The 55,446-nt window shown below is 66.7% G+C and carries 60 protein-coding genes and 1 tRNA gene (1 of these 61 only partly in view); 28 read left to right on the forward strand and 33 right to left on the reverse strand.

Features of this window, described 5'->3' with window-relative positions:
• Positions 1-81: 81 nt before the first annotated feature.
• From AB0M15_RS37765 to AB0M15_RS37795, 7 genes are read right to left on the reverse strand one after another with little or no spacing between them, the layout of a single operon-like run.
• Complete coding sequence (locus AB0M15_RS37765; protein ID WP_363830467.1) at positions 82-720, reverse strand: choice-of-anchor M domain-containing protein; 639 nt, start codon at positions 718-720, stop codon at positions 82-84.
• The gene (locus AB0M15_RS37770; protein ID WP_363830470.1) at positions 717-1,358 is read right to left on the reverse strand and encodes a choice-of-anchor M domain-containing protein; all 642 of its coding nucleotides are present in this window, start codon (positions 1,356-1,358) and stop codon (positions 717-719) included. Before AB0M15_RS37770 ends, AB0M15_RS37765 begins: the two co-directional genes overlap by 4 nt.
• Complete coding sequence (locus AB0M15_RS37775; RefSeq protein WP_363830472.1) at positions 1,345-2,205, reverse strand: anchored repeat-type ABC transporter permease subunit; 861 nt, start codon at positions 2,203-2,205, stop codon at positions 1,345-1,347. The genes AB0M15_RS37770 and AB0M15_RS37775 overlap by 14 nt, the downstream gene beginning before the upstream one ends.
• Positions 2,202-2,948, reverse strand: coding sequence for an anchored repeat-type ABC transporter ATP-binding subunit (locus AB0M15_RS37780; protein WP_363830475.1), 747 nt, complete (start codon positions 2,946-2,948; stop codon positions 2,202-2,204). Before AB0M15_RS37780 ends, AB0M15_RS37775 begins: the two co-directional genes overlap by 4 nt.
• On the reverse strand, positions 2,945-3,742 hold the full coding sequence (locus AB0M15_RS37785) for a choice-of-anchor M domain-containing protein (RefSeq protein WP_363830479.1): 798 nt from the start codon (positions 3,740-3,742) through the stop codon (positions 2,945-2,947). The genes AB0M15_RS37780 and AB0M15_RS37785 overlap by 4 nt, the downstream gene beginning before the upstream one ends.
• Entirely contained in the window at positions 3,739-5,277 is a 1,539-nt protein-coding gene (locus AB0M15_RS37790; protein ID WP_363830482.1) for an anchored repeat ABC transporter, substrate-binding protein, read from the reverse strand. The genes AB0M15_RS37785 and AB0M15_RS37790 overlap by 4 nt, the downstream gene beginning before the upstream one ends.
• Positions 5,274-7,319, reverse strand: coding sequence for a TIGR03773 family transporter-associated surface protein (locus tag AB0M15_RS37795; protein WP_363830485.1), 2,046 nt, complete (start codon positions 7,317-7,319; stop codon positions 5,274-5,276). Before AB0M15_RS37795 ends, AB0M15_RS37790 begins: the two co-directional genes overlap by 4 nt.
• A gap of 343 nt (positions 7,320-7,662) precedes the next feature.
• On the opposite strand from AB0M15_RS37795, the gene AB0M15_RS37800 reads away from it, so the two are divergent.
• Genes AB0M15_RS37800 through AB0M15_RS37825 form a run of 6 tightly spaced genes read left to right on the forward strand, consistent with a single transcriptional unit; the run spans position 7,663 to position 15,088 of the window.
• Complete coding sequence (locus AB0M15_RS37800; RefSeq protein WP_363830489.1) at positions 7,663-8,286, forward strand: 50S ribosomal protein L25/general stress protein Ctc; 624 nt, start codon at positions 7,663-7,665, stop codon at positions 8,284-8,286.
• A 42-nt stretch (positions 8,287-8,328) separates the two neighbouring features.
• Positions 8,329-8,904 carry an aminoacyl-tRNA hydrolase gene (pth, locus tag AB0M15_RS37805; protein WP_363830492.1) on the forward strand — a complete coding sequence of 192 codons (576 nt, stop codon included), beginning with the start codon at positions 8,329-8,331 and terminating at the stop codon, positions 8,902-8,904.
• A complete protein-coding gene (gene mfd, locus AB0M15_RS37810; protein WP_363830495.1) occupies positions 8,901-12,524 on the forward strand; it encodes a transcription-repair coupling factor in 3,624 nt (1,207 codons plus the stop codon). The genes pth and mfd overlap by 4 nt, the downstream gene beginning before the upstream one ends.
• 29 nt (positions 12,525-12,553) lie before the next feature.
• Positions 12,554-13,195, forward strand: a complete 642-nt coding sequence (locus tag AB0M15_RS37815; protein WP_363830498.1) for a hypothetical protein — start codon at positions 12,554-12,556, stop codon at positions 13,193-13,195.
• 6 nt (positions 13,196-13,201) lie between these two features.
• Complete coding sequence (locus AB0M15_RS37820) at positions 13,202-14,197, forward strand: MazG family protein (protein ID WP_363830502.1); 996 nt, start codon at positions 13,202-13,204, stop codon at positions 14,195-14,197.
• A 42-nt stretch (positions 14,198-14,239) separates the two neighbouring features.
• Positions 14,240-15,088, forward strand: a complete 849-nt coding sequence (locus tag AB0M15_RS37825; protein ID WP_363830505.1) for a phosphotransferase — start codon at positions 14,240-14,242, stop codon at positions 15,086-15,088.
• Between the two features lie 2 nt (positions 15,089-15,090).
• Here AB0M15_RS37825 and AB0M15_RS37830 read toward each other — a convergent pair whose 3' ends face one another.
• The 3 genes from AB0M15_RS37830 to AB0M15_RS37840 are packed head-to-tail and all read right to left on the reverse strand — an operon-like array spanning position 15,091 to position 16,275.
• The gene (locus AB0M15_RS37830) at positions 15,091-15,522 is read right to left on the reverse strand and encodes a hypothetical protein (protein WP_363830508.1); all 432 of its coding nucleotides are present in this window, start codon (positions 15,520-15,522) and stop codon (positions 15,091-15,093) included.
• A complete protein-coding gene (locus tag AB0M15_RS37835) occupies positions 15,519-15,752 on the reverse strand; it encodes a hypothetical protein (protein ID WP_363830511.1) in 234 nt (77 codons plus the stop codon). The genes AB0M15_RS37830 and AB0M15_RS37835 overlap by 4 nt, the downstream gene beginning before the upstream one ends.
• Positions 15,745-16,275: a hypothetical protein gene (locus AB0M15_RS37840; RefSeq protein WP_363830514.1), complete on the reverse strand. Its 531-nt coding sequence runs from the start codon at positions 16,273-16,275 to the stop codon at positions 15,745-15,747. Before AB0M15_RS37840 ends, AB0M15_RS37835 begins: the two co-directional genes overlap by 8 nt.
• A 70-nt stretch (positions 16,276-16,345) precedes the next feature.
• Here AB0M15_RS37840 and AB0M15_RS37845 point away from each other — a divergent pair, with 70 nt between their 5' ends.
• The 6 genes from AB0M15_RS37845 to AB0M15_RS37870 all read left to right on the forward strand — a co-directional run bounded on the left by AB0M15_RS37845 (position 16,346) and on the right by AB0M15_RS37870 (position 21,181).
• Positions 16,346-17,215 (forward strand): LysR family transcriptional regulator, encoded by an 870-nt coding sequence (locus AB0M15_RS37845; RefSeq protein ID WP_363830518.1) that lies wholly within the window; start codon positions 16,346-16,348, stop codon positions 17,213-17,215.
• Entirely contained in the window at positions 17,212-17,772 is a 561-nt protein-coding gene (locus AB0M15_RS37850) for an RNA 2'-phosphotransferase (RefSeq protein WP_363830521.1), read from the forward strand. Before AB0M15_RS37845 ends, AB0M15_RS37850 begins: the two co-directional genes overlap by 4 nt.
• A 37-nt stretch (positions 17,773-17,809) precedes the next feature.
• Positions 17,810-19,090: a phosphopyruvate hydratase gene (eno, locus tag AB0M15_RS37855; RefSeq protein ID WP_328328397.1), complete on the forward strand. Its 1,281-nt coding sequence runs from the start codon at positions 17,810-17,812 to the stop codon at positions 19,088-19,090.
• Between the two features lie 18 nt (positions 19,091-19,108).
• Entirely contained in the window at positions 19,109-19,723 is a 615-nt protein-coding gene (locus tag AB0M15_RS37860; RefSeq protein ID WP_363830525.1) for a septum formation initiator family protein, read from the forward strand.
• Entirely contained in the window at positions 19,720-20,202 is a 483-nt protein-coding gene (locus AB0M15_RS37865; RefSeq protein ID WP_363830527.1) for a DUF501 domain-containing protein, read from the forward strand. Before AB0M15_RS37860 ends, AB0M15_RS37865 begins: the two co-directional genes overlap by 4 nt.
• Before the next feature lie 61 nt (positions 20,203-20,263).
• Entirely contained in the window at positions 20,264-21,181 is a 918-nt protein-coding gene (locus AB0M15_RS37870; protein ID WP_363830531.1) for a Ppx/GppA phosphatase family protein, read from the forward strand.
• On the opposite strand, the gene AB0M15_RS37875 is transcribed toward AB0M15_RS37870, so the two are convergent.
• Together AB0M15_RS37875 and AB0M15_RS37880 are read right to left on the reverse strand one after the other, a co-directional pair.
• Positions 21,161-21,286, reverse strand: coding sequence for a hypothetical protein (locus AB0M15_RS37875; RefSeq protein ID WP_363830534.1), 126 nt, complete (start codon positions 21,284-21,286; stop codon positions 21,161-21,163). The genes AB0M15_RS37870 and AB0M15_RS37875 overlap by 21 nt on opposite strands.
• 33 nt (positions 21,287-21,319) lie before the next feature.
• A complete protein-coding gene (locus AB0M15_RS37880; protein WP_363830537.1) occupies positions 21,320-21,898 on the reverse strand; it encodes a helix-turn-helix domain-containing protein in 579 nt (192 codons plus the stop codon).
• Positions 21,899-22,064: 166 nt separating this feature from the next.
• Between AB0M15_RS37880 and AB0M15_RS37885 the strand changes: the two genes are divergently transcribed.
• The 3 genes from AB0M15_RS37885 to AB0M15_RS37895 all read left to right on the forward strand — a co-directional run bounded on the left by AB0M15_RS37885 (position 22,065) and on the right by AB0M15_RS37895 (position 25,786).
• A complete protein-coding gene (locus AB0M15_RS37885) occupies positions 22,065-23,432 on the forward strand; it encodes an MFS transporter (protein WP_363830540.1) in 1,368 nt (455 codons plus the stop codon).
• A gap of 19 nt (positions 23,433-23,451) precedes the next feature.
• Entirely contained in the window at positions 23,452-24,282 is an 831-nt protein-coding gene (locus AB0M15_RS37890; RefSeq protein ID WP_363830543.1) for a uracil-DNA glycosylase, read from the forward strand.
• 196 nt (positions 24,283-24,478) lie between these two features.
• Positions 24,479-25,786, forward strand: coding sequence for an NAD(P)/FAD-dependent oxidoreductase (locus AB0M15_RS37895; protein ID WP_363830546.1), 1,308 nt, complete (start codon positions 24,479-24,481; stop codon positions 25,784-25,786).
• Positions 25,787-25,792: 6 nt separating this feature from the next.
• Here the strand turns inward: AB0M15_RS37895 and AB0M15_RS37900 are convergent, their stop codons facing one another.
• The 3 genes from AB0M15_RS37900 to AB0M15_RS37910 form a co-directional block, all read right to left on the reverse strand.
• Positions 25,793-28,144 carry a GH92 family glycosyl hydrolase gene (locus AB0M15_RS37900; protein ID WP_363830548.1) on the reverse strand — a complete coding sequence of 784 codons (2,352 nt, stop codon included), beginning with the start codon at positions 28,142-28,144 and terminating at the stop codon, positions 25,793-25,795.
• An 87-nt stretch (positions 28,145-28,231) separates the two neighbouring features.
• Complete coding sequence (locus tag AB0M15_RS37905) at positions 28,232-28,897, reverse strand: response regulator transcription factor (protein ID WP_363830552.1); 666 nt, start codon at positions 28,895-28,897, stop codon at positions 28,232-28,234.
• Positions 28,894-30,018 carry a histidine kinase gene (locus tag AB0M15_RS37910; RefSeq protein ID WP_363830556.1) on the reverse strand — a complete coding sequence of 375 codons (1,125 nt, stop codon included), beginning with the start codon at positions 30,016-30,018 and terminating at the stop codon, positions 28,894-28,896. The genes AB0M15_RS37905 and AB0M15_RS37910 overlap by 4 nt, the downstream gene beginning before the upstream one ends.
• 103 nt (positions 30,019-30,121) lie before the next feature.
• On the opposite strand from AB0M15_RS37910, the gene AB0M15_RS37915 reads away from it, so the two are divergent.
• From AB0M15_RS37915 to AB0M15_RS37925, 3 genes are all read left to right on the forward strand, one after another.
• The gene (locus tag AB0M15_RS37915) at positions 30,122-30,628 is read left to right on the forward strand and encodes an ACT domain-containing protein (RefSeq protein ID WP_363830559.1); all 507 of its coding nucleotides are present in this window, start codon (positions 30,122-30,124) and stop codon (positions 30,626-30,628) included.
• 8 nt (positions 30,629-30,636) lie between these two features.
• Positions 30,637-31,200: a peptide deformylase gene (locus tag AB0M15_RS37920; RefSeq protein ID WP_363830562.1), complete on the forward strand. Its 564-nt coding sequence runs from the start codon at positions 30,637-30,639 to the stop codon at positions 31,198-31,200.
• 227 nt (positions 31,201-31,427) lie between these two features.
• Positions 31,428-31,508 (forward strand) — tRNA-Leu (locus AB0M15_RS37925).
• A gap of 57 nt (positions 31,509-31,565) precedes the next feature.
• On the opposite strand, the gene AB0M15_RS37930 is transcribed toward AB0M15_RS37925, so the two are convergent.
• From AB0M15_RS37930 to AB0M15_RS37970, 9 genes are all read right to left on the reverse strand, one after another.
• Positions 31,566-32,006: an Imm1 family immunity protein gene (locus AB0M15_RS37930; protein WP_363830567.1), complete on the reverse strand. Its 441-nt coding sequence runs from the start codon at positions 32,004-32,006 to the stop codon at positions 31,566-31,568.
• A complete protein-coding gene (locus AB0M15_RS37935; protein ID WP_363830570.1) occupies positions 32,003-32,653 on the reverse strand; it encodes a DddA-like double-stranded DNA deaminase toxin in 651 nt (216 codons plus the stop codon). Before AB0M15_RS37935 ends, AB0M15_RS37930 begins: the two co-directional genes overlap by 4 nt.
• A 143-nt stretch (positions 32,654-32,796) precedes the next feature.
• Positions 32,797-33,057: a hypothetical protein gene (locus tag AB0M15_RS37940; protein ID WP_164595701.1), complete on the reverse strand. Its 261-nt coding sequence runs from the start codon at positions 33,055-33,057 to the stop codon at positions 32,797-32,799.
• Between the two features lie 84 nt (positions 33,058-33,141).
• Entirely contained in the window at positions 33,142-33,423 is a 282-nt protein-coding gene (locus tag AB0M15_RS37945) for a hypothetical protein (protein ID WP_363830574.1), read from the reverse strand.
• A 162-nt stretch (positions 33,424-33,585) separates the two neighbouring features.
• The gene (locus AB0M15_RS37950; protein WP_363830577.1) at positions 33,586-34,329 is read right to left on the reverse strand and encodes a GntR family transcriptional regulator; all 744 of its coding nucleotides are present in this window, start codon (positions 34,327-34,329) and stop codon (positions 33,586-33,588) included.
• A gap of 70 nt (positions 34,330-34,399) precedes the next feature.
• The gene (locus AB0M15_RS37955) at positions 34,400-34,588 is read right to left on the reverse strand and encodes a hypothetical protein (protein WP_363830580.1); all 189 of its coding nucleotides are present in this window, start codon (positions 34,586-34,588) and stop codon (positions 34,400-34,402) included.
• 2 nt (positions 34,589-34,590) lie between these two features.
• On the reverse strand, positions 34,591-35,433 hold the full coding sequence (locus AB0M15_RS37960) for a phosphoribosylaminoimidazolesuccinocarboxamide synthase (protein WP_363830584.1): 843 nt from the start codon (positions 35,431-35,433) through the stop codon (positions 34,591-34,593).
• 100 nt (positions 35,434-35,533) lie between these two features.
• Positions 35,534-36,397 (reverse strand): hypothetical protein, encoded by an 864-nt coding sequence (locus AB0M15_RS37965; RefSeq protein WP_363830586.1) that lies wholly within the window; start codon positions 36,395-36,397, stop codon positions 35,534-35,536.
• A gap of 615 nt (positions 36,398-37,012) precedes the next feature.
• Complete coding sequence (locus AB0M15_RS37970) at positions 37,013-37,840, reverse strand: hypothetical protein (protein ID WP_363830588.1); 828 nt, start codon at positions 37,838-37,840, stop codon at positions 37,013-37,015.
• A gap of 418 nt (positions 37,841-38,258) precedes the next feature.
• Here AB0M15_RS37970 and AB0M15_RS37975 point away from each other — a divergent pair, with 418 nt between their 5' ends.
• A complete protein-coding gene (locus AB0M15_RS37975; RefSeq protein ID WP_363830591.1) occupies positions 38,259-38,996 on the forward strand; it encodes a VOC family protein in 738 nt (245 codons plus the stop codon).
• Between the two features lie 5 nt (positions 38,997-39,001).
• On the opposite strand, the gene AB0M15_RS37980 is transcribed toward AB0M15_RS37975, so the two are convergent.
• Positions 39,002-39,454 (reverse strand): GNAT family N-acetyltransferase, encoded by a 453-nt coding sequence (locus tag AB0M15_RS37980; protein ID WP_363830593.1) that lies wholly within the window; start codon positions 39,452-39,454, stop codon positions 39,002-39,004.
• Between the two features lie 233 nt (positions 39,455-39,687).
• Between AB0M15_RS37980 and AB0M15_RS37985 the strand changes: the two genes are divergently transcribed.
• A complete protein-coding gene (locus AB0M15_RS37985; protein ID WP_363830595.1) occupies positions 39,688-39,981 on the forward strand; it encodes an antibiotic biosynthesis monooxygenase in 294 nt (97 codons plus the stop codon).
• On the opposite strand, the gene AB0M15_RS37990 is transcribed toward AB0M15_RS37985, so the two are convergent.
• From AB0M15_RS37990 to AB0M15_RS38000, 3 genes are read right to left on the reverse strand one after another with little or no spacing between them, the layout of a single operon-like run.
• The gene (locus AB0M15_RS37990; RefSeq protein ID WP_363830597.1) at positions 39,978-40,400 is read right to left on the reverse strand and encodes a DUF4440 domain-containing protein; all 423 of its coding nucleotides are present in this window, start codon (positions 40,398-40,400) and stop codon (positions 39,978-39,980) included. The two genes, AB0M15_RS37985 and AB0M15_RS37990, sit on opposite strands and share 4 nt — an antisense overlap.
• A 10-nt stretch (positions 40,401-40,410) precedes the next feature.
• A complete protein-coding gene (locus AB0M15_RS37995) occupies positions 40,411-40,929 on the reverse strand; it encodes a DinB family protein (RefSeq protein WP_363830600.1) in 519 nt (172 codons plus the stop codon).
• Positions 40,930-40,938: 9 nt separating this feature from the next.
• A complete protein-coding gene (locus AB0M15_RS38000) occupies positions 40,939-41,343 on the reverse strand; it encodes a hypothetical protein (protein ID WP_363830603.1) in 405 nt (134 codons plus the stop codon).
• A gap of 443 nt (positions 41,344-41,786) precedes the next feature.
• Here AB0M15_RS38000 and AB0M15_RS38005 point away from each other — a divergent pair, with 443 nt between their 5' ends.
• The 3 genes from AB0M15_RS38005 (at position 41,787) to AB0M15_RS38015 (ending at position 44,273) form a co-directional block, all read left to right on the forward strand.
• Positions 41,787-42,536 carry a DUF4118 domain-containing protein gene (locus tag AB0M15_RS38005; protein ID WP_363830605.1) on the forward strand — a complete coding sequence of 250 codons (750 nt, stop codon included), beginning with the start codon at positions 41,787-41,789 and terminating at the stop codon, positions 42,534-42,536.
• Positions 42,537-42,700: 164 nt separating this feature from the next.
• Complete coding sequence (locus AB0M15_RS38010) at positions 42,701-43,312, forward strand: hypothetical protein (RefSeq protein ID WP_363830607.1); 612 nt, start codon at positions 42,701-42,703, stop codon at positions 43,310-43,312.
• Positions 43,313-43,442: 130 nt separating this feature from the next.
• Positions 43,443-44,273 (forward strand): Bax inhibitor-1/YccA family protein, encoded by an 831-nt coding sequence (locus tag AB0M15_RS38015; protein WP_363830610.1) that lies wholly within the window; start codon positions 43,443-43,445, stop codon positions 44,271-44,273.
• A 122-nt stretch (positions 44,274-44,395) separates the two neighbouring features.
• Here the strand turns inward: AB0M15_RS38015 and AB0M15_RS38020 are convergent, their stop codons facing one another.
• Together AB0M15_RS38020 and AB0M15_RS38025 are read right to left on the reverse strand one after the other, a co-directional pair.
• Positions 44,396-44,644 carry a DUF4287 domain-containing protein gene (locus tag AB0M15_RS38020; protein ID WP_328328336.1) on the reverse strand — a complete coding sequence of 83 codons (249 nt, stop codon included), beginning with the start codon at positions 44,642-44,644 and terminating at the stop codon, positions 44,396-44,398.
• 88 nt (positions 44,645-44,732) lie between these two features.
• Positions 44,733-45,761: an SGNH/GDSL hydrolase family protein gene (locus tag AB0M15_RS38025; protein ID WP_363830616.1), complete on the reverse strand. Its 1,029-nt coding sequence runs from the start codon at positions 45,759-45,761 to the stop codon at positions 44,733-44,735.
• A 77-nt stretch (positions 45,762-45,838) separates the two neighbouring features.
• Here AB0M15_RS38025 and AB0M15_RS38030 point away from each other — a divergent pair, with 77 nt between their 5' ends.
• Positions 45,839-47,212: a cystathionine beta-synthase gene (locus AB0M15_RS38030; RefSeq protein ID WP_363830620.1), complete on the forward strand. Its 1,374-nt coding sequence runs from the start codon at positions 45,839-45,841 to the stop codon at positions 47,210-47,212.
• A gap of 813 nt (positions 47,213-48,025) precedes the next feature.
• Here AB0M15_RS38030 and AB0M15_RS38035 read toward each other — a convergent pair.
• Both AB0M15_RS38035 and AB0M15_RS38040 read right to left on the reverse strand, forming a co-directional pair.
• Positions 48,026-49,483, reverse strand: a complete 1,458-nt coding sequence (locus AB0M15_RS38035; RefSeq protein ID WP_363830623.1) for an NAD(P)/FAD-dependent oxidoreductase — start codon at positions 49,481-49,483, stop codon at positions 48,026-48,028.
• Between the two features lie 33 nt (positions 49,484-49,516).
• Complete coding sequence (locus tag AB0M15_RS38040; RefSeq protein WP_363830626.1) at positions 49,517-50,758, reverse strand: lactate racemase domain-containing protein; 1,242 nt, start codon at positions 50,756-50,758, stop codon at positions 49,517-49,519.
• 182 nt (positions 50,759-50,940) lie between these two features.
• Between AB0M15_RS38040 and AB0M15_RS38045 the strand changes: the two genes are divergently transcribed.
• On the forward strand, positions 50,941-52,329 hold the full coding sequence (locus AB0M15_RS38045) for an FAD-binding oxidoreductase (RefSeq protein WP_363830629.1): 1,389 nt from the start codon (positions 50,941-50,943) through the stop codon (positions 52,327-52,329).
• A gap of 3 nt (positions 52,330-52,332) precedes the next feature.
• Here AB0M15_RS38045 and AB0M15_RS38050 read toward each other — a convergent pair whose 3' ends face one another.
• Positions 52,333-53,337 carry a hypothetical protein gene (locus AB0M15_RS38050; RefSeq protein WP_363830632.1) on the reverse strand — a complete coding sequence of 335 codons (1,005 nt, stop codon included), beginning with the start codon at positions 53,335-53,337 and terminating at the stop codon, positions 52,333-52,335.
• A gap of 101 nt (positions 53,338-53,438) precedes the next feature.
• Between AB0M15_RS38050 and AB0M15_RS38055 the strand changes: the two genes are divergently transcribed.
• The 3 genes in view from AB0M15_RS38055 to AB0M15_RS38065 are tightly spaced (each overlapping or abutting the next) and all read left to right on the forward strand, a layout consistent with a single transcriptional unit that may run on beyond the window.
• Positions 53,439-54,461, forward strand: a complete 1,023-nt coding sequence (locus AB0M15_RS38055) for a LacI family DNA-binding transcriptional regulator (protein ID WP_363830636.1) — start codon at positions 53,439-53,441, stop codon at positions 54,459-54,461.
• The gene (locus tag AB0M15_RS38060) at positions 54,455-55,225 is read left to right on the forward strand and encodes a hypothetical protein (RefSeq protein ID WP_363830639.1); all 771 of its coding nucleotides are present in this window, start codon (positions 54,455-54,457) and stop codon (positions 55,223-55,225) included. Before AB0M15_RS38055 ends, AB0M15_RS38060 begins: the two co-directional genes overlap by 7 nt.
• Positions 55,218-55,446, forward strand: partial view of a phospholipase D-like domain-containing protein gene (locus AB0M15_RS38065; RefSeq protein WP_363830642.1) — the start only. It continues 1,283 nt past the right edge of the window; only the first 229 of its 1,512 coding nucleotides appear in the window; its start codon is at positions 55,218-55,220; its stop codon lies beyond the right edge, outside the window. The genes AB0M15_RS38060 and AB0M15_RS38065 overlap by 8 nt, the downstream gene beginning before the upstream one ends.

Below are 55,446 nucleotides of genomic sequence, written 5' to 3' on the forward strand. Positions count from 1 at the left end.
CAAACAAAAACACAAAACCCACCCCCACCCCCCTAAGCCGGGGGCGGGGCCCCCCCCCCCCCCCCCCCACGACGGTTCGGGTTACGGCTGGACGGTGAAGGTGTAGGTCTTCTGGCCGGTGGTGACCGCGGCGCCGGCGGCGGTGGTACCGGTGGCTTCGAAGACGACGGTGTAGGTGCCGGCTGCCTCGAACGCCCAGTTGGCGTGGGCGTGCGTGTTGATGGCGATCGCCCGGGTGTCCGGGAGACCGTTGCCGCTGTCGAACCAGATGGTCGGGCTGCCGAGCGAGCTGGTGGTGTAGACGCTCACGTCGGCGGGTCCGCTGACCGAGATCAGCTTCACGTTGAGCGTGTTGCCCTGCAGCGCGCCACTGGGTACGCCCTCGGTGTTGAAGCCCGGCCAGACGATGTTGCTCACCTGGGTCTGCGGCAGGATCCAGACGGCGCTACCCGGCGTACCGAGGAAGCTGTACGCCGATCCGGACGGCACTGTCGTCTTACTGGCCGACACTGCGTTCAGTACTACGTCAGCCGGGTTGCGGTCGACGTTGGGGGTGACTGTGCCGTCGCGCAGGTCGAGCGTGAGGGCAGAGCCGGTCCAGTCGACATCTACTGCGTCCACGTGCCCGGCGGAGATGGTGGTGAGGGCATGTGCGGGCAGTACCTGGAGCATGGCGATCAGCGCGGCAGTACCGGCGCCTGCGAGCACCCGGGCCTTCACTGGTTCACCTTGAAGGTGTAGGTGGCGACAGCGGAGACGGTCTTGCCGGTGGCGGCGAGCGTGCCACAGACCTTGACCTTCACCTTGTACGTACCGGCCGCCTCGAACGCCCAGTTGGCGTGCAGGTGACCGCCGGCGCCGGTGTTGATCCGGTCCGGCAGGCCGTTGCCGCTGTCGACCAGGACGGTCGGCGAACCGAAGGCGTCGGTGGTGAAGACGCTCAGGTCGGCCGGGCCGGTGACGCCGATGACGTCGACCTTCAACGCGTCGTCCTTGAAGACACCGGGCTCGATCTCCTCGGCGCCGATACCCGGCCAGAGCAGGTCGGCGTCCTGTACTTGCGGCAGGACCCAGGCGCGGCTGCCCGGAGTACCGAGGAATCGGTACTGCGGGTTGTCGGGTACTGCGATCTCCGAGCCGGGCTTGGCGACCAGGTCGACCTCGGAGGGTGCGTACTCGACGCCATGCTCCTCGTCGTGGATGTGCAGGTTGAACGCGCCGTCCTCGAAGGCGATGCCGATTACGTCGACGTGACCCTGGTCGAGGGTCACCCTCGGGGTGGCATCGGCCGGCAGGGACAGGCCGGTCAGCGCGAGCACCGCCACAGCGGGCAGCGCGACGCGGTTAATTGTGCGCATGACTTTCCTTTCTTACTTGGGCAAATTTGAGTAGGCCGTGCCGGGGCGCGAACACCCAGCAGGCGATGAAGACGGCGGTCGCCGTCAGCACGATCAACCCGCCGGCGGCGAGGTTGAACGCGTAGGAGAGGTAGAGCCCGACCAGGCCGGAGAAGGCGCCGATCAGCGGCGCGATCAGCATCATCCGGCCGATCCGGTCGGTCAGCAGGCGGGCGCAGGCGGCGGGGGTGATCAGGAGCGCGAGGACCAGGATGTTGCCGACCGCCTGGATCGAGATGACGATCGCGATCGTCACCATCGCGTACAGCGCCATGTCGAGCCAGAAGATCGGCAGGCCGACCGAGCGGGCCGTCTCGCGATCGAGGCCGACGGTGACGAACTCCTTGTGCAGTGCGCCGCTGATCAGCAGCAGGACGGCGCCGGCGATCGCGACCGTGACGACGTCTTTGTTGCTGATGCCCAGTACTGATCCGAAGAGGAACGACTCCAGCGAACCGCCGTACCCGGGCGCGGTGCTCATCACCACGATGCCGAGCCCGAACGCGGCCGCGAAGAAGACGCCGATCACGGTGTCTTCCTTGAGCCTTCTGTTCTGCGAGAAGACGGCGACGGAGAGCGCGGTGATCAGGCCGGCGACGATGCCGCCGACGACCAGGCTGGTGTGCAGGACGAACGCGATCGCGATGCCGGGGAAGACCGCGTGCGCGACCGCGTCACCGATGAACGCCATCCCGCGGAGCGCGACGTGGCTGCCGATGACGCCGCAGACGACGCCTGACATCAGGACGACGAGGAAGGCGCGCTGCATGAACACGTGCTGCCACGGCTCGGTGAAGAACTCGATCATCGGGCCACCCCGAGCGTGTGCAGCAACTGCTCTGAGCGGGCGACTCCGAAGGCGCGCAGCCACACGGCTGGGTCTCTCAGGTCTTCAGGCGGGCCGTCGGCGATCACCGTCTCGTTGAGCAGGCAAAGTCTGCTGCAGGTGTCAGCTGCGGCCGGGAGGTCGTGCGTGGTCATCAGAATGGCGGTGCCTTCGCTGGTCAACGTACGGAACAGCCGGGTGAGAATCTCCTGCGTCGGCACGTCGAGCCCGGTGAACGGCTCATCCAGCAACAGCAGCTTCGGATTGAGGGCCAGCGCCCGGGCGACCAGCACGCGTTGCCGCTGCCCTCCGGACAACTCCCCGATCGGCCTCCGCTGCAGATCGACCAGGTCGACCCGCTCCAGCGCCTCGTCCACGGCTGCTTTGTCGGCTCGGCCTGGCCGTCGCAGCCAGCCGATGCGGTGGGTACGGCCGGTCATCGCGGCGGTACGGACATCTACCGGGTAGTCCCAGACGAACTCGTGCCGCTGTGGGACGTACCCGATGCTTCCGCGCGCTTCCCGGGGCGTCCTGCCGTCGATCAAGATGACCCCCTGGCTGATCGGCAGCAATCCGAGCAGCGAACGGAGCAGTGTGGTCTTGCCTGCGCCGTTGGGTCCGATCAGTCCGACCTGCTCCTTGGCGTCGACCTTCAGCTCCACGTCGTGCAGGACGAGCCGACCGCCGAGTTCGACTGCGACTCCTTCGATCTGGAGGACGTTCATGCGGCGGACCGCTTACGGCGTACGACGCGAAGTACTGCGAAGCCAAGACCAACCGCCACCAGAACGGCGGACCCAACCACAACAATGTCCAGCCCGCGTCCGCCGCCGTCTGAACCCGATGGGGCCGGATCGACAACTGGTTGCTGTGCTGTCGCCTTGAAGGCGTCGCGCGGGTTGCCAGAGCCCGCATGCAGGCGGAGCGGGCGGTGGTCGGTGACTGTCGTGCCGTCGGTGAGTTTGGCCGTCATGGTGATGTCCAGGAGGTAGGTGCCCGGGGCGGAGAAGGTCCAGTTGCCGTGGACGTGGGTGTTGACGTCGATGCCGGTCTCCTGCGGGAACGGCTTGCGGCTGTCGAAGACCGGGGCGGGCTTGCCGAAGTCCGAGTTGAGGAAGAGCGTGAACGTGCCCGGACCGTCGACACCGTCGAGCGACCAAGTGACCTCGCGGTCGACCCGCTGTGCGACCTCGGGGTCCTGCGTGTTCCAGCCGGGCCAGACGACGCCGGCCTTCTGCACCTGCGGAATCACCCAGACCTTCGCGCCGGCCTTGCCCAAGAACTCGTAGGCCGGATCGGCAGGCACTGAAAGTTCGGCCTGGTCCGTCGCCTGCACGACGACGTTCTCCAGCGGCCGCCAGACGACCGGATCGCCGGTGTCGTCACGTACCTGGATCGTCCACTTCCCGTCCACGAACCGCGGGCCGAGATCGACATGGCCGGCCGCGATCACCACCTGAGCGGTCGGCGGGGCGGGCACCGCAGTGATTGCTATTGGCAACAAAAACAGCGGTGTCATCGAGATTCCCCCAGGCAGAGCAGCAGCTCGTCGGCGTTGTGCCGCATCATCGCGACGTAGGACCGGGCGTGTTCGTCGAACGAATCCCCGTAGATCGAGCACACCCGGACGCCGTTGTCGCGGGCGACCTGCGTCAGCACGGACGCGCGCTGCGCCAGGTTCGGCTCGGTGAAGACGGCCGGCACCTTCAGGTTGCGGATCGTCTCGGACAGCTTGCGGACCTGATCGACGCTCGGTTCCTGCGCCGGATTCGGTACGACGAACCCGGCGACCTTCAGCTGGTACGCCGAAGCCAGGTATCCGAACGCGTCGTGCGTGGTGATCAACTGCCGTCGGTCGGCCGGGATCTTCGCCAGCTGCGACCGTACGTAGTCGTCGAGTTCGTCGAGCTCACGCAGATAGGTATCGGTGTTGGTTCGGTAGGTACTCGCCGACTGTGGGTCGACATTGATCAACGTGTCGCGAATCAACTGCACGTAGGCCTTGGCGTTGGCGACGTCCTCCCACAGATGCGGGTCGATCTCGCCGTGCACATGCTTGCCAAGCACCGCCTGCGGGAGCTGGTGGACCTGCGCCCCCGCCTTGCCGAGGAACGCGAACCGCGGATCATCCGGCACCGTCTCGAGCGCCTTCCCCGGTACGTCGATGACGACCCGCCCGGCCGGTACTACGGATTGCGCCGCGCCGACGCGCTGCGCATCGGAGTACGCGTAGACCTGGCCGCTGTCGAGGTCGACGGTGAGATCTGTGTGCCCGTCGTCGAGCACCGTCGCCTTGCCGCCGTCGGCCGGCTTGACCTGGTGCGGCTCGACTCCGACCGCGAAGGTGAAGGTGCCCTTGCCGAGTGGTATCGACGGTTGGCCGGTGCCGGTGTCGAGCCGGCCTTCGAGGGTGAGGCGGTAGACGCCGGGTTTCGTGAACGCCCAGTTGAGATGGGTATGGGCGGCGGGCGGGAGCGTCGTACTGTCGGTTGGGTTGGTCGAGTCGAAGTACAGGTCGGGTTGGCCGAGGGACTCGGTCAGGTACGCGACGAGCTTGCCCGGACCGTCGATCTTGGTGGCGGTGAGCTGGACCGCTGATGTTCGGGTGGCGCCGCGCGCTTTGCCGGACCCACGGACCCGCAGGCCGAGCCAGAGCACGTCGAGCCCGATGTCCTCGACGAGCGGGATCACGTGCGCGCCGTACGACTCGGCGGCCTCCGCGAGCGAGACGTTGGGTGCATCCTTCGGAGCATTCGCATCGATCGTCTTGATCAGCGACTGCGGCTCTAGAAGCAGATGATTGGTGAAGGTGGCGTCGGCCTTGGCGACCCGCTTGGCGTCCGCAGGCGTCGGCTCATACGAATGCGGATCCCCACCGGCCGGCACCAGCGAGCTGGCGGACACCCGATCCCCACCCACCCGCTGCACCAAATCAGCCAAAATCTCAGTCGTAGCAACTACGTTGACCTTGCCGCCGGCCTCAGCCGTACTCCCCGCGCACCCAGCAGCCGCCAGTACGACGAACGCCACCGCCGCCGCGCCAACCCGCCTCACGCGTCACCCCTACGACGCCGAGTAGCAACCACGGTCACGGCCCCGATCACCAGCAAGGTCGCCCCGGCACCGATCCACGCGGGGCCAATCTCCGCGCCAGTCGAAGCCAACTTGCAGTCCGCCAGACCTGCGCGCGGCACGGAGTCCGCAGCAACCGCCGCCTTCGCTCGCACTGGCGATACGGCCGCAAGCACCGCGTTCGCCGCCTGCACTGAAGTCCCGCTGCTCATCCCGGCCGTGCTCGGGTTGTGGGCGGCGGCTGGGTGGGCGCCGTTGGAGGCGTTGGACGAGGTGGGGGCTACTACTACGAAGGTGAGGGTGGAGGTGGTGGTGGAGCGGGGGCCGGTGGTGAGGGTGGCGGTGTGGGTGAAGGTGGCTTGGTAGCTGCCTGGTTTGGTGAAGGACCAGTTGCCGTGGGCGTGGGTGCCCAGGGGGATCTTGTAGGTGTCGGGGAGGCCGTCTCGGCTGTTGAAGATGATTTTGGGTTGGCCGAAGGAGTCGAACTCGAAGACGGCGAGGGTGCCGGGGCCGGTGACCTTGGTCAGGCGCCAGTCGATGGGGGTGGAGAGCTGGGAGCTGGTGAGTTCCTCGGTGTTCCAGCCGAGCCAGATGACGCCGTCCTTCTGGGTTTGCGGGATCTGCCAGAGGGGGGAGCCGGCTGGGCCGAGGAAGTTGAAGGAGCCGCCGGGGGCGTGGGTGGCGGAGGCTGGGGTGAGTTTGATGGTTACCGAGCTGGGGTCGCGCCAGATGGGGGTGCCGGGTTTGGTGCCGTCTTTCACGCGGGATTTCAGGGCGCCGTTTTCGAGGCGTACTGCGTAGTCGGCGTGGCCGTTGTCGAGGGTGGTTTTGGTGGGGTTGGCGGGGGTCGTCGGTGTGGTGGGTGACGTGGTTGAGGGGTTTGTGGGGTTGGTTGTGCCGGGTGGGTTTGTCTGGCCGGTCGTTGGGTTGCCGGAAGTTGTTGTCGGGTTGGTGGCGGTGGTGGGGCAGGGCGGGAGGGTGGCGGGTCGGGGGGAGTCGGTGGAGTTCGGCGGGGAATCGCTCGTCGAGTGCTCTTCTTGGCCGCCGAAAGAAGAAGTAGAGCGCGGGGGCGTGGAGGGCGCGGTGGGCGCGGTGGGCGCGGCGGTGGGGGTGGGGTTCGGGGGTGGGTTGGGTGGGGGTGTGGTGGTTCGGTTGGAGGTTGGCGCCGGAGTGGTTGGAGTGGTGGGCGTCGGGGTGGGGACGGTGGGGGTGGGGTGGCCTGGGCTGGTAGGGGTCGGGTGGCTTGGGTCGGTTGGTGAGTGGGTGGGGGTGTTGGACGGAGTTGGGTTGGTGGGCGGGGTGGCTGGTGGGGTGGTGGGCGTGCCAGGGGTGCCGGGTGGGGTGTAGGGGCCTACTACGAAGGTGTAGGTGGTGGGGGTGGAGGCCAGGGGACTGCCGGTTGTGGTGGTGGCGGTTGCTTGGAAGGTGAGGTGGTAGGTGCCTAGGGCGGTGAAGGACCAGTTGGCGTGGACGTGGCGGCCTACTGGTTGGTGGAGGGTTCGGAGGGTGGGGTCGGCGGCGGAGAAGAGGCGTTCGGCGGTACCGGTGAAGTCGTTGTAGTTGAAGAAGACTTCTACGTTTCCGGGGCCGGATGCCGAGAGAAGGGTGAGGTCGACCGCGTCGCCGGCTAGGGCGCCGGGTGGGATGGTTTCGGTGTCCCAGCCGGGCCAGATCAGGTCGGGGTCCTGGGATTCGGGGGCTATCCAGACCGGGTCGCCGGGTTTGCCGAGGAAGGCGAAGGCGGGGAGGTCGGGGAGTTCGACCCGGGCGGACGCCTTGTCCTCGAGGTTGAAGATCAGGTTCGCGGGGTCCGCCTCGCGGTACTCGCCCAGGCCGATCCGGGTGCTCAGCCGCAGTACCGATCCGTCGTACGTCGTGTGCAGAGCGTCCGTATGGACCGCCCGCAACACCTCCGGCGCGGCCCCGGCATACGAGCGCAGGGGCAGCAGCACGACGCAGAAAGCGACGACGGTGGTCAGCGAAGCGAGCAGGGCAGCACGGAAGCGTGGGTGAGTGGCGGTCACCCGAGGAACTTAACTGATCTGACAATCGTTTTCAGTAAGCCTGCTGGAAACTGCGCCGGACGACGCCCGAAAGTCGTCACGAGCGACGGGGAAGAAAGTCACCCCCAGAACGGATTTCCTGTCTGGGCTGAGTCGTGGGTAAACTGTTTTGGTTGCCTCGGCGAGGGACGCCCCCCGGACACAGTCGCGCTCACCCGCGAACTGTCGGGAGCGGCTCCGTGATCGACGCGGTGGTTCGTTGCCTGACGCCTGTACGGGAGTCAAGACGTGCCCGCTGAGGCTCTAGCAACTTTGTAACACCACCGACGATTAATCACCGCAACGCACTTGAGGAGTTCATCTCGTGGCCGAGGTCAAGATCCAAGCCGAGTCGCGCACGGAGTTCGGCAAGGGTGCTGCCCGCCGTATCCGCCGGGACCACAAGGTGCCCGCCGTTCTGTACGGCCACGGCACGGACCCGGTGCACATCACGCTGCCCGGTCACGACACCATGCTGGCGCTGAAGACCGCCAACGCCCTGCTGCTGATCGAGGTCGAGGGCTCGGAGAGCCTGCTCGCGCTGCCGAAGCAGGTCCAGCGCGACCCGATCAAGAACACCATCGAGCACGTCGACCTGGTCATCGTGAAGCGCGGTGAGAAGGTCCAGGTCGAGATCTCGGTGCACCTCGAGGGCGACGCGGTCAGCGAGACCCTGGTCGTGCTCGAGAACGCGACCATCCTGGTCGAGGCCGAGGCCACCCACATCCCCGACGGCGTCACCGTGTCGATCGAGGGCCTGGACGCCGGCGCCCAGATCCACGCCTCCGACCTGAAGCTCCCGGCCGGTACGACGCTGGCCGTCGAGCCGGAAACCCTGATCGTCAACATCACCGCGGCGCAGACCGCCGAGCAGGCCGACGCCGAGATGGCGACCGCCGAGGCCGAGGCCGGCATCGAGCGCGACGAGCCGGTCGCCGCCGAGGCGTAGCCCGCCGCAGTACAACAGCTTCAACAGGAAGGGCCGGGATTCGTGGCGGACGACGTGTGGTTGGTCGTCGGGCTGGGGAATCCCGGCCCTTCCTATGTCAAAACCAGGCACAACGTCGGCCAGATGGTCGCCGACGAGCTGGTCTCCCGGGTCGGCGGCAACTGGAAACAGCACAAGCAGGCCAAGGCCGAGGTGGTGGAGGCCCGGATCAGCGGCATCCGGACGATCCTGGCCAAGCCCCGGTCGTACATGAACGAGTCCGGCGGCCCGGTCTCCGGCCTGCTGAAGTTCTTCAAGGTCGAGCCGAAATCCATGATCGTGCTGCATGACGAGCTCGACATCGACTTCGGCGTGCTGAGGGCCAAGTTCGGTGGCGGCGACAACGGCCACAACGGCCTCAAGTCGATCCGCAAGTCGGTTGGCACGGGTGACTACTATCGAGTGCGGTTCGGCGTCGGGCGTCCGCCCGGCCGGCAGAGCCCAGCCGACTTCGTGCTCAACGAATTCTCCTCAACCGAACGCAAGGACCTCCCGTTCGCGGTCGACCGGACCGCTGACGCCGTCGAGTCTTTGATGACGGATGGCCTAGAAGTGACCCAAGGGAAGTACAACTCGTGAAACTGGCCGGCCTGGTCGACACCCTGATCACCGATCCGGTAGTAGCCGAGGCCGTTCGCGACGCCAAGAACGACGGCGTCACGACGCTCGACCTGAGCGCACCCGGACCGATCCGCCCGGTGCTGATGGCTGCCCTCGCGGCCGCCCAGGGAGCGGATCGTCCCGTTCTGGCAGTGACCGCCACCTTCCGCGAGGCCGAGGAGCTCACCGAGGCGCTGCAGTGCCTGGTCGAGCCCGGCACCGTCGCCTACTACCCGGCCTGGGAGACGCTCCCGCACGAGCGCCTGTCGCCGCGTTCCGACACGGTCGGCCGCCGCCTCGCGGTGCTCCGCAGGCTCGCCCACCCCGACCCGTCCGACGAGACCACCGGCCCGATCAAGATCCTCGTCGCGCCCGTACGGTCCGTCCTGCAGCCCCAGGTCGCCGGGCTGGCCGATCTCCGCCCGGTCCAGCTGCACGTCGGCGACTCGGTCGAGCTCGAGGACGTCACCGAGCGGCTGGCGGCAGCGGCGTACAACCGTGTGGACCTGGTCGAGCGCCGAGGCGAGTTCGCTGTCCGTGGCGGCATCATCGACGTCTTCCCGCCGACCGAGGAGCACCCGCTGCGGGTCGACTTCTTCGGCGACGACGTCGAAGAGATCCGGTACTTCGCAGTCGCCGACCAGCGGTCCCTGGAGATCGCCCAGCACGGCCTGTGGGCCCCGCCCTGCCGTGAGCTGCTGCTGACCGACGAGGTGCGCGCGCGGGCCGCAGTACTGGCCAAGGAGCACCCGGAGCTGTCCGAGCTGTTCGAGAAGCTCGCCGAAGGACATGCGGTCGAGGGGATGGAGTCGCTCGCGCCCGTCCTCGTCGACGACATGGAGCTGCTCGTCGACCTGATGCCGGCCGGCACGCATGTCGTCGTCAGCGATCCCGAGCGGGTCCGGGCGCGGGCGCACGACCTGGTCGCGACCAGCCAGGAGTTCCTCGACGCGTCCTGGGCTGCGGCCGCCGGTGGTGGCGACGCTCCGATCGACCTCGGCGCGGCGGCGTACATGTCGCTGGCCGATGTCCGGTCGCACGCGCTCGCCAAGGGCCTTGCCTGGTGGAGCATGTCGCCGTTCGCCATCGCGCCGACCGATGCACCGGAGTTGCGCGACTCGATGGGTGAGCGCGTCGCCTTCGACATCGACCCGGACGCCGGCGCGGTCCGCAGCCGGATCGTCGCGGCGCACGAGGTCACCCCGTATCGCGGTGAAACCGCTGCTGCCGTTGAGGATGTGCGCGGCTGGCTGCGGGACGGCTGGCGGGTCGTCTGCGTCACCGAAGGTCATGGTCCGGCCCAGCGGCTGGCCGAGGTGTTCTCCGAGGCCGAGCTGCCCGCGCGGACCGTCGACAGCATCGACGGCATCCCGCCGACTGGCGTCGTGCAGATCTCGCAAGGCGCCCTCGACCGCGGTTTCATTGCTGAGGGCATCAAGTTTGCGGTACTCACCGAGAACGACCTGGCCGGCCAGCGATCGGCGGCCGAACGGCGTTCCCAGCAACGGATGCCGAGCCGCCGCAAGAAGACGGTCGACCCGCTGGAGCTCGCGCCGGGCGACTACGTGGTGCACGAACAGCACGGCGTCGGCCGGTACGCCGAAATGCTCCAGCGCACCGTCGGTACCGGGGCCCAGAAGGCCACCCGCGAGTACATTGTCATCGAATTCGCGCCGAGCAAGCGCGGCCAACCCGGCGACCGGCTGTACGTGCCGACGGACCAGCTCGACCAGGTCACCCGGTACGTCGGCGGCGAGCAGCCCACGCTCGACAAGATGGGCGGCGGCGACTGGGCCAAGCGCAAGGGCCGCGCACGCAAGGCGGTCCGCCAGATCGCCGGCGAGCTGATCAAGCTGTACGCCGCGCGCCAGGCGACCAAGGGGCACGCGTTCGCCAAGGACACTCCGTGGCAGCGTGAGCTGGAGGACGCGTTCCCGTTCGTGGAGACGCCGGACCAGCTGGCCACCATCGACGACGTCAAGCACGACATGGAACGCGTCACTCCGATGGACCGGATCGTCTGTGGCGACGTCGGCTACGGCAAGACCGAGATCGCCGTACGGGCTGCCTTCAAGGCGGTGCAGGACGGCAAGCAGGTCGCCGTACTGGTGCCGACCACGCTGCTCGTCCAGCAGCACTACGCGACCTTCGCCGAGCGGTATGCGGCGTTCCCGGTCAATGTGGCGCCGCTGTCGCGGTTCCAGACCGACAAGGAGTCCAAGGCGACGCTTGACGGGCTTGCTGATGGATCGGTCGACGTGGTGATCGGTACGCACCGGCTGCTCGGCGGCGAGGTCGCGTTCAAGGATCTCGGGCTGGTCGTGGTCGACGAGGAGCAGCGCTTCGGGGTCGAGCACAAGGAGCAGCTCAAGCAGTTGCGGACGGCGGTCGACGTACTGACCATGTCGGCGACGCCGATCCCGCGGACGCTGGAGATGTCGATCACCGGCATCCGCGAGATGTCCACGATCGCCACCCCGCCGGAGGAACGGCACCCGGTCCTGACGTTCGTCGGCGCGTACGAAGAGGGCCAGGTGACCGCCGCGATCCGGCGCGAGCTGCTCCGCGAGGGCCAGGTCTTCTTCGTCCACAACCGGGTCAACACGATCGAGAAGGCGGCCGCCCGGATCCGTCAGCTGGTCCCCGAGGCGCGCGTCACCGTCGCGCACGGCCAGATGCCCGAGCACCAGCTCGAGCAGGTCATCCAGGGCTTCTGGGAGAAGGAGTCCGACGTCATCGTCTGTACGACGATCGTCGAGTCGGGTATCGACATCTCCAACGCGAACACCCTGATCGTCGAGCGCTCCGACCTGCTCGGGCTCTCGCAGCTGCACCAGCTGCGCGGCCGGGTCGGCCGTGGCCGCGAGCGGGCGTACGCGTACTTCTTCTTCCCGCCGGAGAAGCCGCTCACCGAGACGGCCCACGACCGGCTGGCCACGATCGCCCAGCACGCCGACCTCGGCGCCGGTATGCAGGTGGCGATGAAGGACCTCGAGATCCGCGGCGCCGGCAACCTGCTCGGTGGCGAACAGTCCGGGCACATCGCCGATGTCGGGTTCGACCTGTACGTCCGGCTGGTGGGCGAGGCGGTCGCGGAGTACCGGGGTGACACCCAGGCCGACGAGCCCGAGGTCAAGATCGAGCTGCCGATCGACGCGCACCTGCCGCACGACTACGTACCGTCGCAGCGGCTGCGGCTGGAGATGTACCAGCGGCTGGCCGCCGTCCGGGACGAGGACGGCATCGCGGAGCTGGTCGAGGAACTGCACGACCGGTACGGCGACATCCCGCAGCCGGTGCTGAACCTGATCGAGGTGGCGAAGTTCCGCAACCACGCCCGCCGGGCGGGGCTGCACGACGTCACCCTGCAGGGCAATCTGATCCGGTTCGGGCCGGTCGAGCTGCCCGATTCGAAGGTGCTCCGGCTGAACAGGCTGTACCCGAAGAGTCTGGTCAAGCCGCAACTGCGTACGATCCTGGTGCCGAGACCTGCCACCCGGCCGGTCGCCGGTCAGCCGCTTCGCGACCAGGAGCTGCTGCAATGGTGCGCGAGACTGATCGACGACGTGATCGCCGAGCCGGTCGGCGCAGCGGTCTGACCATGAACTGGAAGATTCGAGGAGATTCGGTGAGCACTTCGCGACGGCTTCGCGCGGCGCAGGTAGTCGGCGCAGGCCTGGCCTCGGTCCTGCTGCTCGGCGGCTGTGCCGCGGGCACGCACCCGGGCGCGGCGGCGACGATCGGCGACCAGGAGATCAGCGTCTCCGACCTGGACAAGAGCACCGCCGCGATCCAGAGCGCGGTCGGCGGGCAGCAGCAGATCGCCCCGGCCGCCGTGCTGAAGATCCTGGTGAACAACGAGGTGGCCGCGCAGGTGCTCGACCAGCGCTCGATCAAGGTCAGCGACGCCGAGATCGAACCGGCCATGAAGGTGGTCGTCGACCAGTCGCTGTACCCGAAGTTCGCGGCGAACCCGGTCACCGCCGACTTCCTGCGGGCCGCGGCCCGTGCAGTGGTCGGGCAGATCAAGCTGGCCGGTGGGACGGGCTCGGTCACCGACCCGAACGCGCAGCAGCAGAGCACCGAGGGCGCCAAGCTGGTCGAGGAGGCGTCGAAGAACATCACCGTCGACATCGCCCCTCGCTACGGCACCTGGGACGGCACCCAGCTCATGGAGGGCTCGGGATCGCTGTCGAAGCTGTCCGAGCAGAGCAAGCCGACACCGACCGCGCCCCAGGGCGAGCAGCCGCCGGCCGAGCCGCAGGGCTGAGTCCTTTTGCCCGGTTCCATCAAGGTCGTCCTGACCAGTCCACGGGTCGCGCCCGGGTTGCTGACCCGGGCCGGCTGGCAGGTCTTCACCGACGCCTCCGCGATCGGCGCCTCGGCCGGGCCGTCCCGGCCTGACGTCCAGGCGCTGATCGGCTCCGGCCTGGTCGTCCAGCATGTGCTCGGTGACGTCGCTGAGCAGTGGGCCTGGCTTGTCGATGCCGCCTCGGCGGGCGACCGCGTCGCCTGGCTGGTCGGCGAGGACGGCGAGCCCGCGCTGCTGCGCCTGATCGCCGACACGCTGAGCCGCGATGAGCGCCCTCCGTACGAGGTCGAGATCGTCCACGGCTCGTACGACGTACCAGGCGCCCGCCTGATCGACCTGGTCCGCGTAATGGACCGCCTGCGCCGCAACTGCCCCTGGGACCAGGAGCAAACCCACGAAAGCCTCGCCCGCTACCTCCTCGAGGAAACCTACGAAACCCTCGAAGCGATCGACTCCGGCGACTACATCCACCTCCGCGAAGAACTAGGCGACCTCCTGCTCCAGGTAGCCTTCCACGCCCGAATCGCCGAGGAAGTAGCTGAAGAAGACGACGGCTTCTCCATCGACGACGTAGCCGGCGGCCTGGTGGAAAAACTCATCCGCCGCCACCCCCACGTCTTCGCCGACGTCACCGCCACCGACTCCGCCGCCGTCGAGGCGAACTGGGAGTCAATCAAAGCCGCCGAAAAACAACGCACCTCAGTCCTGGAAGGCATCCCCTTAGCCCTCCCGGCCCTGGCCCTTGCCGACAAGGTCCTGGGACGCGCCGCCAAGGTGCTGCCCACGGATGCCCCACTCGCAGCAGATGCGGCAACAGGTGTCGATGACGGTGTGCGCATCGGAGCCGAGTTGCTGGATTTGGTCCGCGAGGCCCGCGCCCTGGGCGTAGACCCCGAACAAGCCCTCCGAACCGCCACCCACCGACTCGCCGACCAAGTACGGACCGCCGAAGCCCGTTAATTCCTTCGACGCATGCTCGGCCCGCCTGACAGGGTGACGCAGGTGGAGCTCACCGACATCCTGGCGCAGTCCTGGCAGTTGACCGCAGCCAACCTGGAGACGCTCAGCGGTGGGATGAACTCCCAGACCTGGCTGGTCACCTCCAACGGCGTCCGGTACGTCGCGAAGTCCGTGCCCGGAGAAGACTCCCGGTTCGAGCCTGGGCTCGAACTAGCCGCCCGCCTCGCCCGTGGTGGTCTCATCACCGGGGCGCCGATTCCCAGCCACGACGGCCGTCTGGTGGAGCGCTGGGGCGACCGGCAACTCGCAGTACTGGAGTATGTCGGCGGTATCCCGCTGCTAGCCGCCCCGGAAGACCAGCAAGCCGTCGGTACGACGCTCGCACGGGTGCACCAGATCTCCCAGGCTCCGGCCGGTGATCTGGAGAAGTGGTTCGAGCTGCTCACGGACTTCGACGCGTACCTCGATCTCGAACCGTGGATCCGGCCTGCGGTGGAAGCCGCCCTGGACGGCGTACGGGTACTGAACAACCTGACCTGGGCCGGCCTCCACGGCGACCCGGCGACGGAGGCGTTCCTCCGTCAGCCAGACGGCGAGATCGCTCTGATCGACTGGGGCAGCTTCATGACCGCCCCACTGCTGTACGACGTCGCCTCGGCCGTCATGTACGTCGGTACGGACGAACACGTCGTCCCCGCCTATCTGGCTGTGCTACCGGAGCTGGCGACCGAGCTGGACACCGGCCTACCGGCGTTCTGGCGCTTCCGCCAAGCCGTCCAGGCCTCGTACTTCGCCTGGCGCGTCGCAACCAACGTACAAACCGGCCTGACCACCGACGACGGCAACCATCTCGGCCTCACCGACGCACGACGCTGGTTCACCGGCAAATGAACTCAGAGTTTGTCCGCGGCGACGACTGAGATGTGAGGCTGATCGCCGGCCAAGGCGTTCAGGTCGCCGAGGTCTGAGGTCGCGATGACGATCGGACCGGGCTCGCCGAGTGCTGTGGCGACGAGGATCGCATCCACCGCGTGGCCGGATCCCAGCCCTGCGGCGCCGATCAGTTTCCCCGCCAGCTCGCCGATCTGCTGCGTCACCGGCTCCACCACGATCCCGCCGAGAACCCGATAGACCCCGGCATCGCGTGCGGTCCCGCGAAGAGCTTCGGCGAGGATCGCCGCGGAGGTGACGACCCGACGGCCGTCGAGGTAGGCGGCTTGCAGCCGGACGTACATCGCCCGGTCGGTGGCAGCTCGCGAAAGTCCTTCATTGTCCAGGACGAGCGTTCCCTGTCCGCTGGAGCGGACGCGCTTGCGAGAGCTCACCGGTCGGGCCACTCGGCGCGAGCCTGCGCCAGTTCTTCTTCGGTCACCGGCCCGTGTTCATCGGCCAGCTCCGCCAGCAGGTCGCCGAGCCGGTCGTGCTCCAGCTGGCGAATCAGGGCATCCGTGACATAGGCAGACACGTTGCCCCGGCCCGCCCGTGCCCTGAGCTCAGCGGCCAGGTCGGACGGGATGGTGACGCTCATCTTGTCGGTGTGTGCCGGTTCACCCATGCGGCGATCCTACCGCTGGTGGGATTGGGGCGCCATTGCCTGACGATCGAGGTCGGTGGCGGATGGCTGTTTCGGCTGATGGCCAGGTGGGGGTGTGGGTCAGGTCGTGGGGGATGGCTTTTTGGGGGCCGAAGAGGTAGCGGTGGGGGACCAGGCCGTCGAGGGCTGCGTGGACGTCGGGTTTGTCGTCGATGAAGTGGGTGATGGACAGGTCGGCGCAGTGGATGGCTTTGTCGGGGCGGCGGAGGCAGAAGCGGACGTTGGCTTCTGGGATGCCGGTGTGGGTGAAGAAGTTGTGGTGGTGGAGCCAGGCTAGGGAGCGTTGCTGGATTCTCGGGCCGCATTTGGAGATGAGCCAGGCTTGGCCGTTGAAGAGGTCCACGAGGCGGGGGATCGATTCGAAGGCGCCGGGGACGGCGGGGGTGTGGAGGGCCGCTTCGGGGGAGCCGCCGAAGAAGGCGGTGTCCTGGCCGGGTGGGCTGTTGATGATGACGCGGCCGATGTCGATTCCCAATCTGTTCATGGATTGATGGTGCGTTGGTGGACTATGTCGACAGAACTATTAATAGACGCTGGAGCTATAGTTTGAGGTGATGATTCTGGATCGGTTGGTGGCCGAGGACCTGGAAGCGTTCGCCGTTTTCGCCAAGCATCGGAACTTCACGCACGCGGCCGATGAGCTGCATGTGAGTCAGCCGGCGTTGCATGCGAGGGTTCGGAAACTCGAGCAGACGTTGGGTAAACAGCTCTACGAGCGCCAAGGTCGCAACCTGTTGCTGACGGCGACGGGCGACCAGCTCGCCGCCTTTGCCAACGACACCCGCGCCCGCGCCGCCGCCTTCCTCGACTCGCTTGACGTGTTGCCGCCGCGGCCGCTCGTTCTCGCGGCCGGCTCGGGCGCATACCTGTATGTCATCGGCGATGTCCTCCGCCGGTACCTCGCACGCGAGCCCGGGCTGCGCCTGATGACGACGGACTCTGACGCCACAGTCGCCGCAATCCGCGACGGCAGTGCCGACTTCGGGGTGACGGCGCTCGCCATCCCGCCGGACGACCTCGACTGCGAGCCGCTCGCGCAGTACCCGCAAGTGCTCGCGGTCCGACCCGACCACCGCCTCGCGGACCGGCGTACGGTCCGGTTGAAGGATCTGCAGGGCGAGGCGCTCGTCGTACCGCCGAAGACCCGCCCGCATCGCCAGCAACTCGAGCGCGGCTTACTCGATGCCGGCGTCGACTGGACCGTCGCGGTGGAGGCCGAAGGCTGGGCCTTGCTGGTCCACTTCGTCCGCCTGGGAGTCGGCCCGGCAGTCGTCAACGGCTTCGTCCGTACGCCGGCCACCGTCCGAACCATCCCGGTCAAGGACCTCCCACCGGTCCGTTACTACCTCGTCACCCGCCCGAACCGCCCACCCGACAATCGCCTCGACACACTCCGTGCCCTGCTGACACGCTTCGTCACGTGAGCCAGGCAAGCAGGCAGTTGTCCCGACTGCTCAGACACACCGCCGGTGACCGGGGACTGGCAATGAGCCCCGACGGCTGGGCCTTGATCGAAGACGTCTGCAAACTCCTCAAAATGGACCGTACTGCGCTCGCGTCCGCCGTCGAGCAGAACGACAAGGCGCGGCTGCAGGTGGACGGCGAGCGAATCCGCGCCTGCCAGGGCCACTCCGCGCAGGGGATGCCGGTCACCCGTGAAGCTTTGGAGAACAGTTGGCGACGGGTCCATCCCGTCGACGAGCTGTGGCACGGCACCAATCTGGGCGTTCTGGACGTGATTCTGCGAGACGGTCTGCAGCCGGGCCGGCGTACTCATGTCCACCTCGCGCCCAGCCCGAACAGCCCTGTGGGCAGGCGATCCAGGGTCGACGTGCTGCTCGGCATCGACCCGGCCCAGCTCGACGGCCCTGTTTTCGAAGCCCCCAACGGCGTTCTGCTGGTCCGCGAAGTGCCGCCGCGGGCGATCTCCCAAGTGCTGGAGGCGGACGCGGTCCACGGGGCCGACTGGTCTGGCCGCTAGGCTCGGGCTGACATCAGGTGTGAACAAGGGAGTAGATGTGGCCACCATCGAGGCCGTCGGCGCCCGCGAGATTCTTGACTCGCGCGGTAACCCCACTGTCGAGGTCGAGGTTCTCCTCGACGACGACACCGTCTCCCGGGCGGCAGTGCCGTCGGGAGCTTCCACCGGCCAGTTCGAGGCCGTCGAGCTGCGTGACGGGGACAAGTCCCGTTACGGCGGCAAGGGTGTCCAGAAGGCCATCACGGCCATCCTGGAGGACATCGACAAGGAGATCGTCGGCTACGACGTCCACGAGCAGCGGCTGATCGACCAGGCCCTGATCGACCTGGACGGTACGCCGAACAAGTCCAAGCTGGGCGCGAACGCCATCCTCGGCGTCAGCCTCGCGGTCGCCAAGGCCGCCGCTGAGAGCGCCGGCCTGGACCTGTACCGCTACGTCGGCGGCCCGAACGCGCACGTGCTCCCGGTGCCGATGATGAACATCCTCAACGGCGGCTCGCACGCGGACAGCAATGTCGACGTGCAGGAGTTCATGATCGCCCCGATCGGCGCGTCGACGTACTCCGACGCCCTGATGCAGGGTGCGACCGTCTACCACGCGCTGAAGGCCGTACTGAAGGAGAAGGGCCTGTCCACCGGCCTCGGCGACGAGGGCGGCTTCGCCCCGAACCTGCCGAGCAACCGCGACGCGCTGGACCTGATCCTGGTCGCGATCGAGCGGGCCGGCTTCAAGCCGGGCGAGGACATCGCGCTGGCCATGGACGTGGCGGCGAGCGAGTTCTACACCGACGGCGTGTACGCGTTCGAGGGCGGCAAGAAGTCGGCCGACGAGATGATCGCGTACTACGCGGACCTGGTGGCGGCGTACCCGATCGTGTCGATCGAGGACCCGCTGAACGAAGAGGACTGGGACGGCTGGAAGAACCTCAGCGCCCAGCTCGGCGACAAGATCCAGGTGGTCGGCGACGACCTGTTCGTCACCCAGGTCGAGCGGCTGCAGCGCGGTATCGACGAGAAGGCCGCCAACGCCCTGCTGGTCAAGGTGAACCAGATCGGCTCGCTGACCGAGACGCTGGACGCCGTCGACCTGGCTCACCGCAACGGGTTCGCCTGCATGATGAGCCACCGTTCCGGCGAGACCGAGGACACCACGATCGCCGACCTCGCGGTGGCGACCAACTGCGGCCAGATCAAGTCCGGTGCGCCGGCCCGGTCCGACCGTACGGCGAAGTACAACCAGCTGCTCCGGATCGAGGAAGAGCTCGACGACGCGGCCCGGTACGCCGGTCGCTCGGCCTTCCCGCGATTCAAGGGCTGACCGACGTAGGCTTGGGAAATGTCCTCCCGCCGGGATCCAGGTGCGCGCCCAGGCTCGCGACCGACGAGTCGTAGCCAGTCGCGCCCGCCTGCCCGCCGGGACGGCAACCAGCCGCCGAAACGTCGTACGACGGGAACCCCTGGCGCGGGCACGCCTCGCACCAGGGGTTCGCGCAACCTCACCGGCCGGGCAGCCGTCGTGCTGCTCGTGCTCGGTGCGCTGATCGTCTCCTACGCGCAGAGCCTGCGGGTCTGGTTCGACCAGCACCAGCAGATCACCGCGTTGCAGCAGGAGATCAAGGACCGCGAGAAGCGCGTCGACCAGCTCGGCGACGAGGTCGAGCGCTGGAACGACGACGCCTACGTCAAGGCGCAGGCCCGGCAGCGGCTCGGCTGGGTGATGCCGGGCGAGGTGGGGTACAGGGTGATCGGAGCGGACGGCAAGCCAGTCGGCGCACCGCCCGAGCCCGCTGGACCGGCTGATCCGCATGCCGATCCGCAGAAGCCGACCTGGTACACGAAGCTCTGGGGGAGCGTGGAGGGCGCCGGCCATCCGCCCGCGCCGGCCAAGCCGGCCGCGCCGAAGCCGACCCCCAAACCGGTACTGACCGCACCACCGAAAGGCAGCAGGTGAGCGTTACACCCGAGGACGTTACGGCCGTCAGCGAACAACTCGGCCGCCCCGCCCGCGGGATCCGTTCGATCGCGCATCGCTGTGTCTGCGGGCTGCCCGATGTGGTTGAGACCGAGCCGCGGCTGCCCGACGGCACGCCGTTTCCGACCACGTACTACGTCACGTGTCCGCGACTCGCCTCGGCGATCGGGCGGCTCGAGGCGGAGGGCGTGATGAAGGAGATGACGGATCGGCTGGCGACGGACGAGGAACTGGCTGCTCGTTATCGGTTGGCGCATGAGGACTACCTGCGGCGACGCGCGTTGCTTGGCGACGTACCGGAAGTTGCGGGGATCAGCGCTGGTGGGATGCCTACCCGGGTGAAGTGCTTGCATGTGCTGGTCGGGCACTCGCTGGCGGCTGGGCCTGGGGTGAATCCGCTGGGCGACGAGGCTTTGGCGATGCTGCCCGATTGGGGCCGGCGGGGGCCTTGTGTCTGATTCGGGCGCTGAGGGTTATGTGCTTGGCGGGTCGCCTGAATCGGACGGGGCTGGTGAGTCGGTGCGGGTTGCTGCGATCGACTGTGGGACGAACTCGATCCGGCTCTTGATCGCCGACTACGCCGATGGCGAGTTGGTCGAGGTCGACCGGCAGATGCGGGTCGTGCGGCTGGGGCAGGGGGTCGACTCGACCGGGGTGTTTGCTGCTGATGCGTTGGTGCGGACCTTTGCGGCTTGTGCGGAGTACGCGGAAATCGTGCGCGCTGCCGAGGTGGATCGGGTTCGTTTTGTGGCGACGTCGGCGGCTCGGGACGTGAGCAACCGAGACGAGTTCTTCGCTGGGGTGTCCGAGCGGCTCGGTGTGGTGCCGGACATCATCTCGGGCGCTGAAGAGGCCGTCTTGAGCTTCCAGGGCGCGACGAGCGGACTGGCCGCTTTGGAGGTGCCGGGGCCTTATCTGGTGGCCGACATCGGTGGCGGGTCGACCGAGCTGGTGCTGGGCGACGCTGACGGCGTACTGGCCTCGGAATCGCTCGACATGGGCTCGGTGCGGATGACCGAACGCCACCTCCACTCCGACCCCGCAACCGTCGAGGAGATGGCTGCTGCGACGAAGGATGTCGACGCGCTGCTCGACTCAACCGTCGTCCCGCTGTCCCAGGCCCGCTGCCTGATCGGCGTCGCCGGCACGGTCACCACGGTCGCGGCAGTCGCCCTCAAACTCACCGAGTACGACCCAGGCGTGATCCACCACGCCCGGATCGCGTCCGACCTCCTCCTCGACACCACCTCGTGGCTGATGGGCTCCACTCGCATGGACCGCGCCGAAGTACCGGCCATCCACCCCGGCCGAGTAGACGTCATCGGCGCCGGCGCCCTCATCCTGCAAAGACTCCACGACCGCCTCGACTACGACGGCGTCCTCGTCTCAGAACACGACATCCTCGACGGAGTCGCCCTAGCCCTCGCTCGCCAGTAGAGCGAGCCTGACGATCTCGTCCCACGGCAACTGCCGGCCGCCGCTCTCCGCGCGCGGCTCCTTCAGTTCCCACTGGACGACCTGAGCACCCGCCTGCCGCAGCACCTGTTGCTGCGGCTACTACTCCGATGGTTGGCACTAGCGGGGGTGGAGGCCGTCTAGGGCTAGGTTCAGGACTCGGGTGCGTTGGGCGTCGTCGACGAAGCCGGCGGCGGTGAGGCCGCTGACCATGCGGAGGACGTCGTCGAAGTTGGTGTCGGGGCGGATGGCGCCGGACTGCTGGGCCTGGTCGAAGAGGGGCTGGCCGGCGTCGTACATCGCCTCGCGGGCGGTGCGGAACAGGTCCGAGTCGCGGTTCAGTTCCTCGTAGATGGCCCGCTTGGTCGCGGCGTACCCGACGAAGCGCTGCAGCCAGGTCTCGAACGCCTCCCACGGCGGCAGGTCGGCGACCTCGTCCGCGGCCTGGCAGAGCTCCTCGATCTCGCCGAAGTAGACGGCGTCGAACAGATCCTGCCGGGTCGGGAAGTTCCGGTAGAGCGTCCCGATGCCGACGCCGGCCCGCCGGGCGATGTCTTCCAGCGACGCCCCGGAGCCGTGCTCGGCGAAGGCGTCCCGGGCGGCTGCCAGCAGGGCGTCGAAGTTGCGGCGGGCATCAGCCCGGTGCGGGCGCTTGATGGCGACGCCCAGACTCCCGCGCGCACTTGTGGTCTCAGTCACCCCAACCACCCTATCCACTAGAAACGGAGGCACTCCTCCGCTATAGTGGAGGCATACCTCGACTTTAGCAGATCGGGGCACAACCACACTTCTCTTGAAGGACTTCTGCATGCCCAGAATCAGGCATAACTCACCGCGAACGACGCTGGCCGTGCTGGCGTCTGTCGTGGCTGCTTTCTCTATGCTGCAGTCGCTGGTCACCCCGGCGCTGCCGCTCATCCAGCACGACCTGCACACCACACCAGCCCTCGTGACCTGGGTATTCACCGCGCTTCTCCTCTCGGTCTCCATCTCGACCCCGCTGCTCGGCCGGGTCGGAGACATGGTCGGCAAGGAGCGCACGCTGCTGATCGCCTTGGTCGCCCTCGCGGTCGGCTGTCTGCTCGCGGCGATCGCGCCCAATATCGGCGTACTGATCGCGGCCCGGGCCGTACAAGGTCTCGGTGGCGCGGTCTTCCCGCTGTCGTTCGGCATCATCCGTGACGAGTTCCCGACCGAGCGCGTCCCGTCCGTGGTCGGCCTGGTGTCGGCGGTGATCGCGGCCGGTGGTGGGCTCGGGATCGTACTGGCCGGCCCGATCGTCCAGGCGCTCAGCTGGCGCTGGCTGTTCTGGATCCCGCTCGTCGTCGTCACTACCGCGGCAGTGCTGGTACGCCGGTACGTCCCCGAGTCGCCGAATCGCGTCCCCGGCCGAATCGACTGGCTCGCCGCCCTCCTCCTCTCCGGCTGGCTGATCGCGCTTCTGCTCCCGTTGAGCACCGGCCGCTCCTGGGGCTGGGGCTCGGCCCGTACCGTCGGCCTCTTCGCCGTGGCCGCCGTCCTCCTGGTCGGCTGGATCACCGTCGAGCTCCGCTCGAAGAACCCGCTGATCGACATGAGAATGATGCGGTTGCCGGCCGTCTGGACGACCAACCTCGTGGCGTTGCTCTTTGGCGCGGCGATGTTCGCGGTCTACGCGTTCGTGCCGCAGTTCGTACAGATCCCCAAGGCGGCGGGCTTCGGATTCGGCTCGAGCGTGACGCAGGCCGGACTCCTGATGCTGCCGATGCTGGTCACCATGGCCGTCGCCGGCTCGCTGAGCGGGCCGTTGGCGCCGCGGTTCGGGGCGAAGGCACAGGTCGTCTCTGGCTCCGCAATGAGTCTGATCGCGGCGCTGCTGTTCGCGCGGCTGCATGACTCGCCGTGGCAGCTCGCGCTTTCGACGGCGCTCTTCGGGATCGGACTCGGTCTGGCGTACGCGTCGATGACCAGCCTGATCGTGCAGAACGTCCCGCGTGAGCAGACCGGCGCCGCCACCGGGATGAACGCCAACATCCGCACCATCGGCGGATCGATCGGTACGGCGGTGGCCAGCTCCGTCATCACCGGCCACCTCCAGCCCTCCGGCCTGCCCGCCGAGTCCGGCTTCACCGACACGTTCTACCTGCTGGCGGCTTTCTCGGCGGCCGCGGTCCTGCTGGCCCTCGCCATCCCGACCACTCGCCGGATCACGAAGGCCGCGCCGGACCCGCTGCTCGAAGAGTTGGTCAGCTGATCGGTTCTACGCTGAGGGCATGAAGCTGCCGCACCCGTTGACCGGGGAGCTGTTCGACAGTCCGGTACCACCGGGCACCGGCTGGCCCGAGGACCCAGCGGCAGCCGGTACTCCGGTCGCTCGCGACGCGGCAGAAGTCCTCAAGCTCGCGCAGACGGACGACCTGGCGGAACTCGACGCCAGGGTGTCCGTCTGCCGTGCGTGTACCCGGTTGGTCGAGTGGCGCGAAGATGTTGCCCTCGGCAAGCGAAAGTCCTTCGCCGACCAGCCGTACTGGGGTCGCCCGATCGCCGGCTGGGGTGACCCGTCGCCTCGCATCCTCATCGCCGGCCTGGCTCCAGCCGCCCACGGCGGCAACCGCACCGGCCGCGTCTTCACCGGCGACCGCTCGGGCGACTGGCTGTTCGCCTCCCTCTACCGCGTCGGGCTCGCCAACCAACCGACCAGCGAGCACGCCGGCGACGGCCTGCGCCTGATCGGAGCCCGGATGATGGCCGCCGTCCGCTGCGCCCCACCCGCCAACAAGCCGACCCCGGAGGAACGCGACACCTGCGCGCCGTGGTTCCACGCCGAGCTGGAGCTGGTCCTCCCGACGACCCGCGCGATCGTCTGCCTCGGCAAGTTCGGCTTCGACGTCCTGCTCAATGCGCTGCAGGCCGTCGGCGGGGTGGTCCCCGCCCCGCGCCCGAAGTTCGGGCACGCGGTCGAGTACGTAGTGCCAGGTCCGTACGGCGAAGTCACCGTCCTCGGCTGCTTCCACCCCAGCCAGCAGAACACCTTCACCGGCAAACTCACCGAACCCATGACGGACGCGGTGCTGACCAGGGCGAAGGCGATCGCGGGTTTGTGAACTTGCGGTTGTGTTACCGGAGGGGTCAGCGCTAGGTCCGGGCGGGGGCAGGACGCAGGATAGAGGACGAAAGTCCCTCCGATGGGGGACTTCCGGTGGTTGAGATCACCCGGAAGATGGCTTGTGAAAGTTTTCACGAGCTGGGTATCCTGAAGTGGACATGAAGTTCGAATCGCACTCAGGGAGAGTGAAAGGCATGGCAGCCCAGGTACCGCACATCCTCGTCGTCGGAGGCGGTTACGTCGGGATGTACACGGCGTACGGCCTGCGCAAGGCCGCCCGCCGGGGCAAGATCCGGGTCACCGTGGTCGACCCCCGTTCGGTGATGACGTACCAGCCGTTCCTGCCCGAGGCGGCGGCCGGCTCGGTGGAGCCGCGGCACGTGGTGGTGCCGCTGCGCAAGACGCTGAAGGGCTGCCGGGTGGTCACCGGCCGCGTGGTCGGCGTCGACCACGAGCGCAAGGTCGCCCAGGTGATGCCCGAGGAGGGCCCCGACTACGAGCTCGCCTACGACCAGATCGTGATCGCGATCGGCTCGATCGCCCGGACGCTGCCGATCCCGGGGCTGGCCGAGGAGGCCACCGGGTTCAAGAACGTCGAAGAGGCGATCGCCCTGCGCAACAAGGTGCTCGACCGGCTCGACATCGCCTCGTCGCAGCCCGATCCGGCGCTGCGCAAGTCCGCGCTCACCTTCGTCTTCGTCGGCGGCGGGTACGCCGGGATCGAGGCGTTCGCCGAGCTCGAGGACATGGCCCGCTACGCCACCCGGTACTACGACAACATCACGCCCGACGACATGCGCTGGGTGCTCGTCGAGGCCACCAACCGGATCCTGCCCGAGGTCGGCCCCGAGCTGGGGCAGTACACGGTGGAGCAGCTGCGCAAGCGCAACATGGACATCAAGCTCGAGACCCGGCTGGAGTCCTGCGAGAAGGGCCACGTCGTACTGAGCGACGGCGAGGAGTTCGACTCCGACACGATCGTCTGGACGGCCGGCGTGAAGGCCAACCCGGCGCTGGCTCAGACCGGCTTCCCGCTGGACGAGCGCGGTCGCGTGAAGTGCCTGGCCAACCTCCGGATCGAAGGGGTCAGCGACGCGTGGTCGGCCGGCGACAACGCCGCCGTACCGGATCTGACGTCGGAGACCGGCGCGTACTGCGCCCCGAACGCGCAGCACGCCGTCCGGCAGGCCAACCGCCTCGCGGCGAACATCCTCCGCGTCGTCGACGGTCAGCCGCCGCAGGACTACAAGCACAAGTACGTCGGCTCGGTGGCGAGCCTCGGCCTGCACAAGGGTGTCGCCCAGCTGTACGGCGTGAAGGTCAAGGGCTGGCCTGCCTGGTTCCTGCACCGGACGTACCACGTGTCCCGCGTGCCTACCTTCAACCGCAAGGCCCGGGTCATCCTGGACTGGACCCTCGCGCTGTTCTTCCGGCGCGAGGTCACCAGCCTCGGCAGCCTGCAGACGCCCAACGAGGAGTTCCGCCGGGCGACTGACAGCTGATCCTGCTCAGTGGTGATCGATGGGAGCGGTGCCCCAGCTTGTGGGCGTCGCTCCCATCTGCACGTTGATCCGGCCGCCGCTGGTGATGAACGACTCCGGCAGCCAGGACTCGGTCCGCGGCTTGCCGTTGAGGTCCAGCGCATCGACGTACTGGTTGGTGTCTGAGGTCTGCGGCGCCTCGATGGTCAGCCGTACGCCGTTGCTGCGCTTCAACTCCACCTTGGGGAACAACGGACTCCCGACCAGCAACTCGGCCCGGCCGGGCGCCTGCGGGAACAGGCCGATCGCGGCGAACACGTACCAGGCCGAGAGCGTCCCGAGATCGTCGTTACCCGGCAGGCCAGACGGCCCGGTGCCATAGACAGTGTCCACGATCTCCCGCGTCGTCGCCTGCGTCTTCCAGGCGACCCCGAGCCCGTTGTAGAGCCACGGTGTGTGCAGACCCGGCTCGTTGGTCGGGTCGTACCTGAGCGCGCTGCCACCCTTGACCGCCCAGTTGCCGGCGGCGTCGTGGAAGAAGCCGTCGAGCCTGGTGACCGCGTCACCGCCCATCATCGCGCCGAGGCCGGAGACATCCTGCGGCACCATCCACGTGTACGTCGCGCTGGAACCCTGCGCGAACCCCACGTCGGTGGACGGCGTGAACCCGGGCTGCCAGGTCCCATCCGCCTTGCGGGCGCGCTGGTAACCGACTGCCGGGTCGTACGTGTTCTTCCACCAAGTGCCGCGGTCTTGCAGGTCTGCGGTCGGCTTGCCCAGTCGCGATCCCCACTGGGCGAGGGAGAAGTCGGCCAGCGAGTTCTCCAGAGTCTCCGCGGCGCCACCCCAGCAGTGGCAGGCGTCCTGCGGCGCATAGTGTTTTGCCAGGTAGGTGTTGAGTGCCGGCCGTTGCCCGGTGCACTGCCCTGGGCAACCGCCGTCGTTCTCGGCATCGGCGTTCTGCACCGTTGCTTGGTGGACGAGCGAGTCATACGCGCCCTCGGCATCGAAGTTCGTGACGCCCATCGCCGCGAAGGTCGCCAGCGTCGGCGCGGCCGGGTCGCCCGTCATCACGTGCGTCGGGCCGTTGTTGTGCAGCCAGCGATCCCAGATCCCCTTGTTCTGCTGGGCGAACTGGTACATCGACTGCGCGAAGTCACCCGCGATCTCCGGCTTCAGCAACGCGAGCAGCTGGATGTGCGCCCGGTACTGATCCCAGCCGGAGAAGGTCCCGTACTGCGCCTGCTGGCCCGGCGCTAGCTCGTGGATCTGCTGGTCGCTGCCGAGGTACTTGCCATCGACGTCGTTGAACACGTTCGGCTGCAGGAGTACGTGGTACAGGGCCGTGTAGAAGGTGCTGCGCTGGGCCTCGCTGCCGCCGGTGATCCGGACGTTCTGCAGCTCGTTCTTCCAGTCTTTGTAACCATCGTTGGCGATCCGGTTGACGGTCGCGTCCGGGCGGATCTCGGCGGCTAGGTTCTGGTCTGCGCCTTGCGCGCTCACATAGGAGATGCCGATCCGCATCCTTACCTTGGCGCCAGGGGTGAAGCTGACGTAGCCGCCCGAGCCCTTGCCCGCGCGGTCGGCGCCGGTCGCGTAGCCCTCGCCGCCGGCGGTCTGGGTGCCGCCCGAGGTGATCGTGCCGTCCTTCCAGGTGCCGGTGGCAACGACCGGCTGGTCGAAGGAGGCGGTGAAGTAGAGGCGGTAGTAGGTCTTCCGGTTGTTCGTACCACCGTTGGCGCGGCGTCCGCAGAAGGCACCGGTCAGGACGGAGCCGGTCACCTTGCGGTTGGCCGCGTCGATGGTGATCTCGGCGTCCTGGCTGCCGTTGAGCGAGTTCGACGTACGGAACAGCAGGTTCGGCTGGCCTTCTGTCGGGAAGGTGAAGTCGCCGACGCCGGCCCGGGTGGTGACGGCCAGGTCGGACTTGACGCCGTTCGCGAGCTTGACGGTGAACCGGCCGGGCTTGGCGATTTCGTCGGCGTGACTGAAGTCGCTGGCGTACTTCGCGTCCTTGGTGTCCGCGGTCGGCGAGGTGTCGACGGTACCGACGTACGGCATGATCGGGATGTCGCCGGCCGCGCCCGGGTTGCAGCCGGCGCCGCTGACGTGGGTGAGGGAGAAGCCGCGCACCCGCGTCACGTCGTACTGGTAGCCGTTGGCGGCTCCCGTGCTGGTCTGGTCGCCGCGGGTGCTCGTCGGGCTCCACGAGATCATGCCGAACGGGCGGACGGCTCCTGGCCAGGTTGTTCCGTCTCTGGCTGAGCCGACCAGCGGGTCGACGTACGCGGCCGGGTCTACGACTTGCGTCTCGACCGCCTGAGCCGGGAGGGCGGGGAGGAGCAGGGCTAGAGCTAGACCACCGACGAGCAGGCGCATTTGAAACCTTCCAAGGGCGGACGAAACCCCTAGAGGCTAATGCGAATCAGGCTGGCGTGGTTGCCCGCGCGAGTGAAAGCTCGGTGATCAGCGGGTGTCGTCGAGGAGGCCGGCGTCGTGGACGAGGAGGGCGATCTGGACCCGGTTGTTCAGGTCGAGCTTGGTGAGGATGCGGGAGACGTGCGTCTTCACCGTCGGGATGCTGAGGTAGAGGGTCGCGCTGATCTCGGCGTTCGACTTGCCCTCGCCGACGGCGACGGCGATGTCGCGTTCGCGGTCGTTGAGGTCCTTGAGGCGGTCGGCCGCCTTGCTCCTGCGCTGGTCCTGGCCGGAGGCGGCGACGCGGGTGATCAGGCGCTTCGTGACGCCCGGTGAGAGGACTGGTTGGCCGCTGGCGATCCGGCGTACGGATTCGACGATCTCGGCCGGCGGGGTGTCCTTGAGGATGAAGCCGGCGGCGCCCGCGCGGAGCGCGCGGAGTACGTGTTCGTCGGCGTCGAACGTGGTCAGGATGACGACCTCGGGCGCGCCCGGGCGCCTGCGGATGGACTCGGTCGCAGTCAGGCCGTCCATGTTCGGCATCCGGATGTCCATCAGCACGACGTCGGGGGAGAGCTTGTCGATCAGGCTCTGTACGCCGCTGCCGTCGCCGGCCTCGCCGACCACCCGGATGTCCGGCGCGCCGCCGAGCATCAGCTGCAGGCCGGCGCGCAGCAGCGGGTCGTCATCCACGATCAGCACCCGAATGGTCATGCGGGCCACGGTAGCCAAGCGGCGAGGCGGAATTCGCCGTCGGGGGTACGGCCGTGTTCGAGCCGGCCGTCGACCAGTTGGGCGCGCTCGGACAAGCCGATCAGGCCCTGGCCGTCGCCTTTGCGTGTTTGGCCGGCGGGGTTGTGGAGCTCGACTGTCAGGCCGTTGCCTGGGGCGCCGATCACCTTGATCCTCACCGGTTCGCCTGGGGCGTGCTTGAGGGCGTTGGTGAGACCCTCCTGGACGATCCGGTACGCCGTTCTGCCGACGTGCTCGGGGAGGTTGCCGGGGGCATCGAATTCCAGGTCTACGGGGAGGCCTGCTTCTCTTGAGTCGTCGACCAGGGCCGGGAGGTCGGCGAAGGTTGGTTGGGGGAGTTCGCCGACCGGGGCTCGTAGTACGCCGATGACTTCTCTCAGGTCCTGGAGCGCTTGGTGCGCGCTGGCCCGGATGATCTCGGCGGCGCTGGAGACCTCTTGCGTGCTGGCGTCCGGGCGGTAGGCGAGCGCGCCGGCGTGGACGCTGAGCAGGGAGAGACGGTGGCCGAGTACGTCGTGCATCTCGCGGGCGATCTCCTCGCGGGCTCTCAGCTGGCCGCGCTCGGCCTGGAGGAGGGCCATCGCCTCGGCGCGGTCCGCTCGGTCGCGGAGGGTCTGGAGGAGCTGGCGGCGGGAACGGAGGTACAGGCCCCAGCCGGCCAGGGCGCAGTAGATCAGGATCGCCCAGCCGGCAGTCACCTGGATGGACTCGGGCTTGTGCCGGATCGCGATGTAGATGGCCAGGCTGACCGTGTTGACGCCGAAGATCACCAGCGTCGTCCGGAACGGCCGGTAGATCGCCACCGTGAGGATGATCATCAGGGTCGCGCCCGCGGCGGCGTCGGAGAAGGTCGAGATCGCGGCCGCGACGACCGCCAGCTGGACCGGCCAGCGCCGCCGGAACCACAGCGTCAGGCACAATCCCAGGCCGAGGATGAAGTCCACGTCGTGCAGCCACTCGGGGATCGGGTCCTTCCGGCCGCTGTCGTAGGCGACCAGGCTGATCAGGATCGCGAGGACGAAGCTCAGACTGTCGACCACCCAGTCCCGGGCGCTGCGCTTCGGACCGTCTGAACCCGCCATGGGTCGAATCTAACGGTGTTTTGCCGCGCTTCGCGGTCGTCGGTGGCGTCCGCATACCGAAGTTTGACCGGGTAAAGACTTTGGTCCGGGTAAGTTTCCGCCCATGAGTCAGCTCGCAGTCACCGTCATCGGCCCGGACCGCCCGGGCATCATCGCCGACGTCACCGAGGCCCTCGCCCAGACCGGCGTCAATCTCGAGGACTCGACGATGACGCTCCTGCGCGGTCACTTCGCGATGATGATCGTCTGCTCCGGATCGTTCCCGGAGGTACGCGAGGCCTTGGAGCCGCTGCGCGGCGAACTCGTCATCACGGTGCGTGAGATGGGCCCCGAACACGCCCACGCCCCGATCGGTGCCCCTTTCATCTTGAGCGTGCATGGCGCCGACCGCCCCGGAATCGTCTCCGCCGTGACCCGGATGATCGCCAGCGTCGGCGGCACGATCACCGACCAGACCACGCGCCTGAGCGGCTCCCTGTACGTCCTGACCGCCGAGGTGGAACTGCCCGCCGGCGCCGAGCTCGGCATGCTGCAGCGAGCCCTGGAGATCACCGCCGAGGAACTAGGCGTCGGAGTCACACTGCGCCCAGCCGAAAGCGACGATCTGTGAGCTCCCCGGTGACTGCGCATTTGAATCAAACCGTCGCCAGCTGGAGCCCCGCCCAACTAGGCCTCACTGGCGACGTACTGGAGGTCGTCCGAGCCCCCCACCCCGTCCTGGCCACCGAAGGCGCTTTGGTCGACCCCCTAGACCCAGTGATGCTGGCCCTGGCCGCCGACCTGGTAGCCACCATGCGAGTCTCCCCCGGCTGCGTAGGCCTAGCCGCCCCTCAGGTAGGCATCGCAGCCCAGATGTTCGCCCTGGACGTCACCGGCCACCCCAAAACCCGCACCTGCCACGGCGTCTTCGTCCTCTGCAACGCGGTAATCGTCGAAGCCACCCGCCAGGAAAAGGCCCGCGAAGGCTGCATGTCCGTCCCCGACCTGACCGGCGACGTAAAACGAGCCACCCGCCTAACCCTCACCGGCACCCTCCCCGGCACCACCGACCCCCTGACCATCACCACAGACGCCTTCGAAGCCCGAGCCCTACAACACGAAATCGACCACTGCTCCGGAGCCCTCTTCCTAGACCGAGTAGCCGGCGCCCACGCCATCTACCCCCGCAAGGTCTACCTGTAATCCACCCCGTACTCCGAACCGCCATCGTCGGGTTGGGGTGTGGGGTCAGGCGGCTCTGGCTTCCCCGCCCACCCACCCCGGTGTCTGAAGGTCCGGACCGATGAACCGTCGTCGCCCATCGGCTCAGCATCTCCTCTAGGGGATGTCCGCACATACCAACCGACTCTCACCCGCTTACCCTGTGTCCGTGACCAGGATCTACTTGTAAGGTGCTCCTTTGGCCGCAGGCCCGGGTGGCGGAACGGCAGACGCAGCGAGCTTAAACCTCGCAGCCGAAAGGCATACGGGTTCGAATCCCGTCCCGGGCACACAAATAATTGGTGTCTGTGCGCTCGTCGCCAACCACGTTCGCCTCCCGGGAAAGCTCAGGCAAGATCCTCTGGCCAGGGCTTCCACTCAACCGAAGGCGGAGGTTCGCCGCCTCCCGAGAGGAACTCTTTGACTGCGGCTCGAATCTCATCGACAGGCAGCTGCGAGTCGACAGGGAACTCCCGGTCCTGTCCGGCGTAGTAGTACACCAGTTCGTCGTGATCGGCTGGCTGGCCAGCTCCGTAGTACGTGCCTGACGCACTCATGTAGCGCAGGCCGCCGAGGATGCCGCCCGCGTTGTCGATGCCGATGAGAAGTTCATGGTCAGGCACCCCAGCGGAGTTCAGCCGGCCATCGACGTACACAGTGGCCACCGAGTTCTCGTACTCCTCGCCGAGAAGGTCGTCGATGAGTCGATCAACATCGGCCTCAGTCGAGATCCGGACAGGCTGCTCGTCGTGCTCGTGTCGAAAGTAGGCCTCGGCCGTCGCGGTCATGATGGATCCGACTCTCCTCTGTAGGTCTTCTCGAAATTATCTGGTCCATGGACGATCAACTCAGCGCCGGGTGGCAGGAAGCGCTTGAGGAGTTGGTTGCAGCCGAGTCGACCGGGACACGGGATCTTGTTCACGGCGATGGCTGCCTGCTTGATTCCTTCACGTCGCATCTTCATGGCGAACTTCAGTTCGACGTCGGCGGCCGTAGCCAAGGTCCCGTGGTCGGGGATCAGACCGAGTCGCTTCGCGTGGCTCAAAGCTGCCTCGAATTCTTCCTCGTGCCGGCCGCTGATCAAGTTCTGTACGACGCCGCTCCCGTCCTGCCAGGCACCTCTTGTCTTCTGCCGGCGGTTCGGGATCACACGTTGGATCGGGAGGGACGCGAGCAACTCCCCTCCGGTCAGGCGGCGAGGTTGATCACGCTGAGCGTCAGTGGAATCGGTCGGAGAGTGCGTCTGATTGCCACGTGGTGTGGTTTCGCTCGGTCCTCCTGATGACCTGCCGGTACGGTTCTCGGAGACCATCTGCTCGGCCCAGCCGCGTGCCTTCGGCGGTACCTGAGCCAGGTACTGAGCTGCGTCCTCGCACCGGCGAGCTGCCTCGTCCAGCTGTACAGCTGCCAGCCGAGCTGCCGGGTGGTTGGACATGTGACCCACATAGCTGGCGTTCTCCCTGCAGCTCTGAGCCATTCCCCGTAGGTATTCGGCGACGCGAGGTGTCTCGTCGAGAGTGGCTAGCAGGGCCTGGGCGACTCGCTGGAGTTCGGAGGGCATCGCCGTGCCTCTGGCGCCTAGATCTGGTCGGCATAGCTACGGCAGCCTTGGGCGGCGATCTGGAGGGATTCCACGGCTTGTTCGAGGGAGCGTCCGGCCGCGTCGAGGAGTTGAGAGATGTCGCGGTCGGCCCCAGTCGCCGAGCCGGCGATCAGAGCCTGGACTTGCGCTCCAGTTTGACCGAACTTCTGCCTGAAGCCACCGAGGCTTCCGGCGCCCTGCTGGGCTTCCGTCGTGAGTTGGTAGAGCTGAGCCTTGAGTCTTTGGATGTCGGACATGGGTGCCTCATCTGATTCGGTTGCTATGGGCAACTGGAGCGGCAGGTGGACGCAGGGGCAGGGCTGGTACGTCCACCCGCCGGCCTATGGAGTCGCGTCGACGGGGGAGGCGACGAATACCTGGGCGCCGGTCGCGCGCTCGAAGGTGAGCTTGACGGCGAGCGGAGCTCCGAGGACGGCGAAGTGCAGCATGCTCGGTAGTACGACGGCCGTGGCCTGGCTCTGGTCGATCGCTCGGATCAGAGCTTCAAAGGCAGCGGGTGCGGACTCCCGCTGTTCCACGAAGACTGTTCCCAAGGCGAAGCCTTCGGAGGCGGCGTAGTAGGCGAGTCGTTCCTTGACGCTGACCAGCTCGTCTTCAGTCATCAGTAGGTGCTGTCGGACGTAGCCGAGAACAAGAGGTTTCGTGCGATCCACGTCGCTCATCGCTGCTCCAAAGATCGAAGTGTTCTAGTTCAGAGACTAGAACACTTGAATCAAGATGCACAAGCCTGTTGTGATCAGCTGGTCAGCGGTGCGGGGTGGGGTTTAGTCGCCGAGGCGGCCGCGATAGGTGACGCGGCCGTAGGTGATGCTCTCGCCGTACTCGAGGACGTCGCCGGTGTCGTCATAGATCCAGTTGCGTCCGACGAGGATGAGGTCGCCTTCGTCGAGGCCGAGCTCAGCCGCCTGGTCGGCGGTCGCTGCGGCGGGCTCGAACTGGTCTTGCCAGGCGTCGATGGTCCGCTTGAGAGTGCTGGCGACGTACGCGAAAGTTCCTTCGCGGATCCGATCGGTGCTCAGCAACTGTGGAGCGAGTTCGGCCAGTTCGCCTTTGAAATAAGAAGTCGACGCGGAGACTGGCTTGTCGTCGGCGCGATAGGTGACCCGCACGCGACGGATCACGGCGCTTCCGATCTCGAGTCCGAGCGCGTCTGCCACCTGTTCGCTGGCCTTGTCGAGGGCTGCGTGGGTGATCTTGGCGTACTGGCCGGTGGGATAGACCTTGCCGGTACGCCGGGACTTGTCGACCCGGTCGTTCGCTGCCCGGCCGCGTTCGTCCTCGGTCGTGACGATGCTCCCGACGCCACGTTCGGGCCGGATGTACCCCTCGGCCCGCAAGCTGGTCAATGCTCGCTGTGCCGTCGCGATCGCCACGCCGTAGTCGCGCATCAGCGCTCGTACGGACGGCACGCGATCGCCGGACTGCAGTTCACCGTTGGAGATCCGGGTTCGGATCGTGTCGGCAATCTGCAGGTACGGCGGCGCGGGACGCACCAACTTCGGGGGCATGACAAAACCTCAGACTCTTCAATTGGTGTTCTAGAACACCGCCAGCATAGGCGGAATCACGCGCGAAGGTCTAGTAATCGTCCCGCGCGTTGACCCGGTCGATGCTCAACCCTGTCGCGGCAACAGACCGGGCGACCTCAACATCCGCCGGCTCAGGCTCGACGCCCTGTTCCTTGGCTGCCAGCAGCCGGTGGTGGACCTTCTGAAGCTCCAGTACCTCGGTCAAGCGGGCCTCTTGGATCTCTTCCCACGTCGCCACGGTCAGTCCCACTTCAGCCCGGTGATGCGCTCGTACATCGCCACGTAGCGAGCCCGAGTCTCATCGACAACCTCGGCCGGGATCTCCGGGCCCGGAGGAGTCTTGTCCCAGGTCCCCAAGTCTCGCGCCCAGTCGCGTACGAACTGCTTGTCGTACGACACCTGCCGCTGCCCAGGCTTCCAGTCCTCATCACGCCAGTACCGCGACGAGTCCGAAGTCAGAACCTCATCCGCCAGCACAAGCGTCCCGTCCTTCGCCAACCCAAACTCGAACTTGGTGTCAGCCAGGTGCACCCCGCGGCCGGAGGTGATCTCGGTAGCCCGCGTGAACAGCTCAAGCGTCTTAGCCTCAAGCGTCTTCGCCAGCTCAGGCCCAACAGCCTCCGAGACCTCCTCGAAGGTCATCGGCTCGTCATGCCCATCCTCAGGCGCCGTCTTCGTAGTCGGCGTAAACACCGGCTGCGGCAACTTGTCGCCCTCCCGCAATCCCGGGGAAATCGTCACCCCAGAGATCTTCCCGCTCTCCTGATAGGCCTCCCACCCAAGCCCAGCAAGGTATCCACGAGCGATGCACTCAACCTGAACGATGTCGACCTGCTGCACCCGCACAGCCCGACCCTCGAACTCAGCCGGTACGTCGGTAGCCGAGATCACATGGTTCGGCATCACGTCCTTGAGCTGCTCAAACCACCACAACGACAGACTCGTCAGCAGCTTGCCCTTGTCGGGGATCGGCGTAGGCAACACCACGTCATAGACCGACACCCGATCAGTCGCAACGAGGATCACCTCCCCAGGCCGATCGCTGTACACATCACGAACCTTGCCCTGATGAAGAAGCTCCACGGCTACTGTTCTAGCACACCTCGGATCGCTTGCCGTCGTTGGGGTTGGATGTCAGCGAGTGCTCTCGCTGATCCTCGTCCGATGAGGCACATTCCAAGTCCTACGGCGCGTTCCTAGTGGGACAATCCGAAAGACTGTGTTTTGGTGTCTTGGTGAGTAGTTGAGGCAGGCTTCGTGCGTAGTCGTTTTGTTGACCCCACGTCTTTGGCAGTAACGAGAAATTACCTGACCCTTCATTTGCTCTCGTTGGCATGCACAGCGTTCGCTTCGTGGCGCCTATGGGCAGTCGAGTGATCGTATGACGTCTACCCGATGTTAAAACTACAATCTGATCCCCTTCTGTGCCCATAACTCGTCCTGTGAATCCAGGGTTCGAGGGGTTCGCGAGCGCCTCATATGGCGCCCAATTGCCGCCAGCCATCAGCCATATGGACAGGAAGTAGGCAACGGCAAATGCCTGAACGTACTGCCGATGAGGCAACTGATCGCCTGTTGTCGACTGCGGGCGCGTAGCTGCCTGACCTCCTAGGTAGGCTCGATAGACCAGCAGGCCGATTGCGAAAAGCAGAAAGAGGATGAAGAAGGTTGCAATGCCCATGAGTAAGTAGGTCCACGGAGCGAGCATAATAGTAACGATGGTCAACCCCGCCCAGATCGGCAAGTATTGCCTGGGAGTGTCTATCCACTTGGGTCGCTGCCGCCAGATCTCCCGGCCGAACACCAGGCGCACGGAGATCGCTCCGGCAGAAAGTCCGAATCCAAAAATTAAGAAACATAGAGGCAGGGCGAATAAAAGAGCCCGGATCAAGGTCCCCACGGTGTTTCCGGCGCTTGAACTAAGGATCGCGGCGGTGAGATTCAGATCGTATCCAGTCAAAGCCGCGACCTGCAGCACTGACAGCAGTGGAAGAGTGATGCTCAGGAGTAGCGGGAGGTGGTCGCGCCAGGCTTGTTGCTCCGACATTCCCGTAAATCCTATCTGCCTCTGAATTAAGTGATAACCACCGGTGTGGTCGAACGGCTTATGACCCCTCAGTCCCAGACCGAGGATGGCCTACACCCTGGCAGCACTTCACGGTCTCTGTCCACGGCATACTCGGCTGGCTCACTTGTCTGGTTCACTGGAGCCTGACAAGTTTCTCTACGTCTTCAAGACGGGCCCTCCAGGGCCCGAAAGCGCACCGCCACCACAACAGGACCGGGGGAGCGGGGCAGCCTCCGGCTCCTCGCCTAAGGGCTCGTCGCCCCCATCCCCGTTGGCTTGGCGCGCACGTGCAAAAGGGTGTCGGTCGCAGACAGTAGAACTCGCCATCAACGATCCGACACCCTGGCGTTGGTTCCTGCTCCCCAAAAGCCGCCACCCCGCCGCCATGGTCCAGGCGGCCTACCGTCTCGCCTTGGCTACCGCATCGCCCCACTAGCAATCATGGGAGGGACGGTCCGGCTCGGCCCGCGTCAAGGGCGCCTCCGGCGTCGCTTCGCGATCGAGCAAGCTCGACCCTTGACCCGCACCGAACCAAACCTAAGGTCGGCAGTTATCGGGACGATGGGGCAGGACTGCCCGCGCGTGCGTCTACGCTCACTCGGGCGGCGTAGGCATATCCGGGGGAAGAACTCGGTAGCCGAATAAGCGGCTACCATCCCGGGTGAAATCGCGAAGGTACTTAGCTCCCGAGGCCTTCATAGAGATGCGCACCATCGCCCTCGGGCCGACTTCGTTTTCGCTTACTGTCCAAGACAACCTGACGTCATCTCCGCGTGCCTCATCAAGAAGATTGTTGGTATACCAGTTGTCTAGCCACCACTCCAATTCTCGGCCTTGCGGGTCAATGCCTCGGCACATGAACGTGACAAGATCTCCCATGTTAAGCGTCAAGCCGGTCTCTAATGAACTGCTCAGCCCAGATGAATCGGGAGATATATTACCAAAACTATCCACCACGCTCTCAATGCGTGGGTAGTAGTTATCGAGTGGGTCGCGCGTACTCATATATATGGTCACCCGGTTTCGAATTTCGCCCGCAATGCCAGCTAGTAGATCAGCTTCGAATTCGAGAAGGGCTCGGCTGTGAGCTACTGTATTCCGAAGGTCGCCGAATCGCTTCAGTAGCGCGCCGGTTTCGGCTCTTTTACCAAGTGCGGGCTGCAATGGATCCCAATACTTCCAAGCAATATCGAACAACTCGTAGAATTCAGCGTAAGCGAGCAGTGAATCATCTACGCTGATGACGCCTCGCTTCGCCCTTTTGGCCTCCTCCTCCTCTGTGTGTCGACCTTCCCATTTCTCAATCGATCCGGGCTTGGATACATGGGCTAACCAATTTTTGCCGAATGCCTGGGGGTAGGTCGTGGTCATCAATTGCCGAACGGCCTGTTCGCATGTTACGAGAGCAACCGATGGGTCCATGCCCCTCCTCCTGAATGTCTATGCAATCTATGTTGACACATAGTTGTCAAAGCCCAGGTGTCCAACGCCGGAAGACCTCAACTGGAGCCGACTGGCAGTCACGGGAGACCTGCAGAGCGGGCAGCACAGTGCACCAATCGGGGTAACCGAAGGGTTACGACGTGCCAGCATGGATCTCCGCCTAGCTCTGACGACGGAGGATGCTCCGAGTTCGCACCGAGGGGGCGACGCGGTTGCAGTTCGCTCCGGTTCACCTCTGGTCGGAGTGGTACTGAGCTAGGTCCCCGCGACTCAGGTGAACGGCTGCGGACCGTCCGGTATGGGGGCAGGTCGAACTTAAACCTCGCAGCCGAAAGGCATACGGGTTCGAATCCCGTCCCGGGTACAGCGGCCCTGGCCCGCCGTTAGCATCGGTGGCATGGTTACGCGGCTTGTGCAGGTCAATATGAAGGCTCGGGATGACGTCGCGTTGGGCGGGTTTTGGGCGGAGGCGCTTGGCTGGGAGGTTTCCAGTGAGGGGCCTGGGGTGACGAATCTTGAGCCGGAGGGGTTTGTTTATCCGGATCCTGTGGCCGTCTGCGTGGATCTGGTCGTCTCCTCGGAAGCCAAGACGGTTAAGAACCGCGTGCACGTCGACCTTGCTACTACCTCTGCGGATCATCAGGAGGAGTTGGTCGGGCGCCTCAAGGGGCTGGGCGCGGCACTCGCTGACGTAGGGCAGGGGGACGTGCCGTGGACGGTTATGGCTGACCCGGAGGGCAACGAGTTCTGTGTGTTGGAGCCTCGCGCGGTCTACCGGGACACTGGGCCGATCGCGGCGGTCGTGGTGGACTGCGTGGATCCGCGAGCCATGGGCCGCTTCTGGGGCGAGGCGATGGACTGGAGCCTGCTCGAAGTTACCGACCACAGCGCGGTACTGCGCTCCGCCAAGGGGGTCGGGCCCTATCTGGAGTTCATTCGCACGCCCGACGTGAAGACTGTGTGGAATCGGGTCCATCTCGACCTCCGCCCCTACCCAGGTGATGACCTGGAGGCAGAGGCGGCCAGGCTGCGGGCTCTCGGCGCTACCGCCGTCGACCTGGGCGAGGGGGATGTCCCGTGGACGGTCCTCGCCGACCCGGAAGGCAATGAGTTTTGCCTCCTCACGCCGGCCTGACGCAACTAGTCGCGCTTTGAGGTGAGGCGTGGGTCTGTGGTTCGGCGCATCAGTTGTGAGTGGCCTACCTCGGTGGTGAAGCCCCAGCGGCGGTAGAACGGGATGAGGCCGGGTTGGCAGACGAGTTCGATGCTTTGTACGTCGGCTAGTCGCGGGTGACAGATGACGGAATCCATGAGGGTGGTGCCTAGGCCGGAGCCGCGGAAGTGGTTGCTGACTACTACGTCTAGGACGAGCGCCACGTAGGTGTAGTCGGTGAGGATTCTGGTGAAGCCGACTAGTTGGTCGGTTGGAGTGTGGATCAAGGACAGGACCAGGTCGGACTCCTGCAGCATCTGCGTGACATCGTTCGGGCTGCGGTTGGTCATCCACCAGGCTGAGGTGAACAACTCCGTCAGCTGAGCTAGTCGCTCAGGTTCAACCGCCTCCTGCACAACGAATTCCGGAAGCTTCGTCATCTGCGCAGGTCTACCAGATCAACCCGGCCTAGTCCCCGGCGTTGTGTCCCGCTCGACAGGAGGTACTGGCGAATCGGCGGCTCGGAGGGCCGGTGGCGGGCGGGGCGGCGCCAGGGAATGTGAGTACCTCCTGTCCAGCGGGACAGGAATCCGCAGTTGGTGGCGGTATTTGGGTCGGGGGTGTCCGGTTCGGCCTGGTCTGTACGTCGTACTGGTGACGACGGGAGTGGGATGTGAAGGTGATTGTGGCGGGCAAGGTGTATGTCGATCCGGCGGTTCGAGAGCGGGCTGTTGCGGCGCATCGGGTGATTGTCGAGCGGGCTCGGGAGTATCCGGGGTGTCTGGATGTGTCGATCTCGGCGGATTCGGTGGAGCCGGGGCGGGTCAATCTCTTTGAGTATTGGGAATCGCATGAGGTGCTGGATGCGTGGCGGAAGGTTGCGCCGGCGCCGGCGGAGCACTTTGACCTGCTGGACGTCCAGGTGTTCAAGCATGAGGTGAGTGGGACGCGGGGGCCGTTCGACTAGGCGGTGGTGAGGCCGGGGCGTTCGTCGTCCCAGGCTGCGGCGGAGATTCGCCAGCCTTCGGTGGTACGGATGAATTGAATGGTTTTCTTGCCGCGGGCGGTGAAGGGGACGTCGTTCTGGGTGCCTGCCTTGGCGTAGGTGCCCCACCAGTGGGCGATGTCGCCCCAGATCTCTGTACTTCCGCCAACCGCCCATTCGCGGAAGTCGGTCAGCGTGCCGCCCTCGAGCAGCACCTGGCGCGGGGCGATGAAGTCCTCGACTCCGTAGACGGCCGGCTCCCCGCCGCAGGTCCGTACGATCACGGCTTGGGGGATGAGCAGTTGCCGCAGTACGTCGAGACGCTCGGCGACCCCCTCGCCGGACGTGAACGCTCCGAAGAACGCGTCCACCATCTTCTCGAGTTTGACTCGGTCGGTCATGCGGGGGACCTTACTGGCCGGTGGTGCCGTCGAGGGATTCTCGGAGGAGGTCTAGGTGGCCTAGGTGGCGGGCGGTTTCTTCGATCATGTGGGTCAGGGCGTAGCGGAGGTTGAAGGTCATGTCTTTGCCTTGGGCCAGGTCGTCCAAGGAGGGGGCGGCGGCTACTACGGCGCGGGAGCGGGCGCATTCGGCTTGGTACGCGGCGACCAAGGACGCGAGTGTGTCGTCGGGGGAGAGGGCGAAGGCGCCGTGGGGGTTGTCGTCGGGCCAGGGCCATTCGATGTCCTGGGCGGCGAAGTCGATGGCGAACCAGAAGCGTTCGGTGCCGGTCAGGTGCTTCACCAGGCCGGCGGGGGTGAGCGCCGAGGCCGGCACGGAGTGGGTGGACGCCTGCTCGTCGGTGAGACCGGCGACCTTGTTCACGACCGTAGCCCGGAGAAAGTCGAGCATGCTGTTCAGAGCCGCCCGCTCATCCGCGGCTTGCAGCGGGTGGGAGCGCTCAACGGGTTCGACCTCCGAAATTCCCATTCGGCCACGCTAGCGGGTGCGGTGGGCCTCGACTCGGTCGAATGCGCCCGCCGGGTAGACGAAGACGCGCTTGACGCTCGGGATGGTGTCCTTCGTCGCGAGGATCGCGGTACCCCTCGCGCCGGGGAGCAGATAGAACCGGCTGTCGTTGGACAACTCAACCCCTCGGCTGTACTTCGCGGCGTCGCCGTCCTCGCCTGCGAACGCGTTTCGCCATCGGTCGACGAAGTCGCTGACGGAGGTCGCCTCGATCTGACGGCCGTCGTTGGTGATGACGATGACCTGGTACATGTCGATCGTGTCGTCGGACTGGTTGTCGACGGTTGCGATCAGATAGGTAACGACAGGAGCCTTCGCCAGACGTCGATAGTCACCGTACGGCTGGAGGCGCGGATCGGTCCGGGGAGTCGGCACCTGGATGGTTCCCCGAACGCCCTGGAAGCTGAACGAGTAGGTGCCAGGGCCGGAGAACGCCGGCTTCAACGCCGTACTGGCGGGTTTGCTGGCGGGCGGAACTGGCGCACTTGCGGGAGCCGAGGTCGCGGATGCTGGCGGCGCAGAAGAAGCGGGCGCCTGAACGGTGGGGTTGTTGACCACACATCCTGCCGATGCGGCTAAGAGGACAACTGCTGCCAGTCGAGTACCAGTGCTAGCCAAGAGCCGATCCACCCCGAACAACCCCGTCCCACGTCTGGGACCGCCCCCGGTGTTTGCCGATCCTCACTGAACGTATCGGTTGGGTCGATGCGGGCGTTACGGACGGCCGTCCTGGAACGGGGTGCTGAACATCTGGTGAGTTTGTCAGAGTCTGGTGAGAAGCGTTGGAATGTTGGGGGACGGGGCGTATCAATGGGTATGTGGAGAGTTACCGGAATCCGGTGCTGACGGGCGCGGTGTTTGCGCCATTGATCGTTTGTGCGGCGGTTGCGCCGTTCAGGCACAGTTTTGATAATGCCAATGCGGCGTTGTTGCTGGTGTTGGTGATCGTGGCGGTGGCGTCGTTCGGGGTGCGGCCGGCGGGGGTTGTGGCGGCGGTGTCCAGTGCGGTCTGGTTCGACTTCTTCTTGACGGTGCCTTACAACCGGCTGACGATCGAGAACCAGGACGATATCGAGACCACGATCCTGCTGGTGGTGATCGGTGCGGCGGTGACCGAGATCGCGATCTGGGGCCGGCGGCAACAAGCTCGTGCCAGTCGGCAGACCGGGTATCTGGCGGGCGTCATGACCACCTCGCAGGCGATCGCGGCCGGTGGGTCGACGGCTGAGGTGATCGACCAGGTGCGGACCGAGCTCACCGCGGTACTCCGTATCGACGGCTGCCGGTTCCTTGCCGGTGGCAAGCGTGAGCACTCGCCGCAGCTGAACCCGGACGGCTCGGTGTCCCGGCGGGATCGGCTGATCAAGGTCGAGCGCGACGGGTTGCCGACCGATGCCGAGATCGAGCTGGTCGTCCAGCACGCCGGCGCCGTCCAAGGCCGGTTCCTGCTGACGGCGGCGAGCCGGATCTCGCGCCCCGACCTCGAGCAGCGCCTGGTGGCCGTCGCTCTCGCCGACCAGGTCGGCGCGGCCCTCGCGTCGCAGGAGAGCACTCTGCGTAACCCCTGAAGTAACCCCTGAACTGGCCTGCGGGAAGAACCACATCCTGGGTGGCCACCGGTCCCGGCGTCGTACTTGCCCATACAGGTACGACGCCGCACCGCGTCCACCCCCGGTACGCCCCGGCGCAACCCACTAGCCCCGACCGGCCGCCGTACGCCATCATTCGCCGGGTGAACGAGCAAGAGATGTTCCTCCGCGTGGGCGAGTTGGCCGGCCGAGTCGGCTACCCGATGCCGACGATCAACTGGGTCGAAGGGGTCGCCGGCGAGGACTGCATCCGGCTGACGCTGAATCCGGCGGGCGCCGCGATCCTCACGGTGCACGACCACGTGGGTGAGGTCCACTCCGTGGAAGAGCAAGAAGTGCTGATCACGCAGCTGCTTGTGCACGCGCGCCTGCGGGTGGACCGCTGGGCGAAGAGGCGCAGATCGATCGAGTGGGGATTGGTCGCGGTGCTCGGCCTGGTCGGCGGTGTCGTGTCGAACCGGGTGACGGACAACTGGTGGCTGGGCTGGTTCGGAGCCTTCCTGATCCTGCCCGTGGCGTTTCTGCTGGGGCATCTCCTGGCGTCGTTCGTCCTGGTTCGCAGGTTCTTCCGTCGGGCTGACCCGGCGCTGGTCGAGGTCGTCGGCCGGGACCGGGTGGTGGCATGGCTGACCAGTCACCTTGCGGAAAAGATGCCCAGCGGGTGGCAGTACCGGCTCCGCTGGCTGTTGGCCGGGTGGCCGCCGTCGGCTGCCGAGCGGCTGCGGATGCTCGGGGAGAAGGTCGCGGCCGCCTGAACGGTTGGGTTGTGCAACCGCTTGAGGGTGGGGATATCGCTTGGGGAACACCTGGTTGATCCTCAGGCGTTGTTAAGGGTGGGCCCGTAGTATCCAGGTACGACCCACAGTGGGTTATCAGGAGGATGACATGCAGAGCAGTAACCCGGTCCTGAACCGGTCGAGTGCGTTTGCGCCTGGCCAAGGCCAGGCCTATCCCGGGGCAGCTCCGTACGGTCAGCCGGGTCAGCCCGGCCAGTACGGCGGACCCGGAATGCCGGGCCAGCAGTACCAAGGTGCCCCCGCCAACAGCCGTCCGATGACCTTGGACGACGTCATCGTCAAGACCACCATCACGCTGGGTGTCGTCATCGCTGGTGCGGCGGTGGCCTGGAACGTGATTCCGGACCGGCTGGTGTCGCCGGTGTTCATCGCGTCGGCGCTGCTGGGCTTCGCGCTCGCGATGGTGCTGTCGTTCTCGCGCAAGATCAACCCGGCGCTGGTGCTCGCCTACGCCGCGGTCGAGGGCGCGTTCCTCGGGATCTTCAGCAAGTTCATCGCCGGCTACGTCGGTAGCTCCGATGTCATCGTGCAAGCCGTCCTGGCGACCATGGTGACGTTCGCGCTGACATTGGCGACGTACAAGTACTTCGCGATCAAGGTGACGCCACGGTTCACCAAGATGGTCGTCATCGGCACGATGGCCTTCGCCGGCGTGCTGCTGGTCAACTTCGTCGCCAGCCTGTTCGGCTTCCACACCGGCATCGGCGGGTTCGGCGCGATGGGCCTGCTGTTCGCCGTGCTCGGCGTCGGTCTGGCGGTGTTCAACCTGATTCTCGACTTCGACCTGGTCGAGCAGGGTGTCCGCGCCGGAGCCCCGCAGCAAGAGGCCTGGCGGGCCGCGTTCGCCCTGACCGTCACGCTGGTCTGGCTGTACATCAACCTGCTGAAGATCCTCGCGATCCTCCGCGGTAACAACTAGCACTACCGGACTAGGCCCGGTTCCTTCAGGTGGAGGAGCCGGGCCTTCGTCGTGCAACGAGGACCTGCCCCTCCACCTGAAAGGGCAGGTCCTCGGCTAAATTCGGTCTCCTGTTCGGCTCGTCAGCCCATTCGCCTGTGCGCCTTGGCGAGGTCGTACTCATGGACGATGGCTGTGGCGTGCCCGTGTGCGAGGGCGTACTCGCTGGAAAGCCATCTCACCCTGTCGTCGAAGCGCAGGAACGACGGTCCGTCGTTCATCAACCTGAACCACTCGGCCATCTCACGTCCAGTGCACCTGGGCACCTTCTCCACCAGACGTTGGTGCGTCTCCTCGGAGTGGTTCAAGCCCATCTTCGCCTCCCGTTTCATCCGGGGTATCGCGTAGTCATTCGACTGTGCATCAGGAAGACGTTGCGTGCAAGCCCTTCTTCATGAAAGTCAACGCTCAGCGGACGCTCTATTTCCCAACGGGTACTGCGCCCGCGGTGCCCGCGGCGGCTTCCTCGACCCGCTCGACCTCGACCTCGGGATGGCGGCGGCGATGCCGGAGTTCGGCCCAGCGACCGCGCGGACCACCCTCGTGGCCGGCGACCTCGGTGGGGGCGACCTCGGTGCCTGCTGTCCGGGCGGCCTGTACTGCGGCCTCCGCGATCGGCAGCACCGCTTCGCCCCGGAACTGCTCCGGATAGACGTACGACTCCGGCCCGATCCCCATCGCGGCGGCGACCGACGGCAGTAGCGCGGCTGAGGCAGCGGCATACCCAGTGACGGACGGGTGGAAGTTGTCCGGCCCCCACATCGACGGGTTGGTGCGGAAGGCCTCGCTAAGCAGGGAGCCCATCGACACCGTGCGGCCACCGGCCTCGACCACACTGATGGTCTGCGCGGCGGCCAGGCGCTGGCTCCATGAGCGGGCGACCTGGCGCAGTGGCGGCATGATCGGCCGGACGACGCCGAGGTCGGGGCAGGTGCCCACGACGACCTCGCAGTTCGCCGCGCGCAGCCGGCGTACGGCGGCTTCGAGCAGCCGGACCGAGGTCGACGGCGGCACCTGCGCCTTCACGTCGTTGACACCGATCAGGATCGCCGCCACGTGCGGGCCGGCGAGCAGGGCGTTGTCGACCTGGCCGGCCAGGTCGACGGATTTGGCCCCCGTTCGCGACACGTCGACGAGCCGGACCGGGCGCTTCGCCAGCTCGGCGAGACCGCAGGCGAGCAGTACGCCGGGAGTCTCGTCGGGCGAGGAGGTGCCGTATCCGGCTGCACTGGAGTCGCCGATCATCGCGAGCGTGATCGGACGACCTGGGTACCGACCGTACAGGCCGTCGCCCTTGGCCGGGTGAGCCTTCATCGGACCGATGACGTGCTTGGCGTACCGCGCTTCCGCGGTCAGTACGCCGTACAGCGTCGCCCCTATCAGTCCGAGTCCCCCACCACCGAAGGCTGCGGCCTGGGCCAGTTTCTTGGCGGCCCGGGCTTTTGTCATGTGCCCAGGATTACACGCTGTGACCCCCACGCAAGCGAAATAGTCGATCGACGCGCTCGTCCCATACAGTGAGATCCGTGCGCTACTCAGAATCTCTCCTGGACCTGGTCGGCAACACGCCGCTCGTGCGGCTTTCGAAGACCACCGACGGCGCTCGGCCGTTGGTGCTCGCGAAGGTCGAGTACTTCAACCCGGGCGGGTCCGTGAAGGACCGGATCGCCAAGCGGATGATCGAGGCGGCCGAGGCCTCCGGCGAGCTCAAGCCGGGCGGCACGATCGTCGAGCCGACCTCGGGCAACACCGGTGTCGGGCTGGCGATGGTTGCTCAGGCCAAGGGCTACAAGTGCGTCTTCGTCTGCCCGGACAAGGTCAGCGAGGACAAGCGCAACGTGCTCAAGGCGTACGGCGCCGAGGTGGTGGTCTGCCCGACCGCGGTCGCGCCGGAGCACCCGGACTCGTACTACAACGTCTCCGACCGGCTGGTCCGCGAGATCGAGGGCGCCTGGAAGCCGAACCAGTACGCCAACGTGAACAACCCGATCTCGCACTACGAGTCGACCGGGCCGGAGCTCTGGGAGCAGACGGACGGCAAGATCACCCACTTCGTGGCAGGCGTCGGTACAGGCGGCACGATCAGCGGCACCGGGAAGTACCTCAAGGAGGTCTCCGGCGGGCGCGTGCAGATCATCGGGGCGGACCCGGAGGGTTCTGTGTACTCCGGTGGGTCCGGCCGGCCGTACCTGGTCGAGGGTGTCGGTGAGGACTTCTGGCCGGAGACGTACGACCGCGACATCTGCGACCGGATCATCGAGGTCTCCGACGCCGACTCGTTCGCGGTGACGCGGCGGTTGGCGCGCGAGGAGGCGATGCTCGTCGGTGGGTCCGCTGGGATGGCGGCCGCGGCGGCGATCCGGCTGGCCAAGGAGATCGACGACCCGGACGCGGTCATCGTGGTGCTGCTGCCGGATGGCGGGCGTGGATATCTGACGAAGGTCTTCAACGACGAGTGGCTGGCGCAGTACGGGTTTCTGGCGCACGAGCGGCAGGGGGCGACGCTGGGCGAGGTGCTCGCGCGCAAGGACGGCAGTTTGCCCCCGCTGGTGCACACGCACCCGCACGAGACGATCGCCGAGGCGGTCGAGATTCTGCGGGAGTACGGCGTATCGCAGATGCCGGTCGTCCGGGCGGAGCCGCCGATCATGGCGGCCGAGGTGGCTGGTTCGGTGTCGGAGCGGACGCTGATGGACGCCCTGTACTCCGGTAAGGCGCGGCTCGCGGACATCGTCGAACTGCACATGGACCCGGCGCTACCGTCGCTGGGTGCGGGCGAGTCGGTGACGCAGGCGGTCGAGTTGCTCGAAGGCCGGGACGCCCTGATGGTCCTGGACGACGGCAAGCCGGTCGGCGTACTCACCCGGCAGGACCTGCTCGGTCACCTCTCCGTCAGCTGACTCCTATCTGTCCACCACGGTGGGAACGATGGCGATCAGGACCGTGAGCAAGATGCCCAGCACGATCGCTGCTGACCCGAGTATCTGAAGAATTTCCATACCTCAAGAATCCTTCGGAAACCGCTCCCAGCCATCGGTCCGCAGGGCGGTCTTCGAGTACTCCCGAGGTATCAGAACCCCTTGTTCCACTCATACTTCTGTTGCCCCAAGCAATAAACAGAACCGCCGACGGCCAGCGTCGGCGGTTCTGTTTCGTGCTGGTGCTTGCTCCACTCGACGAACCCCCCGAGGTTCTTCGGGTGGGGCGGCCGCACTCGAGCGCTCGGTAGGTGGGGCGCCTGGCCGGCTACCGGGGCGTTGGGGGTTGGGGTGGAAGCACGCCCGGCTCGAGTGCGGGGCTGGGGTCAGCGGTCGACGACCGTGGGGATGATGGCGATCAGGGCGGTGATCACGACACCGCCGACGATGACGACTGTGCTGAGGATCTGGAGGAGGTTCATGCTTCTAGAGTCCTCCGGAAACGGCGGGAAAACGTCGGCCCAAAGACCTGTCTTGCTCTCCACCTATAGTCGTACGCCGACTCCGGCCCTCTCCTACTCCAGTAGTCCGGGACGCCCCCGAAACTCCCCTGACCGCCGCCTCCACCGGCCAGTTCTGGCGACCTTGAACACCATATGGCGACCGTGAACAAGTAATAACGTGTTCAAGCCCACCACGTGGTGTTCAAGCCCACCGCTTGGAGCCCGAGCCTGCCGCTTGGGGTGCGAGCTCACCGGGTGGTGTCCGAGCTCGCTAGTGGTGGGCTTGGCGGGGTCAGTGGGTGATGACGTAGTCGGCCGCGTTGAGGCGGCGGGTGCGGCGCCAGTAGGTGAGGGTGAAGTCGGGCCAGATGGTGGAGTTGCGGCCTTGGGCGTCTAGGTACCAGCTGGTGCAGCCGCCTTGCCAGACGCTGCCGTCGAGGTCGTGCTGGACGTCGGTGACGAAGCGCTCCTGGACGTCCTCGCGGACCTCGACCGAGGTGGCGTTGCGGCGGCGCAGGAGGTCTAGCGCCTGCATCACGTAGCGGACCTGGGCCTCGATCATGAAGACCATCGAGGAGTGTCCGAGTGCGGTGTTTGGGCCGACCAACAGGAAAAGGTTCGGGTAGCCGGCCACGGTGATGCCGAGGTGGGCGCCGATGCCGTTTTGTTTCCACGCGTCGCCTAGGTCGACGCCGTCCCGTCCGAGGATGCTGATCCGGGTCAGGTTCCCGGACACCTCGAACCCGGTCCCGAACACGATCGTGTCGCACTCCCGCTCGACCCCGTCCGTGGTGACCACGCCGGTCGGCGTCACCCGGGCGATTCCATCGGTCACCACGTTGACATTGTCCCGAGCGAGCGCCGGGTAGTAGTCGTTCGAAATGAGGACCCGCTTGCAGCCGATCTGGTAGTCGGGCGTCAGCTTCTCCCGGAGTACCGGATCGCTGATCTGCTTGCGGAGCTGCCGCTTGGCCTGCAGCTCGAGTCCCTTCATCAGCCGGGGATTACCGGCGAAGCCGAGTCCGCGCGCCTCCAGCCCCCAGAAGATGATGTCGCGGATCGCCCGCTGCCCGGCCGGGAACCGCGCGTGCAGCGACCGCTCCAGCGACCCGATCGCGCGGTCTGGCTTGGACGTGATCCACGGCGGCGTCCGCTGGTACAGATCCACCTGAGCCGCCTTCTCGGCAACGCGAGGCACGAACTGGATCGCCGAGGCGCCGGTGCCGATGACGGCCACCCGCTTCCCGGTCAGGTCGTGCTCGTGATCCCACTGCGACGAGTGGAACGCCTTGCCGGCAAAGGAATCGAGCCCGGCGATCTCCGGGAACTTCGGCTTGTGCAGGTTGCCCACGCCGCTCACCAGCGCCTGTGCCTGCAGCGTCTCGGTGCCGTTGACCGTGACGGTCCAGTGCCCGATGGCTTCGTCGTACGCCGCCTCGGTGACGTCCGAGCCGTACCGGATCTTGTCCGCGATCCCGTACTTCTCCGCGCAGTGCTCGAGGTAGGCGAGGATCTCGTCCCAGGGCGCGAACATCCGGGTCCAGCGCGGATTCTGCTCGAACGAGAAGGAGTACAGGTACGACGGTACGTCGCACGCGCAGCCCGGATAGGTGTTGTCGCGCCAAGTGCCGCCGAGGCGGTCGGCCTGCTCCAGGATGACGAAGTTCTCGCAGCCCGCCTGACGGAGCTTGATGCCCATACAGATTCCGGCGAATCCGGACCCGATGATCGCGACCTCGACCTGTTCCATAGGAGCGAAGGTTACCCGTCAGTCAGGTCTGTGTCAGCGGAGGCGATGGAGGATCTCACCGGCATTCGGGATGACCAAGGTGTCCGGGTCGTTCTCGTACTGCGCAAGCTCGAACCCCGCCGGATCGAGGTACCCGAGATTGGCCCCCCGGACGACCTCCTCAGATATGCCCGTCGCCAGCGTCACGTCGACCCGGCACCGCTCCCCGTCGACCGGATTCCAGGTCCCCGCGCCCCGGAGATGCGTCGAGTGCGCGAGTACTCCCCAATGCATCGAGCGGAACGAATCCCACTGGCCGAGGAAGTAGTCGCGGCAGTGGTACCCGATCTGCTCGATCTCCGGGTGCATCGCGGCCAGCTGGGTTACGTGCGGGGCGTACAGGATGACCTCGCCACCGTCGGCCACGATCGGCTCGACCTTGTAGAAGCCCTTCGCGGCGGTCCAGATGTCCTGATAGCGCGACGGCATCAGCGAGACGACCCGGCGTACCGGCTTGTCGAGGTAGCGGACGTGGGTCTGTGCGGACACCGAAGCGGCTGCTCGCCAGGAGGATGCGGTGTCTCCGAAGGCCACTGCGTGCAGGCCGTTCGTACCCGACTGCGCGACGACGCTGATCGCGAGCTTGTCGGCGGGGATGAGCGCGGCGGCCTCGTCGATCAGGGCGCGTACCGGGGTGATGCCCGGCGTACCGATGATGCCCGCGCTCGTGATCAGCGCGCCGAGCCAGTGCGAGAGGTCGATGACTTCCTGGCCGGCGACGCCCGGGAAGAAGTACTTGTTGCCGCCGGAGAAGCCGACCACCTCGTGTGGGAAGACCGGGCCGACGACGAGGGCGACGTCGTGCTCGACGACCGCGCGGTTGAGGCGGACCGGGACAGCCTCGTGCAGGAGGCCGCCGGAGATCTCGAAGACCTTGTCCGCGCTGATCGTGCCGAGGTCGGCGAAGGTCTCTTCCTTCCACCACTCGTGGTTGAGGACGTCGTAGTCGCCGCCGAGATGCGTGCGCAGCTCATCGGCGGACATCTCGGCGTGGGTGCCGAGGGCAACGAGCACGGTCAGCCGGGAGACCTTGCCGGTCAGGGCGCCGTGGACCGCGCCCAGGAGGAGTGGCAAGGGGCAACTGCGGGTGGCGTCCGGGACGATGACGCAGACGCTCCGGCCGTCGAGCCCGGCGCCGGCCAGTTGCTCGTGGATGAAGGCGGTGACGTCGGCATCGGAGAGGACCTGGCCGGGCCCACCCAGCACTGCCGCGGTCTGCGCATCGGTGACGGTCATTCCCCGATCTTATCGGCAAGCGATTTCCGTGTCGGGATTCCGGGCTGTAGTCGGGTGGAAACCCTTGGTAGACAAGGGATTCGCGTCAGCTTTCGGTAAGCGGTGAAGCGTTGACCGGCTTTGGGGAGCGGGCGCAGCATCGGGGTGTCAACTGGGGAACAGCTAGGCAAGGGGGAGTTCCCATGTCCGACACGATGGCGCGTTCGCCGGGTTCTCATCGGGGGCGGCCGGACGGTTTCGGGGGAGAGATGATCCGGCCGGGGGACTCGTCGTACGACGAGCTCCGGTCGGTGTTCAACGCGATGATCGACAAGCGGCCGGGGGTGATCGCGCAGTGCGAGTCGGCGGCCGATGTCGCCGCGGCGGTGCGGTACGGGGTCTCGGAGGGCTTGGAGATCGCGGTACGAGGGGGTGGTCACAGCGTTGCGGGTGCAGGGGTGACGGACGGGGGCATCGTCGTCGACCTGCGCAAGATGCGGTCCGTACAGGTCGATCCGGAGGCCAAGCTGGCACGGGTCGCCGGCGGTGCGACCTGGGCGGATCTTGATGGCGCCTGCCAGCAGTACTGGCTGGCGACGACCGGTGGCAGGGTGTCGACGACGGGGGTGGCCGGGCTGACGCTTGGCGGCGGGTCCGGCTGGCTCGAGCGCAAGTTCGGGTTGGCGTGCGACAGTCTGGTATCGGTCGAGTTGATCACCGCCGATGGGCAGTTGGTGATCGCCGACGAGACCCGGAACACCGAGTTGTTCTGGGCTCTGCATGGTGGCGGCGGCAACTTCGGGGTGGCGACGTCACTGACGTTCAAGCTGCGGCCGCTGACGTCGATGACGCTGGCGATGCTGTTCTGGCCCGCTGACGCAGGGCCGGAGGTGATCCGCCGGTACCGCGATCTGATCGAGGCGGGAGTACCGGACGAACTGGGTGGTGGCGTCATCTACTTGACCGGGCCGCCGGAGGACTTCGTTCCGCTACACCTGCAAGGCGAGCGGCTGGTCGGGGCGGCCGCGTTCTATGCCGGGACCGAGGAGGAGACGCGGGCGATCTTCCAGCCGATGATGGACCTCTCGCCCGAGGGAGTGATGATCGCGGAGATGCCCTACTCGGCGATCCAGTCGGCTCTGGACGATCCGCCGGGCTTCCGGAACTACTGGTCGGCGGAGCATCTGAGTGAGCTGCCCGACGAGGCCATCGCCGCTTTCGTCGGTGGCGCGGCAGGCATGCTGCATCCGTCGCCTTCGCAACAGATTCTGGTGCCGTGGGGCGGTGCGGTGGCCCGTGACGCCGGCAAGTGGCCGTTGCCGCATCGGGACGCGGCCTGGGTGATCCATCCGTTCGGGCTCTGGGCGGATGCTGCCGACGACCAGCGGGGGATCGAGTGGGCGCGGAACCTCTGTACCGACATGAAGCCCTGGGCGACCGGTGCGGTCTACCTGAACTTCATCGGGGACGAGGGGCAGGATCGGGTGGTGGCCGGCTACGGGAAGGACAACTACGAGCGGCTTGCCCGGGTCAAGGGTGAGTTCGACCCGGGCAACGTGTTCCATCTGAATCAGAACATCAAGCCTGCTTAGGGTTCAGACGGCTCGGGCGATGGCGATGGAGCCGGCGAGGCGTTCGCCGGCTTCGTAGATCATGTACTCCACGCCGTTGTCCGAGCCGAACGCGGGTGCTGCGCACCGTCCGTTGTCCGGTGCGCCGGTGAGTGGCGAGTGGAAGACGCCGAGGTGGTTGCGCTTGTCGAAGTTGTTGCCCACCTCGGTGATCCGCATCGACCCGCCGGCCTCGATGTTCGTGTGGTAGATGACGTACGTGGAACCGTTGCGCTCGGCAACTGTCGGGGCGCCGATGTTGAGCGCGCCGACGTCCTGCGGGTTGATCAGCGGGGTCTGCGAGAAGGTCCAGTTGCGGGCGTCGCTCGACCAGCCCCAGCCGATCGAGCGGCGGTTCGCGGTCGTGTTGATCATGAAGACCATCACGTACCGGGCGTTCTTCGACGGCAGGTCGTGGCGGAACACCCGGGCGTACGAGGTCTCCGTCGTGCCGGCCGGGAGCATCGAGGTGGAGAGCACGACCTTGTCGTAGGTGAAGTGGATGCCGTCGGTCGAGCGGGCTAGGCGGGTGGTGGTGTTCTCGCCGTGGAAGTACATCCACATCTCGTTGACGTCGTCGTTCCACAGGGCGTGCGGTGAGGAGACGTGGGAGACGTTGTAGTTGGGCGACCAGGTGCGGCTGATGATCGGGTTGGTGGCGTACTCCGTGTACGGGCCGCCGAGCGAGTTGGAGTAGGCGAGGCAAAGGCCGCCGGGGGCGTCGTGCGGGGCGTAGTACAGGTAGAAGCGGCCGAGGGCGTTGCTGATCCGGCCGACGGTGCCGCGGACGCTGGGGAAGATCAGTTCGCCGGTGGGGTTGTAGCGCAGGTTGGCCTTGTTGAACGCGACCCGGACGTAGCTGTAGTTGGGGAATCCGCCGGGCGCGGCTTGTGCGGTCCCGGTCAGCGGCACGCCGGCCGCGAGGCCGAGCCCGAGACCGGCGGTGCCGCGGAGTAGGGTCCGGCGGCTGACGGGAGGTAGGTTCGTCATCCTTGATTCCTCACACTGTCGGGGGCGGGGTTGCTGCCGAGTGTGGGATTCGTCGATCGGGTCAGTCAATAAGCTAATCCGTATTAGCTAAGGTGAGGTCTATGGCAAGGGCGCCGCGACAGGCGGATATCGCCGCCGCTGCGGGGGTTTCGCAGACGACGGTCTCGCTGATCCTGTCCGGAAACACGGACGGCATGCGGCTGGCGGAATCCACCCGGCGCCGGGTGCTGAAGGCGGCGGAGACACTCGGCTACGTGCCCGACCCGGTCGCCACCCGGTTGGCGTCGTCGCGCAACCACATGATCGGGGTGTACACGTTCGCGTCGGCCTTCCCGACCGCGGTGGACGGTTTCTACTACCCGATCCTGGCCGGCATCGAGGAAGAGGCCGCTGCCCAGGGCCAGGACCTGATCCTCTTCACCGGCACCGGCGGCCTCGAAGCGCGGTCGGACGACAAGACGGCGATCCGCCGCACTCGGATCGCTGACGGCTGTCTGTTCTTCGGCCGGCAGGTGCCGGAGGAGCCGATCGACTGGCTGCTCGGCGGCGGCTTCCCGCTCGTCTACATCGGCCGGCGCGACGAGTTGTCCGGCCGGATCCCGTACGTCGGCGTGGACTACGTCGCCGCCTCCGCCGCCGTCATCAACCGCCTGGTCGCTGCCGGCCACCAGGAGATCCGCTACCTCCGCTCGATCGACGACGCCCTCTCCTCCACCGACCGCGAGCGAGGCGTCCTGACCGCCGCTTCCTCGGCTGGGTTGCCGGTACGCCGGATCGTCGCGCGCGCCGCCGACGCCGAGGTCCCGGCCCTGGTCGAGCGCTGGCGCGGCGAGGGCGTGACGGCCGTCGTCGTCGAGGAGACCGACACCGGGTCGCTCTCGGCCGCCTTGATGGACGCGGTGCGCGGTATCCGGGTGCCAGAGGAGTTGTCGCTCGCGGTGCTCGGCCAGCCAGTGGGCCACCCGGAGCTGAGCGGGTTCGAGGTCCCGCGACGCGAACTCGGTCGCCAATCGGTGCGTCTACTGGTCAACCAGATCACGTCGTCAAGTACAGGAGACCCCGAGCAGATGCTCCTCGACTGCATCCCGATCGCCGGCTCGACCATTGGGCAGGCACCGTGCTGATGCGGCGGGCCGGGAGCGTGCTGGCGCTCGGGCTGGTCTCGATGCTCGGCTGGAGTCTGGCGGTCTCGGCGTCGATGCCGAGCTGGTACGACCCCGATCGCGACTGTGCCCAGGCCTTCCCACTCGCCGAGGGCAACGGCCTGCGAATCACCAGCTCGTGGCTGCCCCCGCACGCCACCTGCGACTTCGGCGACGGCCAGCTGCACCAGTTCATCTCGCCGACCCGCTCGACGGTCCTGACGATCATCTTCGCTCTCACCGCAGCTCTCACCCTCACCGGCCTGTACTTCGTACTCCGCCGCCTCACCGGCCCCGCCGGCATCGTCCGCTCGGCCGAAGCCGTCGACCTTCGCGGCCGCCAACTCCGTCACCTCGGAATCGGCGCCTTCCTGACTCTCCTGATCGTCGCCCTCTTCGCCGGCGCCAACGTCTTCGCCGCCTTCCTGGCCGGCCCACCCGGCATGGTGATCGTCGCCCTGACCGCTACTGCCGCGCTCTCCGCAGTCGCCGCCGCGCTGGACCGCCAGTTGGGCCCACTCCCCAGCACAGCCCGCGACTCCCACCGCCGAGGGGCCGTCGTCGGATGCACCACCATCGCCACCGTCTTCTTCATCACCGCGGCCACCGGCAACTTCCCCTTCTACCGGATCTGGGTGGCGCCCGTCGGTGTCGTCACCTACTTACTCGTCGTCACCGTCCAGTGGTCTCGAGCAGTGCGTGGAGTTCGGACTGGGCTGGCCGGGGTACTGGGAGTGGATGAGTGACTGGTTTCTGACGGCTGAGGAGCGGGGCAACCCGGCCACCGATCTCGAGGGCGCGTGGACTGAGGGGAACTCGGTTCGGATGCTCGTCCACGGCGCCGTCTACTTCCAGCGGCTGTATGACGAGCTGTGTGCGCTGAGTGTGGGCGATCGGGTGTACTTCACCGATTGGCGTGGGGATGCGGACGAGGTGCTCTACGAGGATGGGCCGTCGATCGGGGAGG

Source organism: Kribbella sp. NPDC051718 (assembly GCF_040681515.1).
Classification (GTDB): Bacteria; Actinomycetota; Actinomycetes; order Propionibacteriales; family Kribbellaceae; genus Kribbella.

Coding starts and splice junctions, on each gene's coding strand:
- AB0M15_RS37895 (WP_363830546.1), top strand. CDS start 24,479: ATGGCAGCCCAGGTACCGCACATCCTCGTCGTCGGAGGCGGTTACGTC.
- AB0M15_RS37835 (WP_363830511.1), bottom strand. CDS start 15,752: ATGGGTGAACCGGCACACACCGACAAGATGAGCGTCACCATCCCGTCC.
- AB0M15_RS38050 (WP_363830632.1), bottom strand. CDS start 53,337: ATGACGAACCTACCTCCCGTCAGCCGCCGGACCCTACTCCGCGGCACC.
- AB0M15_RS37900 (WP_363830548.1), bottom strand. CDS start 28,144: ATGCGCCTGCTCGTCGGTGGTCTAGCTCTAGCCCTGCTCCTCCCCGCC.
- AB0M15_RS37775 (WP_363830472.1), bottom strand. CDS start 2,205: ATGATCGAGTTCTTCACCGAGCCGTGGCAGCACGTGTTCATGCAGCGC.
- AB0M15_RS37965 (WP_363830586.1), bottom strand. CDS start 36,397: ATGTCGGAGCAACAAGCCTGGCGCGACCACCTCCCGCTACTCCTGAGC.
- AB0M15_RS37785 (WP_363830479.1), bottom strand. CDS start 3,742: ATGACACCGCTGTTTTTGTTGCCAATAGCAATCACTGCGGTGCCCGCC.
- AB0M15_RS37980 (WP_363830593.1), bottom strand. CDS start 39,454: ATGACGAAGCTTCCGGAATTCGTTGTGCAGGAGGCGGTTGAACCTGAG.
- AB0M15_RS37950 (WP_363830577.1), bottom strand. CDS start 34,329: ATGCCCCCGAAGTTGGTGCGTCCCGCGCCGCCGTACCTGCAGATTGCC.
- AB0M15_RS37905 (WP_363830552.1), bottom strand. CDS start 28,897: ATGACCATTCGGGTGCTGATCGTGGATGACGACCCGCTGCTGCGCGCC.
- AB0M15_RS37940 (WP_164595701.1), bottom strand. CDS start 33,057: ATGTCCGACATCCAAAGACTCAAGGCTCAGCTCTACCAACTCACGACG.
- AB0M15_RS37845 (WP_363830518.1), top strand. CDS start 16,346: ATGATTCTGGATCGGTTGGTGGCCGAGGACCTGGAAGCGTTCGCCGTT.
- AB0M15_RS38055 (WP_363830636.1), top strand. CDS start 53,439: ATGGCAAGGGCGCCGCGACAGGCGGATATCGCCGCCGCTGCGGGGGTT.
- AB0M15_RS37840 (WP_363830514.1), bottom strand. CDS start 16,275: ATGAACAGATTGGGAATCGACATCGGCCGCGTCATCATCAACAGCCCA.
- AB0M15_RS38045 (WP_363830629.1), top strand. CDS start 50,941: ATGTCCGACACGATGGCGCGTTCGCCGGGTTCTCATCGGGGGCGGCCG.
- AB0M15_RS37890 (WP_363830543.1), top strand. CDS start 23,452: ATGAAGCTGCCGCACCCGTTGACCGGGGAGCTGTTCGACAGTCCGGTA.
- AB0M15_RS38020 (WP_328328336.1), bottom strand. CDS start 44,644: ATGAAACGGGAGGCGAAGATGGGCTTGAACCACTCCGAGGAGACGCAC.
- AB0M15_RS37935 (WP_363830570.1), bottom strand. CDS start 32,653: ATGTCCAACCACCCGGCAGCTCGGCTGGCAGCTGTACAGCTGGACGAG.
- AB0M15_RS37770 (WP_363830470.1), bottom strand. CDS start 1,358: ATGCGCACAATTAACCGCGTCGCGCTGCCCGCTGTGGCGGTGCTCGCG.
- AB0M15_RS38015 (WP_363830610.1), top strand. CDS start 43,443: ATGCAGAGCAGTAACCCGGTCCTGAACCGGTCGAGTGCGTTTGCGCCT.
- AB0M15_RS37995 (WP_363830600.1), bottom strand. CDS start 40,929: ATGGGAATTTCGGAGGTCGAACCCGTTGAGCGCTCCCACCCGCTGCAA.
- AB0M15_RS37990 (WP_363830597.1), bottom strand. CDS start 40,400: ATGACCGACCGAGTCAAACTCGAGAAGATGGTGGACGCGTTCTTCGGA.
- AB0M15_RS37945 (WP_363830574.1), bottom strand. CDS start 33,423: ATGACTGAAGACGAGCTGGTCAGCGTCAAGGAACGACTCGCCTACTAC.
- AB0M15_RS37975 (WP_363830591.1), top strand. CDS start 38,259: ATGGTTACGCGGCTTGTGCAGGTCAATATGAAGGCTCGGGATGACGTC.
- AB0M15_RS37860 (WP_363830525.1), top strand. CDS start 19,109: ATGTCCTCCCGCCGGGATCCAGGTGCGCGCCCAGGCTCGCGACCGACG.
- AB0M15_RS37910 (WP_363830556.1), bottom strand. CDS start 30,018: ATGGCGGGTTCAGACGGTCCGAAGCGCAGCGCCCGGGACTGGGTGGTC.
- AB0M15_RS37970 (WP_363830588.1), bottom strand. CDS start 37,840: ATGGACCCATCGGTTGCTCTCGTAACATGCGAACAGGCCGTTCGGCAA.
- AB0M15_RS37930 (WP_363830567.1), bottom strand. CDS start 32,006: ATGACCGCGACGGCCGAGGCCTACTTTCGACACGAGCACGACGAGCAG.
- AB0M15_RS37780 (WP_363830475.1), bottom strand. CDS start 2,948: ATGAACGTCCTCCAGATCGAAGGAGTCGCAGTCGAACTCGGCGGTCGG.
- AB0M15_RS37915 (WP_363830559.1), top strand. CDS start 30,122: ATGAGTCAGCTCGCAGTCACCGTCATCGGCCCGGACCGCCCGGGCATC.
- AB0M15_RS38040 (WP_363830626.1), bottom strand. CDS start 50,758: ATGACCGTCACCGATGCGCAGACCGCGGCAGTGCTGGGTGGGCCCGGC.
- AB0M15_RS38025 (WP_363830616.1), bottom strand. CDS start 45,761: ATGACAAAAGCCCGGGCCGCCAAGAAACTGGCCCAGGCCGCAGCCTTC.
- AB0M15_RS38035 (WP_363830623.1), bottom strand. CDS start 49,483: ATGGAACAGGTCGAGGTCGCGATCATCGGGTCCGGATTCGCCGGAATC.